Genomic DNA, 44,023 nt, shown 5'->3' with positions numbered 1-44,023 from the left:
CCCGTGTTTGCAGGCCTTAGCCGGCACTGAGACAGCTTGACTGTTCAGATAAATTGCCGAACTGAACGCCGCTTTCTGCTGTGCCTCGCTCGGGATCGTGCCGACGGTGCGCCATGCCGATTACATCGCCTCGTGGCTTGACGTTCTGCGCGAGGACAATCGGGCAATCGTCCGCGCAGCAAGCCAGGCCGGCAAGGCGGCGAATTACATTCTCGGCTTTTTGCCCGATCCAGTTGTCGAGACAGCGGCAGAAGGTCCGGATTGTGGCAGCTTGAGGTCTCCTTTAGCAGATCCGGAAGAGTGAGAGTGGCCGGTGGGTTTCCGCGACGGTTCAAGGCCGAGAGAGAGGCTCTCGGCCGGCCGTTGTGGAGAACCGAAATGACGAAGGCCGTCCAACAGATCATCTTGTCACGATCACGTGACATTCCCTTCAACAAGCTGATGCCAGGCCAGTCCGGCGTCCGTCGCGTGTTGGTGGACGTTTCGATAGAGCAACCCGCAGCAAGCATCCCAGCGTACTCATCGCTTAACAAGGATGTCGTCATCGATGTGGAAGCGAACGAGAGGGGCGTGTTCTATGTGGCGCCTCGCTGCAGGCGCAATCGAGTGGTCGGATTGCCCGTGAAGCAAAAGCGCCTGGCAACGGTGCTGCGGCGCGATCCGGTCGAGAACGTGGCTGGGCAGGGGGGCATGTGATGGCACGCGATGCTGCCGAACTGGCGCACCGTCTCGCGCGCGAGGCCGAGGCGGTGTGCCGTCATTATCTCTCCAGTGGTCGGCGCCAGGGGCATTATTGGCTGGTTGGTGACGCCCGCAACGCGGCGGGACGCTCGATGTTCGTCCGACTGAAGGAGTCGTCCAAGGGGCCGGCCGGCAAGTGGACCGATGCCGCAACAGGTGAATACGGCGACCTGCTCGACGTCATCCGCGAAAGCTGTGGGCTCCTTGATTTTCGTGATGTGGCAGACGAGGCACGGCGCTTTCTCAAGCTGTCTCGCCCGACCACAGAGCCTTCGCCCAAGATTGCGCAAGGACACACCTTGGCCGGCTCGCCGGAGGCGGCCCGGCGGCTCTTCGCAATGTCGCGCCCGATTGCCCGGACGCTCGCGGAGCGCTATTTGCGCAATCGTGGCATCACGCTTTGGCGTGAAGATGCCCTGCGTTTCCATCCACGCTGCTACTACCGTCCCGATGACGACACACCGGCCGGGGTCCGGCCGGCATTGATCGCTTGTGTAACGGACAGGGAGGGGCGTATAACCGGCGCGCATCGCACCTGGCTTGATCCTAACGGCTTCGATCCCGTGCGCCTCGGCAAGGCTAAAGTTGACACGCCGCGACGGGCGATGGGTGACCTTCTCGGTAACGCGGTTCGGTTCGGGGCGGCCGAGGAGGTGCTCGCGGCGGGGGAGGGCATCGAGACCATGCTGTCGCTCCGATGCGCAGCTCCGACGCTGCCAATGGCCGCGGCGCTTTCCGCAATCCATCTTGCTGCTCTACAGCTTCCACTGACGTTGCAACGACTCTACATCGCGCGCGATGCCGATTCGGCTGGAGACCTAGCAGTGGCGAGCCTGTCCAAACGCGCCGCGGAGGCTGGTATCAACGCTATCACACTGGCGCCTCGGCTTTCGGACTTCAATGAGGATCTACGCGTCTTCGGCCTCGATGAACTGCGCTCAGCCTTGCGCGTCCAGTTCGCTCCCCAGGACGTCGCGCGCTTCATGCGCCTCGCCACGACCAAGACCAGGTGACTGCGGTCGGCTCGGGTGCTGTCGTGACCGGGCACATGAGGTCAAGCCCTGCCGACAGAGTCGCACCCCCGGCCTTCTAGAGGGCGATCGAACGGCAGGCGGGGGCGGCCCGGCGATGGCATAGGTCGCGGCTATTTTCCGCCAGCGCGTGCTCCGCGCCTTTGCATCGCCAAACAAAATAGCCGCGAGCTCTGCCATCCTCCGCTGATCTTCGGCCCTCCGCTGTACTTCGGGTTCCGGTCCGTTCCGCCTGCCGTCACCAGATCGCCACGAAGGCCGCGATGGGCGCGGCCGGTTCGGCAAAGGGCCTCACCCCATGGCAACCGACGACGGCAACACCGACTTCGAACCGCCGCACAGGTCATCTCTCCATGGAGCTCTTCCGCGATCAGGCCGCCGAGCAGTTCGAAGTTCACTGCGGCTCCCCTTGGTGGCCGCGCTCTGGATCAGCTGTCAACTACCGCACGCTCACCGCAGCGATGATCGACTCTCGAGACTTCCTCGCCGCGAGGCGCGCCGTGCCGAGACCGAGGTGACGCTGCCGCTGGGCCCAAAGATCGCGCTGCTCTTAGTCGGAAGCGATCCAGTTTCGCAAGCCGTCCATCGTGCGAAATCCGTCCGCGGAGTAGCACCGGATCGATGGGAAGGAGGCTTGCATCATCTCTGCCAGTGCATGTCCTGGCCCCAAGTCCAGCACCTTGCTCACGCCCAACTCCGCCAAGGCCTGGAGCGTCGCCGACCAGTCGATGGGGCGTGCGACCTGGCGCGCCAGCTTTTCGATCGCCCTGTCTGCGAAAAAGATCCGCGCTCCGTCGCTGCCGTTCAATAAGGTGTACCGGCTTGCAATGGGCGAGCATCGGCTCGCGGTCAGCACCTGCTGGAAGGGCTTCCACGCCCGCTCGAGGTGGGTCGTGTGCGATGCGATTTTCACCGCGAGAAGGCCGGTTCGCGCCGCGCCTTTTGCCTCTGCTTCATGACAGAGATCGGTCACGTCCTGCTCGGCGCCTCCGATCACGAAGAGATCGCCGGGGTTCGTAATGGCGATCGCGCAGCGGCGATGTTGAAGCAGCGGCTCCAACGCGTGGCGATCAAGCCCGCGGATATATGCGAGGCGGCCAGGCTGTTCCGCCGCGCTTTCCATCAGGCGGGCACGAATGTCCGTGAGCCGCAAGGCTTCGTCCGCCGTCCAAATGCCTGCGATGCTCCACGCCGCCATTTCACCGACGCTGTAGCCTGCAACAGCGGTTTGCTTCGGAAGCAGGTCAGCAACACATGCGTGGGCTGCAAGCGCTGCCGTCACGGTCAGGATCTGGCTGATATGGTTGGTCGAGGGGCCTTCAGCCTCGGGCGTCCGAAGCAAGTCACGCGGATCCTGGCCGAGCTGGCGTGTCGCCGCGGCAAAGACCGGTTCTGCGCGAGCCTGATCGGCAACCAGGTCGAACATCGCGGACGACAGGGTTCCTTGTCCGCCGCAGAGAAGCGCGAGCATCATGTCTCCAGCCGATCGACGAACAGGGCCATGGCAAGCAAATCCGCAGATCCGCCGGGGCTCAGATTGCGCGCCACGAACGCCTGATGGATCGCGACGGCCTCCGCACGCCAGCCAGGACTGCCCACTCCGCCCTGCGCGAGGAATGCGGACGCACAGGCTTGCGCAAAGCGCAACCCCTCCGCCCCTCCGCGATGCAAGAGATTAGTGTCGGCGACGTTGGCGATCAGCGTCATGCAAGCCTGGATGCGGGCTGCTTCCTCGTCATGGGGAAGAAGCTTGCGCGCCGCACCCAACGCAGGCAGGGCGAGATCATAAACGGAAGGGATGCCGAGAGCGGCCTCCGCTCTCGCGCCGCCCGCGCCGTAGCGTCGCGCGGCAACCGCGCCGTGACTGCGAAGACAGACCGGACCCGAATGAATCGCTTCGCCCCAGCGCTGCGCGATCAATCTGCCAAGCGGCTTGCGGATAGCAAACGTATTCCGATACCCGGCTGCTGCGCAAAGCAGGCCCATGCCGAAGATCGCGCCCCGATGAGTGTTGACGCCGCAAGTGACCTCCAGCATCGCCCGCTCGGCCGCAATTCCGATCACACGCAATCGGTCCATCCCGGCACCTGCGGCGCCGGCGATAGCGAGATCTCCAAAGAACGGCCTCAAGGTGTCGGCGCTCCGGCAAAGCAGGTCGGCGTCCATATCGCCGTGAGAGCCGTTGTCGATATGGCTGACGAGGCCCGGTTTCGGAAACGTCTCCACTTCGAGCTTCAGGCATAGTGCCGCGAGGTGTCCGAGCCGTTCCGTGTGCGCCTGGGTGTCAGGCAGCGATTGCCATTTCGGTGCGAGGTTCATGGGCGTGCACCGGAGAGAAACGCTGCTTTGGTCATGCCGTGGACGCCATCCGGTCCCTTCACGAGCACCTCGTCTGCGTCGTCGCCGGTCAGTTCACGCCATTGCACGCCGCCCGCCGCACAAATGATCTCGCCGTCCAGCCGCATGGGCGCCTGGCGCGCGATCTCGGCGATGTCGGAGGGCAGGGTACTGGCCTGCTTGGTTATACCTACTGGCCAAAGCAGGTCGAGGTCCGATTGATCAGAAAGATAGGGCAAGCCGGTGAGGTGCTGCCACGCCAGGCTGCCGAATGTGCGCGTTTCCGGACAAAGGCGGAGCAGTCGATCGATCGTTTCCTGCCATTTCGACGGCGCAGTTGCCGCCGCATCGGCCAGCAACGGGGGTGGTCTCCATTCGATGATCTCCTTGGCCTCGAGCGCGACAGCGATGCGTCGCTTGCCGTGGGAAGGCGGCAGCGGCAGGCCGAGCGGGACCAACCCGTCAGGATCGCTGCAACCTGGCCGCCGCACCACGAGCGGTCGGCCAGCGCGTGCCCATTCTTCGACGATCGCGAGTTCGGCGAGTTCGGGATGCCCTGCCATGACAGCGGTCCAGACTGCCGCTGATATCGTCACCATCGTATGGCGGTCGAGAGGTTCGAGCATGGCATCACCCGGGACGTGCGTTCGTTGCGATTGCCACAACCCGATCGGCGATCTCGGCCGCCTTTCGCCGCCCGCCGCGCTCAGCGCCGAGCCGATTGCGCTCATCGCCGCAGGTCGGCCGTTCCAGAGCCGCGGCAAGCTGCGCAGCCAACGGCGCGCCCGCGTCCCAGACCAGGTGGACGCCGCCGGTCCGCACCATGTTGTCGAGACCGGGGGCAAAAACCGATGTCGTCTCCGCTTTGGCCTTCAGCACGTCGATTGGAAGCTTGGTCACCCGGGCCATCGAAGGCAGGTCCATGACCGCCGGCTGGGCAGAGGGAAGCGCAACCAGCGTGCTGGTGGCGAGCGCGGTCGCGATGAACGCCCCGGCCGCGCTGCCGCCGTAGAGCAAGCCGATGGTCCGATGGCCCTCGGCTTCGGCCAACTGCAAGGCCTTGGCGAGGTGCGCAAGGTATTCGCTGAGGCCGAGCAGTTCGTCGCGCTTGCTCATGCGCTGGCTGGCGGAATCCACCAGCAGCAGGATGGGGGCCCGATCGCCCGATGCGACGATCTCGATGACCCGTCCCGCCAATGCAATCGCCTCGTCCACCCCGAGCGGTGCCCCTTGGGTGATGCCAAGCACATGGATCGGCCTTCCATCGGGCAGGGTCGCCCGCCCAACGACATCCGTGTCGGCTATCTGAATATCGCTTCCGTCCGGGAACAGGCTGGCCAGGATGTCATCGAGCGTCATCGGCATTCTCCCTTTTGTCGGCCGTGCGCTGAAGGAATGCGTTGATTGGAAGCCCGGGGATATCCGTTGGCTTTTCGACGCCGATGGTTTGCCAGACCTCGACGGCATCTCCGGCATCGCCGAAGCGCTTCAATCGTCGCTCCAGGCGCTGTTGCTCGGCCTCGAGAACGGCGAGGTCGCATCGCCTGCCACGCTGGAGCGCGGTGATCGCGGCGTCGCGAAACGCCATTGCCTCGTCATCGACGAACATGTCGGCGCCGCCGATCAGGTAGCGATGTTTGCCACCCATTGTGCGCCATACGAGGGCGCGATCCCGCGAGTCGAATTCCTCAATGCCCTTGTTGGTTTCGATGACCTCGGGGCCGCTGACACTGAGCCGGCCTTGCTCCGAGATGATAAGGCTTGAACAGGTGCCGGCGATCAGGCTGCCACCGCCGTAGCATCCGGCCCGTCCGCCGATCAGCCCGACGACCCTGATGCCGGCGCGCCGTGCCTCGATCACCGCGCGCATGATCTCCGCGATCGCAAGTTCCCCGGCATTGGCTTCCTGGAGACGCACCCCGCCAGTATCGAACAGGATCAGCACGTCCTGCTGGAGCTTTCGTGCCGCGCGCAACAGCCCGGTGAGCTTGGCGCCATGGATTTCACCGAAGGCGCCTCCCATGAAGCGGCCCTCTTGGGCGGCGATGAGTATTGAAGATCCGTCGAGGCGGCCGCGGCCGATGACGATGCCGTCGTCGAATTGCTCAGGGAGGTCGAAAATCGAAAGATGCGGGCTCTTTTCCCGCTGCTCCGGTCCGATGAATTCGTGGAAGCTGCCGGGATCGAGCAGGGCGTCGATGCGTTGTCGGGCGCTGGCTTCATACCAGCTCAGCGCGGCCGCGTTGGCTTTGGTATTTGTCATGCTTCCGGCTCCTCGATCAAACGGACGCCCTGCGCGAGACGAAGGGCCACCGTGTCGGGCCGGGCTCCGCCATCATTGACGGAAATGCGCAGACCACCGGCAGCCCGGCGTGCGACGAAGTCGCGGACGACGGCGTCCCACACGGCCCCGAAACCGTGGGCGGCCGTGGCGATGTCGATCGTGCAGACCTCGGACGGCAAGGCTCTTTCCAGCAAGACCTCCAGATTGCCCGAAGCGACGACACCGACGATCGCCTGCTTGCGGCTGCCGCTGGCACGGGTCGGTGCGTCGAGTCTAAAGCTGAGCTTCTCCATGCGAACTCCTCACCAATTGCGGAAGCGGCTGGGCGGCCGATAAAGTCCCTCGGATGCCAGCATGAGATCCTTGATCGAGCGGGCCGCCAGCAGACGGCGATCGGCGTCGAGCGGATCAATGCCGAGGTCTTCGGGCCGCCGGATCACGCCGCGCGCGCGCAGCCGCTCGACCATCTTCGGATCACGGCCGCGGCCGATCTCCGTGTATCCTGCGACGCCCCGTATCGCGTGCTCGCGCTCGTGCTTGCTCCGACACAGAAGCAGATTGGCAATTCCCTCTTCGGTGACGATGTGGGTCACGTCGTCGGAGTAGACCATCACCGGTGCGAGATCGAGATCGAGCTCGCGCGTCAGCTCAAGCGCATCCAGCCGCTCGACGAACAGCGGTGCATTGCGGTCACCAAAGGTCTCACCGATCTGCACCACGAGCTTGCGGCCACGGCGCAAGGCGGCAGCAGAATTCGGATCGGCCTCCGCACCGGCCTTGAGCCAGGGCTCGCTCGGGTGACGGCGGCCACGCGGATCCGAACCCATGTTCGGGGCACCGCCGAAGCCGGCGATGCGGTTGGTCGTCACTGTCGAGCTGTGACCTCCGAGGTCGATCTGGAGCGTCGATCCGATGAACATGTCGCAGGCATAGAGGCCTGCCGTCTGGCAGAAGGCGCGGTTCGATCGCAATGATCCATCGGGTCCCGTGAAGAAGATGTCCGGTCGGGCGGCGACATAGTCCTCCATGCCCACTTCGGATCCAAAGCAGTGGACCTGTTCGACCCAGCCGGATTCGATCGCCGGTATGAGTGTCGGGTGCGGATTGAGGGCAAAGTGTGTGCAAACCTTGCCCTTGAGCCCGAGCCTCTCGCCGTATGTCGGCAGCAGCAACTCGATGGCAGCCGTATTGAACCCGATTCCATGGTTGAGCCGACGCACGCCGTAGGGCGCATAGATCCCCTTGATGGCGAGCATCGCGGTCAGGATCTGCGTCTCGGTGATAGCCGCCGGATCGCGCGTGAAGAGAGGTTCGACGTAGAACGGCTTTCCCACTTCGACCACGAAGTGCACGAGGTCGCCGGGGATATCGACCCGCGGCACCTTGTCGACGATTTCAGTGACCTGCGCCACGACGAGACCGTTCTTGTAGCTCGTCGCCTCGACGACGGTCGGGGTGTCTTCGGTGTTCGGGCCCGTATAGAGGTTGCCATCCCTGTCGGCGCTCACCGCTGCGATCAGCGCGACATTCGGCGTCAGATCGATGAAATAGCGGGCGAACAGCTCCAGGTAAGTATGGACGGCCCCGAGTTCGATCTTGCGGCCGAACAGCATCCGCGCGATGCGCGCGGACTGCGGACCTGAATAGGAAAAGTCGAGCCGGCGGGCGATGCCCTTCTCGAAGACATCGAGGTGCGCGGGCAGGACCACGCCCGACTGCACCATATGCAGGTCGCGAACCTCGCGGGGGTCGAGCTCTGCGAGTGCCGAGGCGAGGATATCGGCCTGTTTCTGATTGTCTCCCTCGAGACACACCCGGTCGCCGGTTCCGATCACCGCTCTTAGGAATGCAGGAAGGTTCGGAATCGGAACGATCTTCCCGTTCGCGTGCCGGCTGCCGGCCACCAGGCGCTCCCTCAAGGCCGTCTTTTGCATACCCCAATCGCTCATGTTCGCTCCTCGGCATGCGGACGCTGGTTTCGATAAAGTTTATGTATGCGTATTGCGTTGCAATGTCAATTATTGTATGCGTAGATCCCATAAGAAGCCATAATTCGCATACATAAGAGGAAATAAGAGATGTTTATGCATACAATCTGCCCAAGTTGCCGTAGCAGCGACCTGCTCGCAAAGAGGAGGCGGCCGTGACCATCTCCGGAGTGGCATTGCTTTCGATCTGCACCCTGTTGGGGGTTTGGCTGGGCGATCTCCTGGGCGTGGCGCTTGGGGTTAAAGCCAATGTCGGCGGCGTCGGCATCGCGATGATGTTCTTGATCGCAGCCCGTCTTTGGCTGGTGCGACGCGGCCTGCTCAGCCATGGGCTCAAGACCGGGGTCGAATTCTGGGGCAGCTTTTACATTCCGATCGTGGTCGCCATGGCTGCGCAGCAGAACGTCGTCGCCGCGGTCGAGGGCGGCCCGATCGTGCTCATCGCGGGAGTCGGCGCAGTGGTGGTGTGTTTCGCGATGGTTGCGCTGATAGGTCGGCTCAGCGGTCCTGTTGAAACAATGGACGAGATTGAAGCGCACGAAGCCGGCGCGCTCGCCAGCCCTGCATTCAAGTCCGGGAGGATCGGATGAACATGATGTCTCACGTTCTTGCCGCCAATACCCTGCTCACGGCGTTTGCCGCAGTCGGGATTCTCATGTGGATCTCCGGAGCGATCTCGAAATATCTCACCTTCGGCCGCATTCACGGCTCGGCGATCGCGATCATGTTAGGCCTCGCGCTGGCCTTTTTTGGGGGGCTTGCCACCGGTGGCGAAAAGGGTGTGGCCGACCTGCCGGCGCTGGCCGGGGTCGGTTTGATGGGAGGCGCGATGCTGCGGGATTTCGCGATCGTTGCCACCGCCTTCGAGGTCGATGTCGTCCATGCGCGCAAAGCCGGGGTGATCGGCGCGGTGGCGCTCGGACTGGGAACTGTCGTCCCGTTCATTCTCGGCGTGTTCGTTGCGGCGGCATTCGGCTATACTGATGCGATCTCAATGACGACGATTGGTGCCGGCGCAGTCACCTACATCGTGGGGCCTGTCACGGGAGCTGCGATCGGAGCATCCTCGCCGGTTATTGCGCTTTCGATCGCGACTGGTGTATTCAAGGCAGTCATCGTCATGATCGGTACGCCTTTCGTGGCGAAGATGATCGGCCTCAACAATCCACGCAGTGCCATGGTGTTCGGTGGCTTGATGGGGACGGTCAGCGGCGTCTCGGGCGGCCTTGCGGCGACCGATCGGCGTCTGGTGCCGTATGGCGCGTTGACTGCGACATTTCATACCGGCTTGGGTTGCCTGGTTGCACCCTCTGTCCTCTACTTCGCGGTACGCGCGATCACGGATAACTGAAAATGGTAGGTTCCTTGAAGGTCGTAGCCGAAGCGGAAGACGATGGCGGTCTGCTTTCCGACCGCATCCGAAACGCGCTCACAGACGAGATCGCATCCGGCGTACTCGTCGCCGGGTCGGCGTTGGAAGAACAGCAGCTTGCCGATCGCTTTGGGGCTTCCCGCACGCCGGTGCGGGAGGCGCTTCGCCAGCTCGTTGTCAGCGGCCTGGTGGAAGTGCGCGGACGTCGCGGCGTCGTCGTTGCCCGGATGACACCAGAGCGCATCATGGACATGTTCGAGACCAGCGCCGAGGTGGAAGCCATGTGCGTGAGGCTTGCGACCTACCGCATGACGCCGCTCGAGCGCAGCCATCTGATCGAGCTTCATGAAGCTTCGCGAAAGATGGTCGAGGCCAACGATGTCGATGCCTATGACACGTTCAACCGCGAATTCCACGAATGCATCTACCGGGCGACGCATAATTCCTTCCTCGCCGAGCAGGCGCAGGACGTTCGTTCACGGCTCAGCGCCTTCCGCCGAACTCAGCTGCGCCAGGGCGAGCGCATTCGTCGTTCGCGCGAGGAGCATGAGGCCATCATGCAGGCGATCGCGGAAGGGGACGGCGATACCGCAGCGCGCCGAATGCGGGCGCATATGCTGAATGCTGCGGCAGCGCTCAGGCGCTACATCGATGATCGCCTCGGCTGAGTTCTTCTGATCGCGCGGCCAGGCCGATGGCCTGACAGCATCCGAAAACTGCAGGCTTGAACCGCAAGGCAATGGCAACGGAGCCATTCGACGTGGTCGCGCGCCTTTTTTGTCGAGAACACGATTTCCGGTTTTGCCAAGGCTAGATCAATAGCCGCAATCAGGAGACGTGATAGGCGGTGGAGGCGCTTACTCTGACGGTCCGGGCAATCTCCTCATCACGGCTGCCGATGTCGGCCGCCAGCAAAATCTGGGCCCGCTTGAGTTTACGAGCGACATGCTTGCCGCCGCTCAGCATCGCCGTCAGTTCCTCTCGCTCGGCTTGGCCCAATTCGACCCGGTACCGTATAATCATCGTTCGCCTCCCTGTCGAATCGAACCATGAGTCAAAAATCAGGCGCACGCTTTACCGAGAAGCAGGGCCATTATCTGGCTTTCATCTATACCTACTCGCACATGTTCGGACGCCCGCCCGCCGAAGCCGACATGCAGCGCCACTTCCGCGTCAGTTCGCCTTCGATCCACCAGATGATCGTCACGCTCGAACGAAACGGACTCATTCGCCGTCAAGCCGGCGCTCCCAGAAGCATCGAAATCCTCGTGCCGCCGGAAAACTTGCCGATCCTAAGCTGGCTCCGTATCAAACCGTCAAAATCACTGTGACGAGCGACTAGTGTGGAGTGGAGGCTCGGTTTTACAAGACGGATGTCCAACCCACGCTGTTTGGCGAATGGTCGTTCGTGCGGAAATGGGACAGAATTGGTCGCGCTAGCACGGTTCGGGCCGAAACCCACTCCACACGTGGCAGAGCCGACATCGCCATGGCCCTGAATTGGGTCCGGAAGCTCAAGCGCGGCTATCGCTAGAGACCTCAGTCACCGAAATCCATTTATGCACGGCTTAGTGTCGGGTCAGATATATTCAGCAGACGTGATTCTCGGAACCGGACATGAGCGTTCGCCCACCAATCATAAAGCGCCTCTTCGCGCAATCGGGAAACCGCTGCGCATTTCCAATGTGCACCACTCCCATCGTTGAGGGTGAAACGGTGCTCGGCGAAATCTGTCACATCGCTGCGGCGAGTGCGCAGGGGCCTCGCTATGACGCAACGCAAACCGACGAGGAAAGGAACGGGTTTGGCAATCTGATCCTACTCTGTCCCACGCACCATACGGTCGTAGATGCTGATCTGGAAGCGTACACGGTCGCCCGATTGCTAAAAATGAAGGCGCACCACGAAAACGGCGTGGCGGCTGTCCCCGACCAACAGGCGAGCGATGGTGCCCTACTTATCCTCGACAATTCCGTACGCAGCCACAATCAGTCAGGTGGGCTGACAGCGCAGACGGTGAATGCCGGCACCATCAACTTCGCCGGCGGTTCGGCTGCAGATGACCGGTCGGCAAAGGCCGTTGAACGGCTATGGCGAATCATCCTTGACCTCAAGTCCGCATTCAGCGACCTCACATTTGTCGATACTATCCTCACGCCCGAAGAGTTGAACGGGTATTTTTCCGGCGCTGCCTCTCATCCGCTTTTTGAAAGCGTCGGCGTCTATCGGTCGCACGACTTGGTGATCGAGAAGATGAAGGAGGCAAACTTCAGCGCCGGAGAGAGGGAACGACCGTTTGTATCGCCGCGGCTCTGGTCAATCTTCTGGTGTATCCAGGCCATGTACGGCCGCGCCGGCACGCTGTACGCGCTCTCCTTCAAGGATCGCCGATATGACGACTGGCGTCGGGATGACGGCATAGAGCAGCATTTGCGCGCGGTTCTTCCAAGCGAAACCGTCGACGAAATCAAGCAGCATGTTCACAATTTGCAGAACGTCCTTGGGCTGCTCGAATCCCTCTTTACTGAGGCGGCCCGACATGGCCGCCCAATGTCCCGTTGCTGATGAAATGAGCTGGCTCGACGACGTCGTCGCATAATCGCGTTTACGACTATGCGACGTCCAAGCTCTACGGGGAGAGGATGACCCGAAGTCCAGCGGCTGCCGTCTTCCTAAGATAGAGTTCGGTCGTTCCAAGCAGCAACAAGGCATCGTCATTCACCGCTGCTGCGGACGCGCCTGGTTGCGCAATAATGACCTCGAACTCGACGGCAGCGCGGCGGGCTTTGTCTCGGAAGTAGGCGAGCTGCTTGATATCGCCCTTCAGGAAGCGCGAGTGGCCACCGAAAAGTGTGCGGCGATGGCATGCAAGGCGCCGATCTGCGGCATGCGCAAGCCGGGATGGCCGTCGTCGAGATCCTCATATCAATGGCTTATTAGGAGCGAGATGAGCTTGTGGACTGATCTTACGAAGGAAGAATATCAGGTTGTAGCCTTATATGCTCCCATAGAAAATCAGGTTCTGGGCTGATTAAACGTGATGGGAATCAGGCTGTGGCCTGATAATTGATCGGACAAATCAGGCTGGACTATGAGAAGCGACATGAACATCCGCGCCCGTCAACGGTTGGACGAGCGGCTGAGCCCGCTCAAGCCGACCGATTCGCACGCCCCCAAAAGGGTAGATCCGGGCAATCCGGGACGCTTTGGGCATGAAGGGCGTGCAATACGCGGCCCGGCTCAAAATCCGTCCCCAGAGCCTAGAGGCGCTCGACTGCACGCTCGTCTAAGCCTTGGTGCCCAACAGCTCCCTTGAGGAGGCCGCGCGCGCGCAAAATTGCCGTGCGTGATCTCGGCCGGGTCCCGCACACCATGAAGCTGGAAGCGCAGTCGACCAGCGATGCCAACCTTGAAGCCCGGATCGAGGCGTATGTCCGCGACCAGCTCAAGGAGCACGACCTATGGAACGAGCCGTGAGCGACCTCTTCCAAGAGCCCGAAGACGCCACGCCACCGGCGCCGCTGGCAGATGGATGCGATCCTGTTCTGGGATCGCTTCGAGGCGCGCTGGCTGCGCGGCACCGAGTTTCATTATCCCGAGCGGCCGGAGAACCTGCCGGTGCTGAAGCCGCTTGAGAACTGGCCGAAATCCAATCTCCGCAATCTGCGGTAATCGCTGGTACCCAGTGCCATGACCAAGCGCCGAGCTCTCGTGTTGATTCTCCTGCTGCTATCCAGCGCGGCTCTGGCCGACGACTTTGTCGGTCAGGCCAGCGTCATTGACGGCGACACGCTGGAATTTCATGGAACGCGAATCCGCCTTTGGGGTGTGGATGCTCCAGAAAGCACTCAGCTATGTCGCGGTGAGGACAGTTTGCAGTACCGTTGTGGTTCGCAGGCGGCGAATGATCTCGACGCTTACATTGCCCGGCGCCCCGTCAACTGTGTCCCGCTCAGCCTCGACCGGTATGGCCGCACAGTGGCGACCTATTCGGTCGCAGGCAGGGATCTTGGGGAATGGCTTGTGAGCAACGGTCTTGCGCTGGATTGGCCCCAATACTCCAAAGGCATGGGGCTGTTCAGCGCGACGCCGAGCGCGCCGGTCGGGGAATCTGGAACGGGCGCTATGTCGAGCCATGGCTCTATCGCGCCTGCATCCGCGCAAACGGAAACCCGTCCACCTGTTCGGACGATGCAAATGCCCTTCCCTGATGGGCTCCACTGCGAGGCTTCAATCCACAACGCGTGATGACCGATCACCACAGTTGCGCAGGTGGCCCTAGCGTGGTTTGGGCGACTCACGCTAACCCTTCACTCTCAACCACCTCACTGCACGATGGAAATGACATGGTTGCAGCCACCCGTGAATTGCCGGCCTCTGGTTACGCGCTTGAAGTGGACGGCCGACTCAAAGCCGAATTTGCAACCAGAGACGGTGCCAGGGCGGGTGGAGAAGAGCTAAAGAGGCGTTTTCCCATGCTTCAGATCAGGATCTATGACGCGCAAACGAACGCGCGCGAGGAAATCTAGATCCTCCGACTGGCGGATTCTGCCGCTTGAGCGCGTGCGGCTTCCGCCGCATCGGGCTCTCGTGTTGGGGTGGACGGCCCCCTTCCGCCGGTGTGCGTGGCAGGATGGGGTCGTCGATGACCTCAAACGAAGGAGCCGTCCGTGGGAATTGTTCGAATCGGTTTGGACACGTCAAAAAGCGTATTTCAGCTACATGGCGTTGACGGGATGGAGCAACCAGTCTTGCGGCGCAAGTTGAGGCGCGGCCAGGTTCTGGAGTTCTTCCGTCGTTTGCCGCCAGCGTTTGTCGCGATGGAAGCTTGCGGCGCGTCGCATTATTGGGCGCGGGAGCTGCGATCGCTCGGACACGAGGTGGCGATGATCCCGCCACAATATGTCAAGCCGTATGTGCAGCGAGGGAAGTCGGATGCTGCGGACGCAGAGGCGATTTGCGAGGCAGCAAGTCGGCCAAAACTGCGCAAGAACTTCGTGCCGGTCAAAAGTCCCGAGCAGCAGGGCGCACAGATGCTGACGCGCGTGCGGGCTCAGTTCATCAATAGGCGCACCCAGCTCGCCAATTCGATCCGCGGGTACGCCGCTGAGTTCGGCTTTACCGCGCCCAAGGGGCTTTCGCGGCTTCCGCAACTGCTCATCGATATCAAGGCTGATGCGACAGTCCCGGACTTGGCGATAGAGTTGATAGAAGCGTTGGCTGCAGAACTGGCGCGCGTCGATGATCAGGTCGTTACGCTCGATAAGAAGCTCACGCAAATCCATCGGAGCAACGAGATGAGCCGAAGACTGGCAACCATTCCAGGAATTGGGCCAATCGGTGCGACGCTGCTGTCAATCAAGGTCGTGGATGCGCGCGGGTTCAAGTCGGCAAGAAACTTTGCCGCGTGGCTTGGCCTGACGCCAAAGAATCACTCCACGGCCGGCAAGAATCGGCTCGGTGTCATCACGCGCGCCGGTGACGGCATGTTGCGAACCGTCTTGGTAGCTGGCGCGACAGCCGTGATCGCGGATGTGCGACGACGCGGGAGCCGCTCTTGGCCCTGGCTGACAGACATCATCACGCGCAAGCCGCCGAAGCTGGCGGCGATAGCGTTAGCAAACAAGCTGGCGCGGATAGCCTGGAAACTGATGGTTACCGGCGAACGGTACCGGGCTGCGAGCGCGGTGCCGATCCCAACACCGACATAGACCTTGAACGACAAGCAGAGCTTTGCGTCAGACGGCTAGATCTGACGCTGAGGCCGGAACTTGCAGGAAAGGAAGAGGTGGTACGTTCGGCGCGAGCCGGTCATGTGAGACACTCCGCTCGGTTTACCGGCAGCAAATGCCGCTCTCGTGTTTGGAACTCACTGTCCGCGAAGCCCATCTTGGCCAAGGGTCGTAAGATCCGAAAATAGGCCGGACATATGAGCGCAAGCGATCCGAACATGCTGACCGATCCAGTCCTTGTAAGTCGGGGGCCGTCCACATATAAACCGAGCCGCTGACGCGTCTCACGCCGTCCGGCTTCGATCCCTCGCGCAAAGACAGCGGAGCGCCTCGCCGGGGGCACTCGGGAAAGGGGCCCGCGTCATGAAGTATGCCGGCGTCGCTATCACTGCCCCGTTCCCGGGTACCCTCTTAACCGGTCTCGTCGCTGCACTCGGTCCCGCGTGCCGCCTTCGGCGTCGCTATGCTCACGCTCCCGCGGGTGCCATTTTCCGTTGAGGCGATGCGCCGTTGGCGCACGCCTGGTCGGGCCTGCGGCCCTCGCTAATCGGTACCTTCACCTCTTGAAGCATGAAGTTGGAAACGTCGGGTGGTGTAGTCACCTTGCTGCGTTCAGATTCGTCCTGCCACAGCCAACACCTGCTCACGGTCATCGCACCTGGCTCGACCCAGACGGTTTTACGCGTGCGGCTTAACAAGGCTCCGATCGACACGCCACGACGGGCTCTCGGCGATCTGCTCGGCGACGCCCTTCGCTTCGGCGTGGTGGACGACGTGCTCGCTGCAGGCGAGGGGCTCGAGACCATGCTCTCGCTACGTTGCGCGCTGTCGACTATGCCCATGGCCGCCGCGCTGTCGGCCAATCACCTCGCAGCGATGCTGCTGCCTTCTGGCCTGCGTCGACTCTATATTGCCCGCGACGCCGATGCCGCAGGAGATGCCGTACAGGCGATTCTCACCCAACGCGCGGACGATGCCGACGTTGAAGCGATCGCATTGTCGCCCCGGCTGGGCGATTTCAACGAAGATCCGCACATCTTCGGCCTCGATGCCGTCCGAGCAGCGTTGCGGCTTCAACTCGTGCCGGAGGACGTCGTCTGTTTCCTGAGTTCGTCGACGGTAACCGCCGAATAGCCCCGGTGCTTCGATCGCGGTCGACAGGTCGGTCATAACGAGGCCATTGCCGGAAGAGGACGCGACCTCGGCCTTCTAGAGGGCGATCGGACGGCAAGCGGGTGCGGGCCGGCAATGGCTACGTCCGGCTATTTTCCGCCGCGCGTCGGCGACGAGAACACAAATTAGCCATCTAACCGGCGCGCTTTGCATCGCGAAGCAAAATAGCCCGCCTCCGCCATCCTCCGCTGCTGCTTCGGCGCTCCGCTCCGCTCCGGGTTCTGGCCCGTTCCGCCCGCCGCCTGAGGATCGCCACGAAGGCCGCGATGGGCGCGGCCGATCCGGCAAAGGACCTCCTCCATGACCGACCGTGATGACATCGAACCGCCGCACGCCTCGTCTCCAACTGAGCACGTTCTGACCGAACTACAGCTCTTCGGCTACCGTCCCTTCGACGACCAGCCTGACGCACGGCCGCTTCCCGAGGGCAAGATGATCGCTGGCGCCATTGCCGATATCTTCGACGCTTTGGTTGCGACACTGAGCGACACGCGGCTTGAGCCGGACCTCAATGATCTGCTCTGGTCGACCGTCAACCTGTTCCATCGTGCCGTCGACCGCATCGAACGCCAACTCGACGATAACGAACAGGCGCAGCAAAAGAGCCAGCGCGAGCAGAATGGCTCCGAGGTACGATCGGTCGAACTCGAGCGCTTGACGGCCGAAGGCATCACTCTGATCGAGCGCCGCAACTGCCTGGAGCTCTTCCGCGACCAGGCCATCGAACGCTTTGAGACTCAGACCGGCTCGTTCTGGCGCCCCCGATCGGGATCACTGGTGAATCACCGCACCCTGACCGCAGCGATGATCGACTCCCGCGACTTCATCGCAGCCAAGCGTCGCGCCGAGACCGAGGTCATGCTGCCATCAGGACCAAAGATCGCACTCACCGGCGGGCTCGACTTCAACGACCACCACCTCATCTGGGATCGTCTCGACAAGGTCTACGCCAAGCATCCCGACATGGTCCTGCTCCATGGCGGCTCGCCCAAAGGCGCCGAACTCATCGCTTCCAAATGGGCGACCAACCGCAAGGTGCCACAGATCGCCTTCAAGCCCGATTGGACCAAACACGCCAAGGCGGCACCGTTCAAGCGCAACGATGCCATGCTCGAACTCCTGCCGATCGGCGTCTTGCACTTCCCGGGCACGGGAATCCAGGACAACCTCGCCGACAAGGCGAAGCGCCTCGGCATCCCCGTTTGGAAGTTTGGTGGCGCGTGAGCGCCGCCTTCGCTTCCAAGATCGTCAAAGCGGAGTTGCAAGCGTCGCAACTCCGCCTCGTTTCGACTCTATATCTGAAATTGCGCCGTGGTGGTGGTGGAAGGCGCGACCGGTAACCTGTGCACTGGAGCCACCACCATGCTCGCCCTTGGGCTTGTTCTCAACACACTCGGCATCGGTTCGTTCTGCTGGCTGACCATCGCGCTCGCAGTGTATGCCTTGCCGTTTTTCGTCGCACTAAGTATCGGGATGACGGCGTTTCAGGGCGGCGTTGGCGTGGTCGGTGCACTGGTTATCGGAACGGCCGGTGGAGCGCTGACGCTTGTCCTCGGTCAGGTCGCCATCGCTGTCACTCGGTCCTTGACATTGCGCATCGCGATCGCGACGGCATTTGCCGTTCCCGCCGCGTTGGCCGGCTATCATGTGGTGTTCACCCTGTCCCAGATCGGCGTGCCTTCGCTGGCGTGGCGTGAAGCCTTGGCTTGCCTAGGCGCGGTTTGCATTAGCGGCACGGCCTGGACGCGCTTGACCGTTTTTGCGGAAGCTCGCCCGTTCGAACCGGCTGCGGTGGTGGAGAATCCGTCCCGATCAATTCTTACGGTCGCCAGGGCCGAGGGATGACCGTTCACCACCCTTGTCGTCGAACAGGTTTGAGTAGATCCGTGCGTTGAACGAGGGATGATCGGGACCTGAGCGGGGAGGGGTGCAGTCTTCCGCGGAGCGCCTCAACCAAGCCGCGGCCATTCGGCCGGGCCCACTCAGGTACGGCGGAGCAGCGTTATCTCGATCATTCCTTCGGAGGCGATACCGCACTTTGCAACCGATTGTTTCTCTTTCTGCACCGAACCGTTCGGACCTCTTGTTCAGCACAACCAATATACGCCACGTCTTCTCCGGAGATTGCGGTTCAGCACGCGGACGCACGTGGCCTCGTTGATGGCTTGATCTGGCCGAAGACCGGCTTCGCCTCGATCGTCTGAGCCGCAACGCCGTTGATGCGACTTTCTTCCCCTGGGCTTCGCCCATTCCTCGCGAGACAAGAAAGTCGCCACAACGGCGTCCTCCGCTGCGCTCCGGCCCTTGAAGCGGGTGCGTCGCCGATCGTCCTCGGCCTCCAGATCGCCATCGAGGCCGCGGTGGTCGCGGGCTCGAAACACAACAGGAGAAGTAAAATGGCTAACATCGGTTCTTTCAAGAAGGTCGGCAACGATTTCCAGGGCGAGATCATCACCCTGAGCTTGCAGGCCAAGGGCGTCCGCATCGTCGCCGAGACCAACCGTTCAAACGACAACGCCCCCAGCCACCGCGTCTATGTGGGCCGAGCCGAGATCGGGGCGGCGTGGTCGAAGCACTCGGAAGAAGGACGCGACTACCTCTCACTGAAGCTCGATGACCCCTCGTTCAACGCGCCGATCTACGCGAACCTGTTCGACGATGAAGGCGGCGAAGGGTACAGCCTGCTCTGGTCGCGGCCGCGCAAGAACGGTGACTGACCCGCTCTACCAATGCCCCGCCCGATCCGTTCGGGCGGGGCTTCACGCCAGTGGCCGCACGTCTTAAGATGCGCAGCTCGAACTGGATCGACGCGCAACACTAACATCGCCTGATCTAGCAAGCTCCCCGGCAAATCGTCAGCGCGCTTTGCGCGGGGTCCTTCGATGTCCTTCGACAGCTTACGTGGCGCCGGCGATCAGTTTGATTGGATCGGGTGGCGGTCACGACACGTCCATCCACACCAGGCGACCGGGGGGCATTCGCGCCGGCTCGTTGTAGGTCACAGAGCCGCATCTCTCGGATCCTACGATCCAGCCGAACCTTTACCCTTTTTTCTCTCGGCTCGCGGCGAAGGTCGCCTCAAAAGATCCGCCGCCTCGACGCCTCATACTTGGGCCAAGTTATCGACAACATCGATACTAGCCGCATATACGCTCGTTCGAGGGCGCTAACGTAAGTCCGGTCAATGTCCGCACGGTGTGCAAGCTCTTCTTGCGACAGGCTCTTCGCCTGCCGGAGTTTTCTCAAATAGAGCGCCAGCACCTCGCGAATGTTCGTGCCCGAGAGGGCGTCGTTTTGCAAGGAGGAGGTGCGCAGCTCAACAGTTCGCGCCCGATGCTCTGGTGTCGGTCTGTCGAATGCAGCTAAGTGCGGCTTTCAAGGGAAGCTTGGCCCAAACGTATTGAGGGCCACCGTGAAAACTTTTTGGACGGATTATGCAAACTCCACCGCTCGATCCAGATGTGGCTGACCTGGCTCCAGCGGAGCCAGCGCCGACATCTCACGATGAGCAGCACGTTGTAACCTACGTTCGTCTTCTGCAAGCCGAGGGTGAGGGGCGGATTGGCGGGAAGTCGCTCGAATAGTGTTGCATATCGATCCGAAGCATGAGCGCAGATCGCGCGCGCAACGCATACCAAAGTCATCTCGCGCGCGCTAAGTGGATGACCGAACAGGGGCGTCTCTTGCGCCGCGCGGGGTCTCGCTAGAAGAAGTTCATCGACCGAAGCATCTCTCTGGAAATGATCTTCCCAGCACACGTGGTCATCCGGGAGCACCACGTGGTGCCAAAATAGCGTCTTCCTGCCATCAATCGATTAGAGTTATTGCGTGCAATCCGTGTTAGCTGCGTGTAGCTGGGCGGAAGCAATGCCTGGGTTCGACTGGCGGTCGCCGGAATCCTACAAGACTCTTCAGGATGCAGAGATCACCGACATCGCCTGGGAACGTCTTCGTCGTAGCGCGGACTATCGACGCGACTACGAAGCGATGATCGCCGACGGCCCCGATGGCGAAGTGACATCTGAATTCAGGAGGAGGTGGGGCATCTGCTTTCGCCATGACCCGCTGAGGTCCTTTACGGCAGACGATCTTTTGGGCGTCCGAGGTTCTGCCGACCGTCGTGCCGGTCGCAGTGGCTGCGCCGCCTGTCGGTAGCCACGCGACATCTCAGCCCGTTGCTCGATCTTGCCGCTGCCCAGGTTCGCCGCGCCGCTGGACGGTTAGCACGCCGTGCTGCGCATCGGCGCGGTGGAACACCGGGTCTGGTCGAAAGAGTGACCCACCGTCAGCGCTCGCTATTCTGCCGAGCTGCCGTTTGACAGCGATTTCGATGAACGCGCGTATGCCGCATGACGGCTGTGGCGTGTGATAAACGGGCGCACGGCGATCTGTCAAAGCGAAGGCGCGAACGCGTGAGCGAGGCTGTTCGCGCGCTCGATGCACATGGCGCCGGCGGCACTTATCGTGTCGTCGCAGAAGCGCTGTTCGGCAGGAAGCGCATCTCGGACCGCACCTGGAAAACGCATGATCTACGCTATCGGACCGTCCGTCTGGCTCAGAGCGGCTTCGCGCTGGTGCGCGACGGCTATCGCGAACTTCTGTGGCACAGGCGCAGAGAGAAGTAGCACCCTCCACGAGGGGTATCGAAAATCACTCCCTCAATCTTCGGCATCCCCCTGGGGCATCGCGCTTCTCCATAATGACCGCACAAACGCCGGCGCCACCATCCGCGGCGCGCTGTCACCTTGGAGCTCTCAAATGCCCGATCCGATTGCTGGACTACCCCCGCGGTTCCTGCGTACGCCGGAGGCCGCGCGTTATCTTGGCCTTGCCGGTCGCACGCTCGAGAAGCACCGCACGTACGGCACCGGGCCAACGTATCGGAAGATCGGCGGGCGTGTCGTTTACGCACTAGATGATCTGAAAGCCTGGGCCGATCTCGGCGCCAAAACATCGACGTCTGATCCGGGCAAGGGGACTGTGCTGCCGGCCAAGAAGCACCCGGTCCTGCGCCCGTATGCGGGCCAGGAACGCCGCTGATCACAGCGCAAGGACAGCAGCAATGCGGCGCAAACAGCACTCTGAGCGCGACCAGCTTGAGCGTTTTCGGGCATTGCCCGGCGATCTCGCACCTCGAGACGCGCAGGATCTCATGGCCTATCCGTTCTTTTCGCTCGCGAAAACAAAGCGGATCGTGCCGATCGATTTCCGCGCGGGCGCAATCTCGATCCGTGTCGAATCGGTGCCGGAACACGGCATGGCGACCATTTGGGATGCAGATGTTTTGATCTGGGCGGCCTCCCAAATCGTCGAAGCACGCGACGCTGGCTTGAAAACCTCGCGCCTGATGGCTGCAACGCCTTACGAGATTCTGACGTTTGTCGGTCGCGGCACCAGCACCCGCGATTATGATCGGCTGAAGGCCGGCCTCGACAGGCTGCAGTCGACGACAGTGCTGACCTCGATCCGGCAAGCAGCAGAACGGCGGCGACATCGCTTCTCTTGGATCAACGAGTGGAAGGAGGCCGCCGATGCAAGCGGCCGTGCATTTGGGCTCGAACTGATCCTCCCGGATTGGTTCTACGCGGGCGTCATCGATGATGCCCTCGTGCTCACGATCGATCGCGCCTATTTCGATCTGACGGGCGGACTTGAACGCTGGCTATACCGCCTCGTGCGCAAGCATGGCGGCCGCCAAGACGGCGGCTGGAGTTTTGATCTTGTGCATCTCCATGCCAAGTCTGGCAGCCTTTCACCGCTCAAGCACTTTGCTTACGACGTGCGCCAAATTGTCAGCCGGCAGACATTGCCAGGCTATGAGCTTGTTCTCACCCGCGATCCGAACGGCGCCGAACGGCTGAACTTCGCGCCCGTACCTGTCGATCCGTTCGCGGAGAGACATCGCAAACGCGGTCTCATCCCAAACGCGGAGGACAACCTGTGAATTCGCTCGTGCTATCAGGGACCACAACCCTCGTGCTATCAGGGACCCGATCCTCGTGCTATCGGGGACCGGCATCAGGCTTAAGTCCTTGCTCCTCCACGCGTTCGAGGCGCCGTAACCTTGCTAACTGGAAATCCTTCGGATTTCTTCTAACGGACCAGGCCGCAAGTTGCACTGCGGACGACTGGCAAAGGCTGATCGCTGATCCTGTCAACCTCCACAATCCGACTCCGCGATCACACGCGTTCTTCGGCGAACTTCAACCGCACGACTCTCAATTTCAGCTTCAGGGAGCGGCGGCATGAGCGATCTTACCGAGGTAGAAGTCCTGTGGCTGGAGAAGCGCATCGAGAATCGCATTCGTTTCGGTCGCATCGCCGAGGAAAAGAAGATCGATCGTCATCGCCGCATCCTGTCTTTTGCACCCGGCAGCATCTTTGCCTTCGTCCGCTGGACATCCAACGACTTTGGCACGGTCATTTCGCGGATCGATATCCTGCGCGCGGTTGCACCAGGACAGCGCTGCTCGACTGTGCCCTATGTGAAACCCGGCGGGGAGATTCTGCTGCGGCTCGCCGGCTGGCCAAAGGTCGAGCGGGTGCTGCAGATGATCGATGCCGTTGAGGCGCTCGGCATCGACCCGGCCGATGTCGCTCCCGATCACTGGCATCACGTTCACAACCGTCTCTCGGTGAACGAGAACCCGCGTCCGTATACGAAAGCGCGCCACCAGGCTTGGCTTCACCGGCAGAGGGTGGTCTCGCGATGACGAGCCGTATCAAGACGCTCACTGGCATGTGTGCCGCCGCTGCTGCTCTTGCCGCAACGATCGTCATGGAGCCTGTTCCGCTCTACATCTGGAACGCATCCGCAAGTATGCCGATCGGCCTCTATCGTTTGCAACCGCCGGAAAACCTCCATGTCACGGAGTTGGTCGCCGTTCAGCCGCCGGAGCCGCTTGCGACCTTTCTCGATCTGAACGGCTATCTACCGGTCGGCGTCCCCATGCTCAAGCGCGTGTTGGCGCTTCCAGGGCAGACGGTCTGCAGAAGCGGGCCCACCATTTCGGTCGATGCCATTGCAATGGGCGAGGCGCGAGATCGCGACGGTCGCGGCCGGCCGTTGCCAAACTGGCAAGGCTGCCGCGTCGTGGGCGAGGGCGAGCTCTTTCTCATGAACTGGCAGTCGAGCGACTCGCTGGATGGCCGCTACTTCGGCCTTCTGCCTGCCTCTGCCGTCATCGGCCGTGCGCTCCCCGTGTGGACGTGGGAGGAGTGACCTTGTTCGTTCAGTGCTTCCTTCTTGCCATTCCTCTGCTCGATCAGTTGCGGAACCATTCCTCTATCCCGACCAACGATCGCGGTGCCGTCGCGCGCTGCGGCGGTCCAGGGCGGCCGAACGGCCGGCGCGAAGCAGCTTTAGCCTGGACGGAAGCGGGCACGGGGGCATGCTTGAGCTTGTTGGAAGTGTGCGTTTGCGCAGTCGTGCCGCTGCTGCTCGCTCTGACAATGAACTGTGATCCTGCTCGCGCAGACGAACAAGCGGTAGCGCATCCGAGGAGCGCGCAGAGTAACGACCCGTTTGAGCATTTCATCAACGAGGCCTCACTGCGGTTCGCCGTCCCGACGCAGTGGATCCGATCTGTCCTGCGGATAGAAAGCGCAGGAGACGTGCGCGCCAGGTCGGGCAAGGGCGCAATGGGACTGATGCAGGTCATGCCAGAGACCTGGGCGGAGCTCCGCCTCCGCTATGCTCTCGGCGAGGATCCGTACGATCCGCGCGACAACATTCTGGCGGGGACGGCGTATCTCAGAGAACTGTATGACCGCTACGGCTTGCCGGGCACGTTTGCAGCATACAACGCCGGCCCAGCACGCTACGAAAAGCACCTCGCGGGCGATCCTCTGCCGGCAGAAACCAACGCCTATCTGACGGATATCTCAGCGTTAGTGGGGACCCGGTCCGCGTCAATTCCAGTCGCAGGTCCACGCTCTTGGAGAGCTTCGCCGATCTTCCTTGTGCATTCCGAACGCGCGGGCATTCCCAATCGGCAACAGGGCGGGCGCGCTTCGAATCCTCCTCTGAATACGGCGGGTACCCACGAGTTGTCGGCGATCGTCCCGAAGGCAGCCGGGTTGTTTGTCGCAAGATCTGATGCGGGAGAGCAGCGATGACCTATCGTGTGAGCTCGCGAGCGATAGCGTGCCCCTGGGTGGAATCAGCGGAGACGTGGTGGACGCCGGGAAGTACGACAGCAGGACGGCGAGATAAAAGGGGCTCGCCGGTCGAACCTCAAGCCATTGGCATGGCTTGGGTTCTGGCGTGCCGGTCGGTCGGGGCGCGTGCCGCGCCTTGTATTTTAAACAACGCAATCAAGGACATTTTCGGTACTGTAGGCGCCTTCGCGCTCTTCGAGGTCCGCCCATGACCGTCGGCGACAGCGATCTGCGGATTCGACTCGGGCGCATTCGCAGTACCCGCGCGCCGAAGCCCAAGAGCTTTATCAACCAGGTGCTTCGTGCTGCGAAGAAAGCTGGACATACCTCGGGGCAGGCAGCGGTTGGCAAGCGTTCCGCGGCCTATGGGCGCTCGACGTTTGGCCGCGGTAGGCTCGCGTTTAGTCGCAGCCGATTGTTCAGCCCGACGCGGCGCGTCGTCGTGAAGGTGCGCGTGGTCCGTCACAAAGGACGAGCATTCCGCTCGGCGCCGCTGACAGCCCATCTTTCATACCTGAAGCGTGATGGCGTGACCCGGGGTGGTGAGCGGGCCGAGATGTTCGATGCCGGCAGCGATCGTGCCGATAGCGCGGCTTTCGCAGAACGGTGCCAGGACGACCGGCATCATTTCCGGTTCATCGTCTCGCCCGAGGACGCCGGCGAGATGACGGACCTCAAGGCTTTCACCCGCGACTTGGCCAGGCAGATGGAATCCGATCTCGGCACGCGGCTCGATTGGGTGGCCGTCGACCACTGGAACACGGATAACCCTCACGTTCACCTTCTTGTCCGCGGCGTTGACGACGAGAGCGCTGACCTCGTGATCTCCCGTGACTACATCAGCCGCGGCTTGCGCTCGCGGGCCGAGGAATTGGTCTCGATCGAACTTGGCCCCAAGCCGGAGCATGAGATTCGGAGCACGCTGGAGAGGGAGATCACGGCGGAGCGATGGACCAGGCTTGATCAAGAGATCCGGTTGGCAGCCGACGAAACCGGTTATATTGATCTGCGCCCAGATAATCCCGGCGGCTCCGATCCCGAGATCCGGCGCCTGATGGTAGGCCGCCTTCAACATCTGCAAAAGATGGGCCTCGCCGCATCAGCCGCGCCAGGGGAATGGATGGTGGGGCTCGAGGCCGAGCGTAACCTCCGCGACCTCGGCATGCGCGGCGACATCATCAAGACCATGCATCGCGCATTCACCGAGCGTGAGGAAGCGCGCGGCGTTTCCGATTACGTTATCGAAGGTGGACAGCCGACCTCCCAGATCATCGGACGGCTGGTCGATCGGGGATTGCATGACGAGCTGACCGGCGAGGCCTACGCGGTGATCGACGGAACAGACGGACGGGCCCATCACGTCCGCTTTCCGGGGATCGGGGCCTTCGAACATGCGCCGCCGGTCGGCGGCATCGTCGAAGTACGACGCTTCGGTCACGCCGGCGATCCGCGTCCCACCCTGGTGCTCGCGACCCGTTCCGATCTCGATTTGGGTGAGCAGGTCACCGCCAAGGGGGCGACCTGGCTCGACCACCGGCTGGTCGAACGCGATTCGATGCCGCTTGCCATGGGCGGATTTGGGCGTGAGGCGCGCGCCGCGATGGAAGCACGCGCCGAGCATCTGATCCAGGCGGGTCTGGCGCGGCGGGAGGGCCAGCGCGTCATCCTGCAGCGCGATCTCCTGAACACATTGCGCCGACGCGAACTGGACGACATGGGAGCAAGAGTCTCGGCCGAGACCGGCCTGCCTCACCTGAAGCCCACCTCCGGTGAGCATGTGGCCGGCGTCTATCGGCAACGCCTGACGCTCGCCTCGGGGCGCTTCGCCGTGATCGATGACGGGCTCGGCTTTCAGCTCGTGCCCTGGTCGCGCGAGCTTGAGAAGAAGTTCGGTCAACACGTCACTGGCGTCGCGAAGGACGGTGGCGGCATTGAATGGGGCTTTGGCCGCAAGCGCGACCTGGGCCTCTAGCTATCTCGTCAATTCAGTTGTGGAAGGGCGTTCGGGATGTCCGGAACCAAGATCCTCTGGGGCCAAGTGATCGTTGTCGGCCTGATCGTTTTGATGGCCATTTGGGGAGCAACCGAGTGGACAGCCTGGCGGCTCGCCTACCAGCCGGAGCTTGGCCGCCCCTGGTTCGAACTGTCGGGCTGGAAAGTCTATTACCCTCCAATCTTCTTCTGGTGGTGGTTCGTCTACGATGCTTATGCACCCCAGGTCTTCGTCGAGGGCGCCTTCATCGCAGCGTCTGGAACCATGGTTTCGATTGCGGTGGCGGTCGGCATGTCGGTTTGGCGCGCGCGCGAGGCCAAGAACGTCGAAACTTACGGCTCGGCCCGCTGGGCCGATCCGGGGGAGGTGAGAGCGGCCGGTCTTCTCGGTCCGGACGGCGTGGTGCTAGGCAAGCTCGACGAAGACTACCTTCGCCATGATGGACCGGAGCACGTGCTATGCTTCGCACCCACCCGGTCCGGCAAAGGTGTCGGCCTAGTGGTCCCCTCGCTGCTGGCATGGCCCGGCTCGGCCATCGTGCACGACATCAAGGGTGAGAATTGGCAGCTGACAGCCGGCTTCCGCGCGCGGCACGGTCGCGTTCTCTTGTTCGACCCGACCAACCCTAAATCCTCAGCCTACAATCCTCTGCTCGAGGTCCGGCGCGGAGAGTGGGAGGTCCGCGACGTTCAGAACGTCGCCGACGTCCTGGTTGACCCCGAAGGCTCCCTCGACAAGCGGAACCATTGGGAGAAGACCAGTCATTCGCTCCTGGTCGGCGCGATTCTCCACGTCCTCTATGCGGAGGCGGACAAGACCTTGGCCGGCGTGGCCGCCTACCTGTCCGACCCGAAGCGGCCGATCGAGGCGGCATTGAAGGCGATGATGACAACACCGCACCTCGGCGAGCAGGGTGCTCACCCTGTCGTTGCATCGACCGCCCGCGAACTCCTCAACAAATCTGAGAACGAACGCTCCGGCGTCCTATCGACCGCCATGTCGTTCCTCGGTCTTTATCGTGATCCCGTCGTTGCCCAAGTGACTCGCCGCTGCGATTGGCGGATTGCCGACCTGATTGCCGACGTCAGCCCAACAACCCTTTACCTCGTGGTACCACCGTCCGACATCTCGCGGACCAAGCCTCTGATCCGTCTCGTGCTGAACCAGATCGGTCGGCGCCTGACCGAAGACCTGCACGCCAGCGACCGACGGCATCGTGTCCTGATGATGCTCGACGAGTTCCCAGCGCTGGGGCGGCTCGATTTCTTCGAGTCGGCGCTCGCCTTCATGGCGGGCTATGGGATCAAGAGTTTCCTGATTGCGCAATCGCTGAATCAGATCGAGAAGGCCTACGGGCCCAACAATGCCATTCTCGACAATTGCCACGTCCGCGTCAGCTTCGCGACCAATGATGAGCGGACCGCAAAGCGGGTGTCAGACGCGCTGGGTACGGCGACCGAGATGCGGGCGATGAAGAACTATGCCGGGCATAGATTGAACCCCTGGCTGGGGCACCTCATGGTGTCGCGGCAGGAGACGGCGAGGCCGCTGTTGACACCCGGCGAAGTCATGCAACTTCCGCCGCGAGAGGAAATCGTGATGGTGGCGGGAGCACCTCCGATCCGCGCCAAGAAGGTACGCTACTACGAGGATCGGCGGTTCACCGAACGTGTCTTGCCGCCACCAGATCCTGCGTCCTCCGGCCGCTCGTCGCGAACAGATGGATGGTCGACGCTTGGAACGTCCAGGTTGGCGCCGGGTCCGACCGAGAGAGCGGAGCAAGCAGGGGACGATACTGCAAACAGCGGACTTCGTCGTGAGCCCGAACTGCCCGATCACGTTGCGATCGTCAAGGAGACGACCGATTCAACGCCGGCAGAGGAATTCGTTGTCGTTCTCGACGACGACGAGGATGCGATCCGCCAGTCTCGACTTATGCGTCAGCAGATGCGCGGTGTCGCCCGTCAGGTCGCCATGCACCCGAATGACGGCATGGAGCTTTGAGACACATGCGTAACCGGATGAACGTGTATTTCCCGCCAGAGCTTCTGAGGCAAATCTCGGATCTTGCCGATCGCAAGAAACTCTCCCGGTCTGCTATCGTGGAAGCGGCGGTTGCGTCCTTCCTGTCACCAGATGGAGCAGACAGACAGGAGGCAGCATTCATCCGTCGGCTGGACCGCCTGTCACGTCAGATGCAGAGGCTGGAGCGTGACGTTGGTTTGACGGCCGAAACCTTGGCCCTCTTCATCCGGTTCTGGCTGACGATCACGCCTCCGTTGCCCAACGATGCGCAGGCGGCGGCGCAACTCAAGGGTCGGGAACGCTTTGAAGGATTTGTCGAAGCGCTGGGCCGCCGTTTGCAGAAGGGGCAGAGTTTCCTGCGCGAGATTCCCGAAGACATCGTTCGTCAGGAGCAGGGCAGCGAAACCTGATTGAGCTACCTGGCGAGCTGCTTCGCCGTTCCTTCTTTTTCTACGCCAGCCCACGACCGCGGCAATTTAGCCAAGCCGACAAAGAGCTGGACGCGCTATCGGCTCGAATGAGCTGAGGAGCAAAGGGGCCAGCATGCAAATTTCATTGGCATGGCGTCTCATCGCGCGCGTTTTTCTTCCATTTGCTGCTGGATACTATCTTTCTTATCTTTTTCGAACGATAAACGCTCTGATATCGGGCAGCCTCATTTCGGATACCGAGCTCGATACAGCAGACCTCGGGTTAATCACGTCAGTCTATTTCCTGGTTTTCGCAGCGGCCCAAATCCCCATCGGTATATTGTTGGATCGCTTTGGCCCGCGTCGCGTCCAAAGCGCATTGCTATTGGTCGCCGCCGCAGGTGCCGGACTGTTCGCGATGTCCACGGGCTTGCTGTCGCTTTTGATTGCGCGAGCCATGATCGGCGTTGGGGTGGCCGCGGCGTTGACGGCTGGGTTGAAGTCCATCGTTCTTTGGTTTCCCAGGGAACGAGTGGCCTTGATGAACGGCTACATGATCATGTTAGGGGCGCTCGGAGCGGTCACCGCCACGTCTCCCGCCGAGCATCTACTGGCCTGGATCGGCTGGCGACAGCTTTTTGCAATCCTGGCGGCCGCGACCGGTGTCACGGCCGTGCTCATTTATGTTGTGGTTCCCGAACGAGTCATCATCCCATCAACAGCATCGACCCCCACCACCCTTAGCACCGTTTTTGGCGACAGGCGTTTTTGGCGAATTGCCCCATTGTCAGCGACTTGCGTCGGATCGGCCTGGTCTCTGCAGGGATTGTGGGCGTCGCCGTGGCTGACGGACGTAGAGGGACTTGATCGTGCGAGTGTCGTCGGACAGCTGTTCATCATGTCGATCGTACTTTGCGGCAGTGCTTGGTTGTTCGGTACAACTGTCCATTGCATCAGACGAAAAGGCGTGGGAGCAGAGACAATATTGGCGATGGTTGCAGCGGTGTTCATCGCAGCCGAGATTGCCTTAGTCCTGCGCGCGCCTTTGCCCTCCATTTTGCCGTGGTCTGTTGTCGCAATTGTCGGAACAGCGACCGTGGTCAGTTTTACGATCATAGCTGATTACTTTCCGCTAGAGCTTGCCGGACGTGCCAACGGTGCCTTGAACGTGCTGCACTTCGGTTGGGCATTTCTGGCCCAATTCGGCACGGGCCTGATCTTGGAGCAATGGTCCACGGAGGACGGCCATAAGTCCATCCTTGCGTATCAAGTCGCGTTCGGTCTTAACGTGGCAGTACAGATCGCGGCGTTCGTTTGGTTCGCGTTACCGTGGCTCCGATCCTTCACCTGGTGGATGGGTTCAAATCCCCTCTTCATGCCGGTCACCGTTTCCGACGCAGTCGAACCGGTCATTTCGTTCGAGCAAGCGGTCGTACTAATGCCCGCTGATGACGATGCGGAGTGGTGAGTAGCGATCCAGGACAAGTTACACGTAAGATCGTCCCAACGAGCACTAACTGAACAAACAATCATCGCTACCAAGGTGATGCGACCGAGAAGGCGTCAAATCACCGTTCCCAGTCTTTCTTTTTGTACGCCATCCTACGATCACCGTAAGCGCTTGTTGCCCGAAGTGGATCAGTGGTTTTTTTAATCAACCCCATCTGAGGACGCTCTCTAGACGTCCTCATTCGGTGGGGGGGCGACGGTGGCGGTCTATTCCTTGCAATCGGAGGCGAATTCGCGCGGCGCGCGAATGCTCCGTAGCGCGCTCGGCACCGCGATTGCGGGTTACCTGGAAGATGACGCAATCGTCGAGGTCATGCTCAATCCAGATGGGCGGTTGTGGATTGACCGGCTATCGAGTGGCCTCACTGATACCGGCGAAACATTGTCCGCGGCGGACGGCGAGCGCATTGTTCGCTTGGTGGCGCACCACGTAGGTGCGGAGGTGCACGCTGGCTCGCCACGGGTTTCGGCCGAATTGCCGGGCACCGGTGAGCGGTTCGAGGGCTTGTTACCTCCAGTCGTTGCAGCTCCAGCCTTCGCTATCCGTAAGCCCGCCGTCGCCGTGTTCACTCTCGACGACTATGTCGCCACGGGAACCATGACATCGGATCAGGCCAAAGCCCTGAGGAATGCGGTCGCTGTGCGTAAGAACATCCTCGTCGCCGGCGGTACGTCGACCGGCAAGACGACGTTGACGAACGCGCTTTTGGCCGAGGTAGCCAAGACCTCCGATCGGGTCGTGCTGATCGAAGACACACGCGAACTTCAGTGCAAGGCACCCAACCTTGTGGCGCTGCGGACCAAGGACGGGGTAGCCACCTTGTCTGACCTTGTCCGCTCCTCGCTTCGATTGCGTCCTGACCGCATCCCGATCGGCGAGGTCCGGGGCGCCGAAGCACTCGACCTGCTAAAGGCCTGGGGCACCGGTCACCCCGGTGGCATCGGCACCATCCATGCTGGAACCGCGCTTGGCGCGTTACGGCGGCTCGAGCAGCTCATCCAGGAAGCCGTCATGACGGTCCCGCGCGCCCTGATCGCCGAGACCATCAACCTCGTCGCCGTGCTTGCCGGCCGCGGCGCTGACCGTCGCCTCGCCGAACTCGCCTTCGTGACGGGGCTCGGGACCGCCGGCGATTACAGCCTTTCACCCGAAGGAGACTGACATGCGTCTACAATCTGGCCTTTCTCGAGGAGTGGTTTTCCTGGCCGCTTCCGGCACGGTTCTCGTGACGACGGCGCCCGCCCGGGCTGCTGGTTCGAACATGCCGTGGGAGCAGCCGCTCAATCAGATCCTCCAATCGGTCGAAGGCCCTGTCGCCAAGATCATCGCCGTCATCATCATCGTCGTGACCGGGCTCACGCTCGCGTTCGGGGATTCGTCAGGTGGTTTCCGCAGGCTGATCCAGATCGTGTTTGGTCTGTCGATCGCGTTCGCGGCCTCGAGCTTTTTTCTGTCGTTCTTCTCCTTCGGCGGCGGCGTGGTAATCTGATGGATGACCCGGTCGCAGGTTTTGTCGTGCCCGTTCACCGCGCGCTCACCGAGCCGATCCTCATGGGTGGTGCGCCGCGATCAGTTGCGATCGTCAACGGCACGTTGGCGGCCGCCCTTGGACTTGGCTTGCGGCTGTGGATCGCGGGTTTGGTTCTCTGGTTCATAGGTCACATGGCTGCCGTCTGGGCCGCCAAGCGCGATCCTGCCTTCGTCGATGTGGTGCGCCGACATCTGCGCATTCCCGATCATCTCAACGCGTGAGCTTTCGGTCATGATGAATCTCGCCGAATATCGCCATTCCAATGCTCGTCTTGCGGATTTCCTGCCGTGGGCAGCCCTGGTCGACGAGGGAATCATCCTGAACAAGGATGGCTCGTTCCAACGGACAGCAAAGTTCCGGGGACCTGACCTCGATAGCGCGGTGCCGGCGGAACTCGTCGCCGTCGCAGGTCGCCTGAACAACGCCTTGCGCCGCCTTGGATCCGGCTGGGCAGTCTTCGTTGAGGCGCAGCGCCATTTTGCAGGTGTTTACCCGCCGAACACCTTTCCCGATGTCGCGTCTGCACTGGTCGATGCCGAGCGCAGAGCACAATTCGAGGAGGCGGGCGCTCACTATGAGTCGAGCTATTTCCTGACCCTCCTCTATCTGCCACCGGAGGAGGGAGCCGCCAGGGCAGAGCGACTGCTCTATGAGGGGCGCGATCGGACCGTTGGGGCGGACGCCCGCGAGGTGCTCCGCGGGTTTGTCGATCAAACCAACCGCGTGCTTCAGCTCGTTGAAGGGTTCATGCCGGAATGCGGCTGGCTCGACGATCAGGACACGCTGACCTACCTGCACTCAACGATCTCGACCAAGCGTCATCGCGTTCGAGTTCCCGAAATTCCCATGTACGTCGATGCGCTGTTGGCCGACCAGCCGTTGACCGGCGGGCTCGAGCCGATGTTGGGCTCGGCCAACGTGAGAGTTCTCACGATTGTCGGCTTCCCGGGCACGACGACGCCAGGAATTCTGGATGACTTGAATCGCCTGGCATTTTCGTATCGCTGGTCGACTCGCGCGATCATGCTCGACAAGACCGATGCCACCAAGCTCGTGACCAAGATTCGCCGCCAGTGGTTCGCAAAGAGGAAGTCCATTGGCGCCATTCTCAAGGAGGTCATGACCAACGAGGCGTCGACGCTGCTCGATACCGATGCCCACAACAAGGCGATCGACGCGGACGCGGCTCTGCAGGAACTGGGTTCGGACCAGATCGGACAAGCCCTTGTCACGGCGACAATCACTGTCTGGGACGGCGATCCCGGTGCTGCCGACGAAAAGCTGCGGCTGGTCGAGAAGGTTATTCAGGGCCGCGATTTCACCTGCATGATCGAGACGGTGAACGCCGTCGAAGCCTGGCTCGGTAGCCTGCCGGGACATGTCTATGCCAATGTGCGGCAGCCGCCAGTTTCGACCCTCAACCTCGCCCATATGATTCCGATGTCGGCCGTATGGGCGGGCGAGGCGAGGGATCTGCATTTCAAGGGGCCGCCACTCCTGCTTGGCAAGACCGAGGGATCGACTCCATTCCGATTCTCCCTCCACGTCGGCGACGTCGGCCATACCCTCGTGGTGGGACCGACGGGCGCAGGCAAGTCGGTGCTGCTGGCCCTGATGGCGCTGCAGTTCCGCCGCTATCCGAATTCTCAGGTCTTTGCGTTCGATTTCGGCGGTTCAGTCCGGGCGGCCGCGCTCGCCATGGATGGCGACTGGCACGATGTCGGCGGTGCATTGTCGGACGGGAACGAAAACCCTGTCGCCCTGCAACCATTGGCCTGTATCGACGATCCTTCGGAGCGCGGATGGGCCACCGAATGGATCGGCGCGATCCTGGCACGGGAAAAAATCGAGATCACCCCGGAGGTCAAGGATCATCTGTGGTCGGCGCTGACGTCTCTCGCTTCGGCGCCGGTGCGGGAACGCACCCTGACCGGCCTGTCGGTCCTCCTGCAGTCCAATTCTCTGAAGCGCGCCCTACAACCCTATTGCCTGGGCGGTCCATCCGGGCGGCTGCTCGATGCTGAATTCGAGCGCCTTGGCGAGTCCTCGGTCCAGGCGTTTGAGACCGAAGGGTTGATCGGAACGAGCGCCGCCCCGGCCGTGTTGGCTTATCTCTTTCATCGGATTGGAGACCGTCTCGACGGTCGGCCGACACTCCTTATTGTCGACGAGGGTTGGCTTGCCCTCGACGACGAGGATTTCGCCGGCCAGCTTCGAGAGTGGCTGAAGACGCTTCGAAAGAAGAATGCCTCCGTCATCTTCGCCACCCAATCGCTCTCGGACATCGACGGTTCCACGATCGCGCCGGCGATCATCGAAAGCTGTCCAACGCGGCTGTTGCTGCCGAACGAGCGGGCGATCGAACCACAAATCACCGCGATCTACCGCAGCTTCGGCCTCAATGATCGCCAGATCGAGCTTCTGAGTCGGGCCACGCCCAAGCGCGACTACTACTGCCAATCCCGCCGCGGCAACCGGATGTTCGAACTTGGGCTTGGCGAGGTTGCGCTCGCCTTTACCGCGGCTTCTTCCAAAACCGACCAGGCGGCGATCGAGCAACTGCTTGCGGAACATGGACGTGATGGCTTCGTCCCCGCTTGGCTCCGGCATCGCGACGTCGCCTGGGCCACTGACCTGATCCCGAACCTCGGCAACCTGGAGAGATCGCTATGAGCCGTCTTAGCTCTTTGCTGGTCGCTGGCACCATTGCCCTCACGCTTGGCGTCACAGCGCCTTCGCGGGCGCTGATCGTCTTCGATCCCAACAACTACGTTCAGAACGTCCTGACCGCCGCGCGCGAGCTGCAGCAGATCAGCAACCAGGTCACCTCGTTGCAGAACGAGGCGCAGATGCTGATCAATCAGGCAAGGAATCTCACCAGTCTGCCGTATTCGTCCCTGCAGCAGCTGCAATCCTCGATACAGCGGACCCAGCAATTGCTGGCTCAGGCCCAGCGGATCGCCTACGACGTCCAGCAGATCGATCGCGCGTTCTCGACCAGCTATGCGGCGGTCAGCGGCAGCCAGTCCAACCAGTTGTTGATCGCCAACGCTCAATCGCGGTGGCAGAACTCGGTCGCGGCGCTACAGGATGCGCTCCGGGTCCAGGCCGGCGTCGTCGGCAACCTCGACACCAACCGTACCCAAACGTCGGCGCTCGTGACGTCGAGTCAGGGTGCCAGTGGCTCCCTGCAGGCAACCCAGGCCGGCAATCAGATCCTCGCGCTTCAGGCGCAACAACTCGCCGATCTCACCGCCACGGTGGCGGCACAGGGCAGGGCGCAGAGCCTTGAAGCGGCGCAGCGCGCCTCAGCCCAAGACCAGGGCCGCGAACAGCTCCGACGGTTTCTGACGCCAGGACAGGGCTATCAACCCTCCAACGTGCGGATGTTCCACTGATGACCGACACAGGCCCATTCATGACGCTATCGCTGCTCACGACAGTCGGGATACTGGTCGTCGCAGCCTGCACGATCCAGCTTCGTGGTGGAGAAGAAACGTCTGCGCCGTCAAAGGCGGAGCAGACCACGGACGTCGACGGTTCCGATCTCGCCCGCTGCCGCACCGTCACTTCGGAGGATGCGGCAGGTTATCAGCATTGCCAGAAGGTTTGGGCCGAAAACCGGCGTCGCTTCTTTGGCAGGAAGGACGGTGCTGCCGCGTCTCGCCGTCCCGATCCGACCGCCAGCCTAACGCCCACGCCTAAGGACGAGAGCCGAGTACCGCAAGGGTATCCATCCGTGGCGCTACCTGAAGCGAGCAAGCCATGACCGGTACTGGAGTCATCGACCAGTTCCTGGAGACGTTTACCCGCTACATCGATAATGGCTTCGGGCTTTTAGGTAGCGATGTCGGATACCTCGCAACCACTCTTGCGGCGATCGACATCACGCTCGCCGCGCTGTTCTGGAGCTGGGGGACGGACGAGGACATCATCGCGCGCCTTGTCAAGAAAACGCTCTTCGTCGGCATCTTTGCCTACCTCATCGGCAATTGGAATAACCTCGCACGCATCGTCTTCGAGAGCTTTGCCGGTCTTGGGCTGAAAGCGTCCGGCGCAAGCCTGTCCGCGGGGGATTTCCTGCGACCAGGAAAGATCGCTCAGGTCGGACTCGATGCCGGCCGACCGCTGCTCGACTCGATTTCGAACCTGATGGGCTATATCAGCTTCTTCGAGAATTTCGTCCAGATCGTCGTCCTCTTGTTTGCGTGGGTCGTTGTGTTGCTCGCCTTCTTCATCTTGGCGATCCAGCTCTTCGTCACCCTGATTGAGTTCAAGCTAACGACGCTTGCCGGCTTCGTACTCATTCCTTTCGGTCTGTTTGGAAAGACTGCCTTCGCGGCCGAACGCGTTTTGGGCAATGTCATATCGTCCGGAATCAAGGTCCTGGTCCTTGCCGTCATTGTCGGCATCGGCTCGACCCTGTTCTCGCAGTTCACCGGAGGTTTCGGCGGCGGACAGCCGACCATCGAAGACGCGATGACGCTCGTGCTCGCGGCACTCGCGTTGCTGGGCCTCGGTATCTTCGGTCCCGGGATCGCAAACGGTCTAGTCTCCGGCGGACCGCAACTCGGCGCCGGGGCCGCGATTGGGACGGGGCTAGCTGCTGGCGGCGTTGTTGCGGCGGGCGCAGGTCTTGTCGCTGGTGGTGCTGGCCTTGCCGGTGGAGCGATCGTGGGTGCTGCGCGCGGTGGGAGTGCTGTCTTGAGCGGCGTATCGGCAGCCTATCGAAGCGGCGGGCTTGCCGGCGTCGCTGAAGCCGGTAGCTCGGCCGCCATTAGCCCGTTACGTCGGGCCGCCGCCGCATTCACCAGCAACGGGCAGCCGAATGAACCGGCCGCGCGCGCTTCCGCGGACGGGCAACCTGATTGGGCACGGCGCATGAGACGTGCCGAGACAATTCGGCATGGCGCGTCGGGCGCCGGCCACGCGGTGCGCTCCGGCGATCACGGCGGCAGCGGCTCCTCCGTTGATTTGTCCGAAGGAGAGCGCTGAAACGCCAAGCGTCGCCTTAGCCTCCCGCCACAGGCAGCGACGTCTCAAACCAAGAAGCCGCGAATTCATACCAATCACTCGATCCAAATGGGGCAACATCGATGTTCAAACGACCTTCCGTTCATTACGGGCGCATGCCGGGGCCGGTTACGCCCTATCAAAAGGCGGCACAGGTCTGGGACGAACGCATTGGATCCGCCCGCGTGCAGGCCAAGAACTGGCGCCTGATGGCGTTCGGCTGCCTCATGCTGTCGGCTGGCCTTGCCGGTGGACTCGTTTGGCAATCGGCGCAAGGGTCGATCACGCCCTGGGTGGTCGAAGTCGATCGTCTCGGCCAGGCCCAAAGGGTCGCGCCGGCCAACATTGAATATCAACCCACAGACGCGCAGATCGCCTACCATTTGGCGCATTTTGTCGAAGATGTCAGAGGTCTGCCGGCCGATGGCATCGTGCTGCGCCAGAATTGGCTTCGGGCCTATGATTTTACGACCGATCGCGGCGCGGCCGCGCTCAACGATTTCGCGCGTAACAATGATCCTTTCGCCAAGCTGGGCAAGGCGCAGATCTCCGTCGATGTCTCCAGTGTCATCCGTGCCTCACCCGACAGCTTTCGAGTCGCTTGGATTCAGCGCACCTACGACAACGGCTCATTGAGTTCGACCGCGCGCTGGACTGCGATTCTTACGGTCGTGATAGAGGCGCCGCGCGATGCCGAACGCCTGCGCAAAAATCCTCTTGGCGTCTATGTCCGCGCCATCAACTGGTCGAAGGAGCTGGGTCAGTGACCGAGACGATGCCGAACGCTTATACGAAGCCTTCCAACCCACGGCACAAGCTCAACGCCACATTTGTGACCCCGAAGCGGGTGGTCTTGTCCGCCCTGCTGCTTTGTACGTCGGCCCTCGGAGGTTGCGCGACTTACATTCCGCCGGTGATCAGCTATGACGCTGAAGTGCCGGCGTTGCCAGCGCCTCCAGTACCAGTCGACGACAGACCGCAGCCGCTTCACGTTCCTCCGCTTTGGAAACCAGTTCTTGGCGGCAAGTCGGGAGGCAAGGAAGAGGCCGAGCCTGTAAGCCGGGTTGAGACAGCAAACGGCGCGGCGCGCGTCGAACCGCGCAAGCAGGGATATTTCAACGCCGCGCAGATCTACGCTTACAGCCCAGGTGCGCTCTACCAGGTATATGCCGCTCCCGGACAGATCACGGATATTGCGCTTGAAGAAGGAGAGCAATTGACGGGATCAGGACCAATCGCGGCCGGAGACACGGTGCGCTGGGTCGTGGGCGATACCGAGAGCGGAAGCGGCGACACACGACGCGTCCACATCCTGGTGAAGCCTACGCGGGCTTCGATCGAAACCAACCTTGTCGTCAATACCGACCGGCGCACTTACCTGATCGAGCTCCGCTCCCGCGAGCGGCCCTACATGCCATCCGTTGCCTGGTACTACCCGGAAACCGTCCGCGAACGATCGCGAGCGGCCACGCTAAGACCCGTTCTTCCTGATCCCGCGCGGCGTATTCCTCGTTACGCGATCGAAGGGGACAGCCCGCCGTGGCGGCCGGTTGCCGTATATGACGATGGCCGTAAGGTCTACGTCGAGTTCCCACAAGGGATTGTCCAAGGCGAGATGCCTCCGCTCTTCGTCATCGGCCCCGACGGCAAGACCCAACTCGTCAACTATCGCACGTACGGCAACGTGTTGATTGTGGATCGGCTGTTTGCAGCCGCCGAACTGCGACTTGGGGGTGAGCACCAGCAGAAAGTTAGAATTGTCAGGACTGACGGGAGGCCGTCGTCATGAATACACAGAATGGAAACGATCACGAGCAGGCGGTTCCGCCGCAAACACGGGACGACCCGTCCAGCAGCTTCCGGCTAAGAGCGGTGCATCCGCGCGTGACACGGTTGTCGCGGAAAGTTCTCGCGGGAGGGAGCGCGGTTGCCTTGCTTGTCATCGGCGGAGCTGTGTTGTGGTCGTTGCAGAGCAATCGCTCCCCAAACCACGCGGCCGATGAACTCTATGGCACCGAGCATCACAATGTTGCCGATGGCATTGCGACGCTCCCGAAGGACTACGCGGGAGAGCCACGCCAAGCGATCCCGCAACTCGGTCCGCCGCTCCCGGGAGACCTTGGCCGGCCGATTCTTGCTGCTCAGGGCCAGGCGCCGGCGATTGGTGCGACCGACGCGGAACAGCAGCGCCGGGATCAGGAAAACGAAGCAGCCCGCATCAGCCATTTGTTCGCTTCGACCAATGGGACAGAGGTGCGTCCGCCCGCCGTCACGGCTCAGGCGAGCGATCGCAATGCTCCGTCGATTTCGGCGACGAACAGCGACGAGACGTTAGCGCAGAACGGTCAAGACCGGAAGCTTGCCTTCGTCAACGCATCCGTGGATCGCCGCACGGTAAGCCCCGACCGTGTCGGTAGGCCGGCGTCACCGTATATCGTGCAGGCAGGAACTCTTATTCCGGGAGCCCTGATCACCGGGATTCGATCGGACCTTCCAGGCCAAATCACCGCGCAGGTGACAGAAAACGTTTTTGATTCGCCGACCGGGCGCCTTCTGCTCATCCCCCAAGGAGCGCGCTTGATTGGGGTCTACGACAGCCAGGTCGCGTTCGGCCAGTCTCGCGTCCTGCTGGTTTGGACTCGCCTGATCATGCCGAATGGTCGCTCGATCGTTCTGGGGCGACAGCCAGGCGCGGATGTAGCAGGGTATTCAGGCTGGGAAGATGAAGTCGACAACCATTGGGGCGAGCTATTCAAGGCTGCTGCTCTGTCGACGCTGCTGGCCGTCGGTACCGAGCTTGGTGCGGGCTCCGACACCAACAGCAATGACAGTGCCATCATCCAGGCTTTGCGGCACGGGGCAGGGGACGCGCTGAATCAAACCGGCCAGCAGGTTGTTCGCCGCAGCCTCAATATTCAGCCGACGCTGACCATCCGTCCGGGATTTCCGGTTCGTGTCATTGTCAATCGTGATCTCATTCTTGAACCGTACAGAGGATGACAACATGCCAAAGCTCAAAATAGGAACGCTTCCAGACGACAAGCCGGTCAAAATGAGTGCAGAGCTGCCAGCGGCTGTGCATCGGGATCTCGTTGCATATGCAGAAGCCTTGGCACGCCAAGGTGGTCAGCCAATCGAACCGACCAAGCTTATCGCCCCAATGTTGGCGCGCTTCATGGCCACAGACCGTGAATTTGCCAAGCTGAAGCGTAGAGCTCATGTATCCGTCGCTGACGAAGGATAACGTTCCACAAGAGCTTCAGGAAGCTATCGATCGCCGCTGAGTACATGCACCGTGTCAGCAGGTGGTCATCCAGCCATTCCAAAAGGGCTGTGTTTCGGCTCGGCGAACGCGATTGGTCGGCATTCAAGCTGCGCAACCGCATCGAGCGCTGCTTCAACAGGCTCAAAAACTCCGCCGCTTCGCCACGCGATATGACCGACGGGCAGACTACTTCCTCGCCTTCGTCCACCTCGCCGCAATCTGCATCTGGCTCCGTTGAATGTGGATTCGTCCTAGGCGACCTTCATGGGCGCCTGCTTGGTGGCCTTGAGGCGCGTTACACTGCGGCGGCCGTCGACGCTGACGGGCACGTCACCATCGATGGTCGCACGACGAACGATGCGATGCTGGTCGCCGTAATCATTGACCGCATAATGGTGTGTTACGCGGTTGTCCCAGATCGCAACATCGCCCTCCTTCCAGTTCCAGCGCATGGTGTTTTCCGGCGCCGTGATATGAGATTGGAATAGATCGAACAGCCTCTGGCCGTCATATTTCGGAATGTCAACGAAGCGCTGCACCAAACAGCCGAGCACCAGCGCGCGCTCGCCGGTTTCGGGATGGACGCGCACAATGGGATGCTCGGTCTCATAGATCGTCCTGGTAAAGACCTCATCAAAATGCCTCTTGTCGACCTCGCGGACACGGCCGATTCCAGCATAATCGAAGGCGTTGCTGTGAACGGCCCAGAGCTCGTCGGCAAGCCGTTGCAGCGGCGGCGGTAAGTCGAGATAAGCGGTCGCGGTGTTTGACCAGATCGTATCGCCGCCGAATTTAGGAATTACAACACCCCGCAGCACCAAAATCTTAGGATAAGCATCGAGGAACGTCCCATCGGCGTGCCACACGTCAGCCCGGCCACCGCCGCGGGCGGAATCAAGCTCTAGGATCGACGTCGTTCCCTTGGTGGTACCGAGCGTCGGGTGTGGCACAAGCTTTCCCAAACGAACAGCAAACCGTTCCTGCTCGGTGTCGTCGAGATGACCCTGCTCACGGAAGAAGATCACCTTGTGCTCGAGTAGCAAGCTGTTGATTGCAGCGATCGCCTGGTTCGGCAAATCGCCCGAGAGCTTTATATTTCTGATTTCAGCGCCGATGCGGGCTGCACGTTTGACGACGTCGGTACGCGAAATGACATTATCGATCGAAGCCGTTTCGCTCATGGTGGCGTTTCTCCAAGCTTTGCGTAATCAGCTGCGCCCCGAATGGATGAACGCTAGATTGGGATTGATCGAAATCCGCGGCAATCGGCCCGTTGGTGTGCTTCGAGCGAGACAAAATCGGCCTGCCGCGATTTTTTTGAGTTGAAGCGGTCGTCTAACTACATTGCATCCACGACATCCTTACCTCCGTCAGAAAATAGGCAGAGGACCAGATCCTGAGCCAGAGAGTTCTGCCGCTATCGTTTTGATCTTGGGCTCGTCGGACCAGCTTCTTGATGCCATGTGCCATCGACTTCTTGTCTACGAGGATGTCTGGCCCGTGTCCGGACCTCGATCGAGCTTAGGGAGAACGGCGCCTATAGCAATCGGAGCAGGCTTGCCGTAAACGCGAGTAGCCTCAGTGAAGACATGTTGCTCTCCATCCTGCGATTGCCAATGAGTGTCGTGCTGAAAGCGCGGGCCGTTTCTTAGAAGCCGGGGCACGTGCGTTTGGGAACGAGAGCATTGTCCGGTTTCGTGCGTCTGCATGGTCTCAGACTAGATCGAGCTTGCGGAAGCAATTGCAATGACCATGCCAGTGTTGCTAGCGCGCATTAAGCGCCTGACTACCGTTGAAAAGTACCAACTCTTTTGTACGCGGTGTTTTGAACCTAACACGACATTTGTGCAGTTGTCAGAACACGGACAAGGGTCTGCACTGGGCGGCAGTCCCGAGGTATCGGTCTGGTCAGGGCCGAGTGGTATCTCGGCGGCAGACGTGAGGATTTGACATTCAGCTTATGTGTACAATGTGAGTGAAGGATGGGATGCTGAATGTCGGCATCGTCGGAGTCAACGAGGCAAGGTTCGTTTGCTCGAAAAGACTTTAGGAACTGGCGAGCCTGCCTGGGTGTTTCCGACCGATATGGAACACCTCAAAGCTTGCTCTAACGAGACGATTGGGTTCTCGGTATTCATACATCCCAAGTCGAAGGCTTCGTCATGGGTCAGATACGGATCGAAAAAGACAGTCTCGGCCAAAGAGAGCTGCCTGCGGAGGCGCTCTACGGCATCAATACTCTTCGGGCTTTGGAGAATTTTCCACTAACTGGCCGCACGATAGCGACGCTGCCCGAATTTGTCGCGGCAATGGCGATTGTCAAGGAAGCGGCCGCGCGTGCCAATCGGGACATCGGCGCGCTTTCGGCGGACCGTGCGGAAGCCATCATCAAAGCGTGCCAAGAGATCCGTGCCGGAAAGCACAATGCTCACCTTGTCGTCGACGTGCTCGAAGGGTCGGGTGGCACCTCATGCAACATGAACGTCAACGAGGTGATCGCAAACCTGGCCGCGAGGCTGGTGGGCAAGCCGGTGGGTGACTACGCGTTCGTCCATCCGAATGAGCACGTCAATCTCGGTCAATCGACCAACGACGTGCTTCCGACCGCCATGAAGCTTGCTGTTTTTCGTGTGTCGGGGGGTACTTCCCTTGTCTTGATGCAGTTGGCAGAGGGTTTCGCCGAAAAGAAGAACAAGCATTCTGAAACACTAAGGCTTGGTCGGACCTGTTTGCAGGATGCCGTCCCAATGCTGTTCGGTCAGACCTTCGGGGGGTATCAGGCGGTAATAGATCGCCACGCCAAACATCTGGAGGATCTGCGCCGTCAATTACTGGTCGTTCCACTCGGCGGAACAGCGGTTGGCACAGGACTGAGTTCGAGATCGGGCTACAAAGAGGCGGTCTTCCGCCACCTCTCTGCTCTGGTCGGCGAGGACGTCAAACCAGCGGTCGATGCATTCGACGGAATGCAGAACTTCGACGCTTGCGCTCGCTTGTCCGCAGAACTGCGAAACTCAGCAAACTCCCTCTGGAAGATCGCCAACGACCTCATCGTGCTCTCGTCAGGTCCCGGCGGCGGTGTCGGGGAAATTGTGCTGCCTGCAGTCCAGGCCGGATCTTCGATTATGCCTGGCAAGGTAAATCCCGTTATTCCTATGGCGGTTTGTCAAACTGCATTTGCCATCTGCGGCAATGATACCGCGATCGCAATGGCCTGCCAGCAAGGGCTGCTGGAGATCAATCATTACGATTTACTGGTCTGCGATCGCCTGATCGATTCCGTTACTCTCCTCCAACGTTCGGCGACTATTTTCCTCGAACGGTGCGTGCGCTCACTCACAGTAAACGAAGAACGTTGCTGGCATAATCTGCTGGCGTCGAGTGCGATGGCGACCGCGCTAGTACCCACTTTTCTTGGAACGTGAGTCGTGATTCAAGGTCGGGATGATACCCGAAGC

At 61.4% G+C, this 44,023-nt stretch carries 47 protein-coding genes and 7 pseudogenes; 44 read left to right on the top strand and 10 right to left on the bottom strand.

The genetic code is table 11. The features are described from left to right. Positions 1-52: 52 nt before the first annotated feature. The 4 genes and pseudogenes from ACFFWD_RS12865 to ACFFWD_RS12850 all read left to right on the top strand — a co-directional run. Positions 53-304, top strand: a pseudogene (locus ACFFWD_RS12865) (zincin-like metallopeptidase domain-containing protein); the annotation flags it as partial. Between the two features lie 74 nt (positions 305-378). After that, positions 379-696 (top strand): hypothetical protein, encoded by a 318-nt coding sequence (locus tag ACFFWD_RS12860; protein ID WP_376965517.1) that lies wholly within the window; start codon positions 379-381, stop codon positions 694-696. Then, positions 696-1,754 (top strand): DUF7146 domain-containing protein, encoded by a 1,059-nt coding sequence (locus tag ACFFWD_RS12855; RefSeq protein WP_376965515.1) that lies wholly within the window; start codon positions 696-698, stop codon positions 1,752-1,754. The genes ACFFWD_RS12860 and ACFFWD_RS12855 overlap by 1 nt, the downstream gene beginning before the upstream one ends. A 371-nt stretch (positions 1,755-2,125) precedes the next feature. After that, a pseudogene (locus ACFFWD_RS12850) lies at positions 2,126-2,319 on the top strand (hypothetical protein); the annotation flags it as partial. Between the two features lie 3 nt (positions 2,320-2,322). On the opposite strand, the gene ACFFWD_RS12845 reads toward ACFFWD_RS12850, so the two are convergent. From ACFFWD_RS12845 to mdcA, 7 genes are read right to left on the bottom strand one after another with little or no spacing between them, the layout of a single operon-like run. Next, positions 2,323-3,243 (bottom strand): acyltransferase domain-containing protein, encoded by a 921-nt coding sequence (locus tag ACFFWD_RS12845; RefSeq protein ID WP_376965513.1) that lies wholly within the window; start codon positions 3,241-3,243, stop codon positions 2,323-2,325. Then, positions 3,243-4,091, bottom strand: a complete 849-nt coding sequence (mdcB, locus tag ACFFWD_RS12840; protein ID WP_376965511.1) for a triphosphoribosyl-dephospho-CoA synthase MdcB — start codon at positions 4,089-4,091, stop codon at positions 3,243-3,245. Before mdcB ends, ACFFWD_RS12845 begins: the two co-directional genes overlap by 1 nt. Beyond that, positions 4,088-4,735 (bottom strand): malonate decarboxylase holo-[acyl-carrier-protein] synthase, encoded by a 648-nt coding sequence (gene mdcG / locus ACFFWD_RS12835; RefSeq protein WP_376965509.1) that lies wholly within the window; start codon positions 4,733-4,735, stop codon positions 4,088-4,090. Before mdcG ends, mdcB begins: the two co-directional genes overlap by 4 nt. Before the next feature lie 4 nt (positions 4,736-4,739). Further along, positions 4,740-5,468 (bottom strand): biotin-independent malonate decarboxylase subunit gamma, encoded by a 729-nt coding sequence (mdcE, locus tag ACFFWD_RS12830; RefSeq protein ID WP_376965507.1) that lies wholly within the window; start codon positions 5,466-5,468, stop codon positions 4,740-4,742. Then, a complete protein-coding gene (locus tag ACFFWD_RS12825; RefSeq protein ID WP_376965505.1) occupies positions 5,455-6,372 on the bottom strand; it encodes a biotin-independent malonate decarboxylase subunit beta in 918 nt (305 codons plus the stop codon). The genes mdcE and ACFFWD_RS12825 overlap by 14 nt, the downstream gene beginning before the upstream one ends. Further along, complete coding sequence (gene mdcC, locus ACFFWD_RS12820) at positions 6,369-6,686, bottom strand: malonate decarboxylase acyl carrier protein (protein ID WP_376965503.1); 318 nt, start codon at positions 6,684-6,686, stop codon at positions 6,369-6,371. The genes ACFFWD_RS12825 and mdcC overlap by 4 nt, the downstream gene beginning before the upstream one ends. A 9-nt stretch (positions 6,687-6,695) precedes the next feature. Further along, the gene (gene mdcA, locus ACFFWD_RS12815; RefSeq protein WP_376965501.1) at positions 6,696-8,342 is read right to left on the bottom strand and encodes a malonate decarboxylase subunit alpha; all 1,647 of its coding nucleotides are present in this window, start codon (positions 8,340-8,342) and stop codon (positions 6,696-6,698) included. 194 nt (positions 8,343-8,536) lie between these two features. On the opposite strand from mdcA, the gene madL reads away from it, so the two are divergent. From madL to ACFFWD_RS12800, 3 genes are read left to right on the top strand one after another with little or no spacing between them, the layout of a single operon-like run. Beyond that, positions 8,537-8,971, top strand: coding sequence for a malonate transporter subunit MadL (gene madL, locus ACFFWD_RS12810; RefSeq protein WP_376965499.1), 435 nt, complete (start codon positions 8,537-8,539; stop codon positions 8,969-8,971). After that, entirely contained in the window at positions 8,968-9,732 is a 765-nt protein-coding gene (gene madM / locus ACFFWD_RS12805) for a malonate transporter subunit MadM (RefSeq protein ID WP_376965497.1), read from the top strand. The genes madL and madM overlap by 4 nt, the downstream gene beginning before the upstream one ends. Positions 9,733-9,734: 2 nt before the next feature. After that, on the top strand, positions 9,735-10,421 hold the full coding sequence (locus tag ACFFWD_RS12800) for a GntR family transcriptional regulator (RefSeq protein ID WP_376965495.1): 687 nt from the start codon (positions 9,735-9,737) through the stop codon (positions 10,419-10,421). Between the two features lie 172 nt (positions 10,422-10,593). On the opposite strand, the pseudogene ACFFWD_RS12795 reads toward ACFFWD_RS12800, so the two are convergent. Continuing rightward, positions 10,594-10,776, bottom strand: a pseudogene (locus ACFFWD_RS12795) (IS630 family transposase); the annotation flags it as partial. A 26-nt stretch (positions 10,777-10,802) separates the two neighbouring features. Here ACFFWD_RS12795 and ACFFWD_RS12790 point away from each other — a divergent pair. From ACFFWD_RS12790 to ACFFWD_RS12730, 13 genes and pseudogenes are all read left to right on the top strand, one after another. Next, positions 10,803-11,084, top strand: a complete 282-nt coding sequence (locus tag ACFFWD_RS12790) for a LexA family protein (RefSeq protein ID WP_376965493.1) — start codon at positions 10,803-10,805, stop codon at positions 11,082-11,084. A gap of 17 nt (positions 11,085-11,101) precedes the next feature. Continuing rightward, entirely contained in the window at positions 11,102-11,287 is a 186-nt protein-coding gene (locus ACFFWD_RS12785) for a WGR domain-containing protein (protein WP_376965491.1), read from the top strand. 83 nt (positions 11,288-11,370) lie between these two features. After that, positions 11,371-12,318, top strand: coding sequence for a hypothetical protein (locus ACFFWD_RS12780; protein WP_376965490.1), 948 nt, complete (start codon positions 11,371-11,373; stop codon positions 12,316-12,318). Between the two features lie 178 nt (positions 12,319-12,496). Then, on the top strand, positions 12,497-12,784 hold the full coding sequence (locus ACFFWD_RS12775) for a hypothetical protein (protein ID WP_376965488.1): 288 nt from the start codon (positions 12,497-12,499) through the stop codon (positions 12,782-12,784). Positions 12,785-12,844: 60 nt separating this feature from the next. Further along, positions 12,845-13,230, top strand: a pseudogene (locus ACFFWD_RS12770) (helix-turn-helix domain-containing protein). 51 nt (positions 13,231-13,281) lie between these two features. Continuing rightward, complete coding sequence (locus ACFFWD_RS12765; protein WP_376965487.1) at positions 13,282-13,425, top strand: hypothetical protein; 144 nt, start codon at positions 13,282-13,284, stop codon at positions 13,423-13,425. Between the two features lie 18 nt (positions 13,426-13,443). Next, positions 13,444-14,001: a thermonuclease family protein gene (locus tag ACFFWD_RS12760; RefSeq protein ID WP_376965485.1), complete on the top strand. Its 558-nt coding sequence runs from the start codon at positions 13,444-13,446 to the stop codon at positions 13,999-14,001. A gap of 98 nt (positions 14,002-14,099) precedes the next feature. Then, entirely contained in the window at positions 14,100-14,282 is a 183-nt protein-coding gene (locus ACFFWD_RS12755) for a hypothetical protein (RefSeq protein ID WP_085398880.1), read from the top strand. A 141-nt stretch (positions 14,283-14,423) separates the two neighbouring features. Beyond that, positions 14,424-15,464, top strand: coding sequence for an IS110 family RNA-guided transposase (locus ACFFWD_RS12750; RefSeq protein ID WP_376965483.1), 1,041 nt, complete (start codon positions 14,424-14,426; stop codon positions 15,462-15,464). Between the two features lie 671 nt (positions 15,465-16,135). After that, positions 16,136-16,619: pseudogene (locus ACFFWD_RS12745) on the top strand (toprim domain-containing protein); the annotation flags it as partial. A 339-nt stretch (positions 16,620-16,958) separates the two neighbouring features. Continuing rightward, positions 16,959-17,882, top strand: coding sequence for a DUF2493 domain-containing protein (locus ACFFWD_RS12740; protein WP_376965481.1), 924 nt, complete (start codon positions 16,959-16,961; stop codon positions 17,880-17,882). A gap of 138 nt (positions 17,883-18,020) precedes the next feature. Continuing rightward, on the top strand, positions 18,021-18,503 hold the full coding sequence (locus ACFFWD_RS12735) for a hypothetical protein (RefSeq protein WP_376965523.1): 483 nt from the start codon (positions 18,021-18,023) through the stop codon (positions 18,501-18,503). A 551-nt stretch (positions 18,504-19,054) separates the two neighbouring features. Then, positions 19,055-19,375 (top strand): DUF736 domain-containing protein, encoded by a 321-nt coding sequence (locus tag ACFFWD_RS12730; protein WP_376965479.1) that lies wholly within the window; start codon positions 19,055-19,057, stop codon positions 19,373-19,375. Between the two features lie 305 nt (positions 19,376-19,680). On the opposite strand, the pseudogene ACFFWD_RS12725 reads toward ACFFWD_RS12730, so the two are convergent. Next, positions 19,681-19,958 (bottom strand): annotated as a pseudogene (locus tag ACFFWD_RS12725) (helix-turn-helix domain-containing protein). Positions 19,959-20,092: 134 nt separating this feature from the next. Here ACFFWD_RS12725 and ACFFWD_RS12720 point away from each other — a divergent pair. The 23 genes and pseudogenes from ACFFWD_RS12720 to ACFFWD_RS12610 all read left to right on the top strand — a co-directional run bounded on the left by ACFFWD_RS12720 (position 20,093) and on the right by ACFFWD_RS12610 (position 40,544). Next, positions 20,093-20,365 (top strand): annotated as a pseudogene (locus ACFFWD_RS12720) (DUF2285 domain-containing protein). Positions 20,366-20,525: 160 nt separating this feature from the next. Beyond that, positions 20,526-20,813 (top strand): transcriptional regulator domain-containing protein, encoded by a 288-nt coding sequence (locus ACFFWD_RS12715; protein WP_376965477.1) that lies wholly within the window; start codon positions 20,526-20,528, stop codon positions 20,811-20,813. A 257-nt stretch (positions 20,814-21,070) separates the two neighbouring features. Further along, a complete protein-coding gene (locus tag ACFFWD_RS12710; protein WP_376965475.1) occupies positions 21,071-21,283 on the top strand; it encodes a DNA -binding domain-containing protein in 213 nt (70 codons plus the stop codon). A 133-nt stretch (positions 21,284-21,416) separates the two neighbouring features. Next, positions 21,417-21,698: a helix-turn-helix transcriptional regulator gene (locus ACFFWD_RS12705; protein WP_376965473.1), complete on the top strand. Its 282-nt coding sequence runs from the start codon at positions 21,417-21,419 to the stop codon at positions 21,696-21,698. A gap of 22 nt (positions 21,699-21,720) precedes the next feature. After that, the gene (locus tag ACFFWD_RS12700; RefSeq protein ID WP_376965471.1) at positions 21,721-22,602 is read left to right on the top strand and encodes a replication initiator protein A; all 882 of its coding nucleotides are present in this window, start codon (positions 21,721-21,723) and stop codon (positions 22,600-22,602) included. A 301-nt stretch (positions 22,603-22,903) separates the two neighbouring features. Then, a complete protein-coding gene (locus ACFFWD_RS12695) occupies positions 22,904-23,371 on the top strand; it encodes a DUF2840 domain-containing protein (RefSeq protein ID WP_376965469.1) in 468 nt (155 codons plus the stop codon). Beyond that, a complete protein-coding gene (locus tag ACFFWD_RS12690; protein ID WP_376965467.1) occupies positions 23,368-23,880 on the top strand; it encodes a S26 family signal peptidase in 513 nt (170 codons plus the stop codon). Before ACFFWD_RS12695 ends, ACFFWD_RS12690 begins: the two co-directional genes overlap by 4 nt. Further along, the gene (locus tag ACFFWD_RS12685) at positions 23,877-24,776 is read left to right on the top strand and encodes a lytic transglycosylase domain-containing protein (protein ID WP_376965465.1); all 900 of its coding nucleotides are present in this window, start codon (positions 23,877-23,879) and stop codon (positions 24,774-24,776) included. The genes ACFFWD_RS12690 and ACFFWD_RS12685 overlap by 4 nt, the downstream gene beginning before the upstream one ends. Positions 24,777-25,026: 250 nt before the next feature. Continuing rightward, positions 25,027-26,790 carry a relaxase/mobilization nuclease domain-containing protein gene (locus ACFFWD_RS12680; RefSeq protein WP_376965463.1) on the top strand — a complete coding sequence of 588 codons (1,764 nt, stop codon included), beginning with the start codon at positions 25,027-25,029 and terminating at the stop codon, positions 26,788-26,790. Positions 26,791-26,826: 36 nt separating this feature from the next. Further along, a complete protein-coding gene (locus ACFFWD_RS12675) occupies positions 26,827-28,815 on the top strand; it encodes a conjugal transfer protein TraG (protein ID WP_376965461.1) in 1,989 nt (662 codons plus the stop codon). A gap of 5 nt (positions 28,816-28,820) precedes the next feature. Further along, complete coding sequence (locus ACFFWD_RS12670; RefSeq protein ID WP_376965459.1) at positions 28,821-29,246, top strand: ribbon-helix-helix domain-containing protein; 426 nt, start codon at positions 28,821-28,823, stop codon at positions 29,244-29,246. 133 nt (positions 29,247-29,379) lie between these two features. Then, entirely contained in the window at positions 29,380-30,714 is a 1,335-nt protein-coding gene (locus tag ACFFWD_RS12665) for an MFS transporter (protein ID WP_376965458.1), read from the top strand. Between the two features lie 288 nt (positions 30,715-31,002). Continuing rightward, positions 31,003-31,917, top strand: a complete 915-nt coding sequence (trbB, locus tag ACFFWD_RS12660; protein WP_376965521.1) for a P-type conjugative transfer ATPase TrbB — start codon at positions 31,003-31,005, stop codon at positions 31,915-31,917. A gap of 1 nt (position 31,918) precedes the next feature. Beyond that, positions 31,919-32,245 carry a TrbC/VirB2 family type IV secretion system protein gene (locus ACFFWD_RS12655; RefSeq protein WP_376965456.1) on the top strand — a complete coding sequence of 109 codons (327 nt, stop codon included), beginning with the start codon at positions 31,919-31,921 and terminating at the stop codon, positions 32,243-32,245. Then, positions 32,245-32,508, top strand: coding sequence for a VirB3 family type IV secretion system protein (locus ACFFWD_RS12650; protein WP_376965454.1), 264 nt, complete (start codon positions 32,245-32,247; stop codon positions 32,506-32,508). Before ACFFWD_RS12655 ends, ACFFWD_RS12650 begins: the two co-directional genes overlap by 1 nt. A 10-nt stretch (positions 32,509-32,518) precedes the next feature. Continuing rightward, entirely contained in the window at positions 32,519-34,960 is a 2,442-nt protein-coding gene (gene trbE / locus ACFFWD_RS12645) for a conjugal transfer protein TrbE (RefSeq protein ID WP_376965452.1), read from the top strand. Beyond that, on the top strand, positions 34,957-35,685 hold the full coding sequence (trbJ, locus tag ACFFWD_RS12640) for a P-type conjugative transfer protein TrbJ (protein ID WP_376965450.1): 729 nt from the start codon (positions 34,957-34,959) through the stop codon (positions 35,683-35,685). Before trbE ends, trbJ begins: the two co-directional genes overlap by 4 nt. Then, positions 35,685-36,056, top strand: coding sequence for a putative entry exclusion protein TrbK-alt (trbK-alt, locus tag ACFFWD_RS12635; RefSeq protein ID WP_376965448.1), 372 nt, complete (start codon positions 35,685-35,687; stop codon positions 36,054-36,056). Before trbJ ends, trbK-alt begins: the two co-directional genes overlap by 1 nt. Continuing rightward, complete coding sequence (gene trbL / locus ACFFWD_RS12630) at positions 36,053-37,282, top strand: P-type conjugative transfer protein TrbL (protein WP_376965446.1); 1,230 nt, start codon at positions 36,053-36,055, stop codon at positions 37,280-37,282. Before trbK-alt ends, trbL begins: the two co-directional genes overlap by 4 nt. Before the next feature lie 101 nt (positions 37,283-37,383). Next, on the top strand, positions 37,384-38,067 hold the full coding sequence (gene trbF / locus ACFFWD_RS12625; protein ID WP_376965444.1) for a conjugal transfer protein TrbF: 684 nt from the start codon (positions 37,384-37,386) through the stop codon (positions 38,065-38,067). A gap of 8 nt (positions 38,068-38,075) precedes the next feature. Next, positions 38,076-39,089: a P-type conjugative transfer protein TrbG gene (gene trbG, locus ACFFWD_RS12620; protein WP_376965519.1), complete on the top strand. Its 1,014-nt coding sequence runs from the start codon at positions 38,076-38,078 to the stop codon at positions 39,087-39,089. Continuing rightward, on the top strand, positions 39,086-40,300 hold the full coding sequence (locus ACFFWD_RS12615) for a TraB/TrbI/VirB10 family type IV secretion system protein (protein WP_376965442.1): 1,215 nt from the start codon (positions 39,086-39,088) through the stop codon (positions 40,298-40,300). Before trbG ends, ACFFWD_RS12615 begins: the two co-directional genes overlap by 4 nt. Positions 40,301-40,304: 4 nt before the next feature. Continuing rightward, positions 40,305-40,544, top strand: coding sequence for a DUF2274 domain-containing protein (locus ACFFWD_RS12610; RefSeq protein WP_376965440.1), 240 nt, complete (start codon positions 40,305-40,307; stop codon positions 40,542-40,544). Positions 40,545-40,816: 272 nt separating this feature from the next. Here ACFFWD_RS12610 and ACFFWD_RS12605 read toward each other — a convergent pair whose 3' ends face one another. Then, positions 40,817-41,746, bottom strand: a complete 930-nt coding sequence (locus ACFFWD_RS12605) for a TauD/TfdA dioxygenase family protein (RefSeq protein WP_376965438.1) — start codon at positions 41,744-41,746, stop codon at positions 40,817-40,819. Positions 41,747-42,727: 981 nt separating this feature from the next. On the opposite strand from ACFFWD_RS12605, the gene ACFFWD_RS12600 reads away from it, so the two are divergent. After that, positions 42,728-43,990: an aspartate ammonia-lyase gene (locus ACFFWD_RS12600; protein WP_376965436.1), complete on the top strand. Its 1,263-nt coding sequence runs from the start codon at positions 42,728-42,730 to the stop codon at positions 43,988-43,990. Positions 43,991-44,023: the final 33 nt, after the last annotated feature.

This window comes from Bradyrhizobium erythrophlei (assembly GCF_042430365.1).
In the GTDB taxonomy this organism is placed as follows: Bacteria; Pseudomonadota; Alphaproteobacteria; order Rhizobiales; family Xanthobacteraceae; genus Bradyrhizobium; species Bradyrhizobium erythrophlei.
This window is presented reverse-complemented; position numbering and strand designations above follow the sequence as displayed.

Excerpts from the sequence above, each read along its gene's own strand:
- ACFFWD_RS12860 (WP_376965517.1), top strand. The coding sequence starts at position 379 with ATGACGAAGGCCGTCCAACAGATCATCTTGTCACGATCACGTGACATT.
- ACFFWD_RS12855 (WP_376965515.1), top strand. The coding sequence starts at position 696 with ATGGCACGCGATGCTGCCGAACTGGCGCACCGTCTCGCGCGCGAGGCC.
- ACFFWD_RS12845 (WP_376965513.1), bottom strand. The coding sequence starts at position 3,243 with ATGCTCGCGCTTCTCTGCGGCGGACAAGGAACCCTGTCGTCCGCGATG.
- mdcB (WP_376965511.1), bottom strand. The coding sequence starts at position 4,091 with ATGAACCTCGCACCGAAATGGCAATCGCTGCCTGACACCCAGGCGCAC.
- mdcG (WP_376965509.1), bottom strand. The coding sequence starts at position 4,735 with ATGCTCGAACCTCTCGACCGCCATACGATGGTGACGATATCAGCGGCA.
- mdcE (WP_376965507.1), bottom strand. The coding sequence starts at position 5,468 with ATGACGCTCGATGACATCCTGGCCAGCCTGTTCCCGGACGGAAGCGAT.
- ACFFWD_RS12825 (WP_376965505.1), bottom strand. The coding sequence starts at position 6,372 with ATGACAAATACCAAAGCCAACGCGGCCGCGCTGAGCTGGTATGAAGCC.
- mdcC (WP_376965503.1), bottom strand. The coding sequence starts at position 6,686 with ATGGAGAAGCTCAGCTTTAGACTCGACGCACCGACCCGTGCCAGCGGC.
- mdcA (WP_376965501.1), bottom strand. The coding sequence starts at position 8,342 with ATGAGCGATTGGGGTATGCAAAAGACGGCCTTGAGGGAGCGCCTGGTG.
- madM (WP_376965497.1), top strand. The coding sequence starts at position 8,968 with ATGAACATGATGTCTCACGTTCTTGCCGCCAATACCCTGCTCACGGCG.
- ACFFWD_RS12800 (WP_376965495.1), top strand. The coding sequence starts at position 9,735 with ATGGTAGGTTCCTTGAAGGTCGTAGCCGAAGCGGAAGACGATGGCGGT.
- ACFFWD_RS12790 (WP_376965493.1), top strand. The coding sequence starts at position 10,803 with ATGAGTCAAAAATCAGGCGCACGCTTTACCGAGAAGCAGGGCCATTAT.
- ACFFWD_RS12780 (WP_376965490.1), top strand. The coding sequence starts at position 11,371 with ATGAGCGTTCGCCCACCAATCATAAAGCGCCTCTTCGCGCAATCGGGA.
- ACFFWD_RS12765 (WP_376965487.1), top strand. The coding sequence starts at position 13,282 with ATGGATGCGATCCTGTTCTGGGATCGCTTCGAGGCGCGCTGGCTGCGC.
- ACFFWD_RS12760 (WP_376965485.1), top strand. The coding sequence starts at position 13,444 with ATGACCAAGCGCCGAGCTCTCGTGTTGATTCTCCTGCTGCTATCCAGC.
- ACFFWD_RS12755 (WP_085398880.1), top strand. The coding sequence starts at position 14,100 with ATGGTTGCAGCCACCCGTGAATTGCCGGCCTCTGGTTACGCGCTTGAA.
- ACFFWD_RS12740 (WP_376965481.1), top strand. The coding sequence starts at position 16,959 with ATGACCGACCGTGATGACATCGAACCGCCGCACGCCTCGTCTCCAACT.
- ACFFWD_RS12735 (WP_376965523.1), top strand. The coding sequence starts at position 18,021 with ATGCTCGCCCTTGGGCTTGTTCTCAACACACTCGGCATCGGTTCGTTC.
- ACFFWD_RS12730 (WP_376965479.1), top strand. The coding sequence starts at position 19,055 with ATGGCTAACATCGGTTCTTTCAAGAAGGTCGGCAACGATTTCCAGGGC.
- ACFFWD_RS12715 (WP_376965477.1), top strand. The coding sequence starts at position 20,526 with ATGCCTGGGTTCGACTGGCGGTCGCCGGAATCCTACAAGACTCTTCAG.
- ACFFWD_RS12705 (WP_376965473.1), top strand. The coding sequence starts at position 21,417 with ATGCCCGATCCGATTGCTGGACTACCCCCGCGGTTCCTGCGTACGCCG.
- ACFFWD_RS12700 (WP_376965471.1), top strand. The coding sequence starts at position 21,721 with ATGCGGCGCAAACAGCACTCTGAGCGCGACCAGCTTGAGCGTTTTCGG.
- ACFFWD_RS12695 (WP_376965469.1), top strand. The coding sequence starts at position 22,904 with ATGAGCGATCTTACCGAGGTAGAAGTCCTGTGGCTGGAGAAGCGCATC.
- ACFFWD_RS12690 (WP_376965467.1), top strand. The coding sequence starts at position 23,368 with ATGACGAGCCGTATCAAGACGCTCACTGGCATGTGTGCCGCCGCTGCT.
- ACFFWD_RS12680 (WP_376965463.1), top strand. The coding sequence starts at position 25,027 with ATGACCGTCGGCGACAGCGATCTGCGGATTCGACTCGGGCGCATTCGC.
- ACFFWD_RS12675 (WP_376965461.1), top strand. The coding sequence starts at position 26,827 with ATGTCCGGAACCAAGATCCTCTGGGGCCAAGTGATCGTTGTCGGCCTG.
- ACFFWD_RS12670 (WP_376965459.1), top strand. The coding sequence starts at position 28,821 with ATGCGTAACCGGATGAACGTGTATTTCCCGCCAGAGCTTCTGAGGCAA.
- ACFFWD_RS12665 (WP_376965458.1), top strand. The coding sequence starts at position 29,380 with ATGCAAATTTCATTGGCATGGCGTCTCATCGCGCGCGTTTTTCTTCCA.
- trbB (WP_376965521.1), top strand. The coding sequence starts at position 31,003 with ATGCTCCGTAGCGCGCTCGGCACCGCGATTGCGGGTTACCTGGAAGAT.
- ACFFWD_RS12655 (WP_376965456.1), top strand. The coding sequence starts at position 31,919 with ATGCGTCTACAATCTGGCCTTTCTCGAGGAGTGGTTTTCCTGGCCGCT.
- ACFFWD_RS12650 (WP_376965454.1), top strand. The coding sequence starts at position 32,245 with ATGGATGACCCGGTCGCAGGTTTTGTCGTGCCCGTTCACCGCGCGCTC.
- trbE (WP_376965452.1), top strand. The coding sequence starts at position 32,519 with ATGATGAATCTCGCCGAATATCGCCATTCCAATGCTCGTCTTGCGGAT.
- trbJ (WP_376965450.1), top strand. The coding sequence starts at position 34,957 with ATGAGCCGTCTTAGCTCTTTGCTGGTCGCTGGCACCATTGCCCTCACG.
- trbK-alt (WP_376965448.1), top strand. The coding sequence starts at position 35,685 with ATGACCGACACAGGCCCATTCATGACGCTATCGCTGCTCACGACAGTC.
- trbL (WP_376965446.1), top strand. The coding sequence starts at position 36,053 with ATGACCGGTACTGGAGTCATCGACCAGTTCCTGGAGACGTTTACCCGC.
- trbF (WP_376965444.1), top strand. The coding sequence starts at position 37,384 with ATGTTCAAACGACCTTCCGTTCATTACGGGCGCATGCCGGGGCCGGTT.
- trbG (WP_376965519.1), top strand. The coding sequence starts at position 38,076 with ATGCCGAACGCTTATACGAAGCCTTCCAACCCACGGCACAAGCTCAAC.
- ACFFWD_RS12615 (WP_376965442.1), top strand. The coding sequence starts at position 39,086 with ATGAATACACAGAATGGAAACGATCACGAGCAGGCGGTTCCGCCGCAA.
- ACFFWD_RS12610 (WP_376965440.1), top strand. The coding sequence starts at position 40,305 with ATGCCAAAGCTCAAAATAGGAACGCTTCCAGACGACAAGCCGGTCAAA.
- ACFFWD_RS12605 (WP_376965438.1), bottom strand. The coding sequence starts at position 41,746 with ATGAGCGAAACGGCTTCGATCGATAATGTCATTTCGCGTACCGACGTC.
- ACFFWD_RS12600 (WP_376965436.1), top strand. The coding sequence starts at position 42,728 with ATGGGTCAGATACGGATCGAAAAAGACAGTCTCGGCCAAAGAGAGCTG.